54 protein-coding genes and 1 pseudogene (1 of these 55 cut by a window edge) are annotated in these 54,304 nt (G+C 68.9%); 27 read left to right on the top strand and 28 right to left on the bottom strand.

The window, feature by feature from the left end; all coding sequences use genetic code 11:
* The 4 genes in view from CS1GBM4_RS00550 to CS1GBM4_RS00535 are tightly spaced (at most 55 nt apart) and all read left to right on the top strand, a layout consistent with a single transcriptional unit that may run on beyond the window.
* On the top strand, positions 1-1,536 hold the 3' portion of the coding sequence (locus CS1GBM4_RS00550) for an ABC transporter substrate-binding protein (RefSeq protein WP_186416734.1). Its footprint begins 18 nt before the window's first position; 1,536 of the gene's 1,554 nt are visible here — the last part of the coding sequence; its start codon lies beyond the left edge, outside the window; its stop codon occupies positions 1,534-1,536.
* Between the two features lie 55 nt (positions 1,537-1,591).
* Positions 1,592-2,530: an ABC transporter permease gene (locus tag CS1GBM4_RS00545; protein WP_186416733.1), complete on the top strand. Its 939-nt coding sequence runs from the start codon at positions 1,592-1,594 to the stop codon at positions 2,528-2,530.
* Positions 2,531-2,543: 13 nt separating this feature from the next.
* Entirely contained in the window at positions 2,544-3,434 is an 891-nt protein-coding gene (locus CS1GBM4_RS00540; protein ID WP_186416732.1) for an ABC transporter permease, read from the top strand.
* On the top strand, positions 3,431-5,260 hold the full coding sequence (locus CS1GBM4_RS00535; RefSeq protein WP_186416731.1) for an ABC transporter ATP-binding protein: 1,830 nt from the start codon (positions 3,431-3,433) through the stop codon (positions 5,258-5,260). Before CS1GBM4_RS00540 ends, CS1GBM4_RS00535 begins: the two co-directional genes overlap by 4 nt.
* A 134-nt stretch (positions 5,261-5,394) precedes the next feature.
* Here CS1GBM4_RS00535 and CS1GBM4_RS00530 read toward each other — a convergent pair.
* From CS1GBM4_RS00530 to CS1GBM4_RS00510, 5 genes and pseudogenes are all read right to left on the bottom strand, one after another.
* A pseudogene (locus CS1GBM4_RS00530) lies at positions 5,395-5,604 on the bottom strand (amidase); the annotation flags it as partial.
* A 114-nt stretch (positions 5,605-5,718) separates the two neighbouring features.
* Entirely contained in the window at positions 5,719-5,832 is a 114-nt protein-coding gene (locus CS1GBM4_RS00525; RefSeq protein WP_186416730.1) for a M81 family metallopeptidase, read from the bottom strand.
* 227 nt (positions 5,833-6,059) lie between these two features.
* Complete coding sequence (locus CS1GBM4_RS00520; protein ID WP_186416729.1) at positions 6,060-6,977, bottom strand: PepSY-associated TM helix domain-containing protein; 918 nt, start codon at positions 6,975-6,977, stop codon at positions 6,060-6,062.
* Positions 6,978-7,101: 124 nt separating this feature from the next.
* A complete protein-coding gene (locus tag CS1GBM4_RS00515) occupies positions 7,102-8,109 on the bottom strand; it encodes an NAD(P)-dependent oxidoreductase (RefSeq protein WP_186416728.1) in 1,008 nt (335 codons plus the stop codon).
* Positions 8,102-9,118, bottom strand: coding sequence for an NAD(P)-dependent oxidoreductase (locus tag CS1GBM4_RS00510; RefSeq protein WP_186416727.1), 1,017 nt, complete (start codon positions 9,116-9,118; stop codon positions 8,102-8,104). The genes CS1GBM4_RS00515 and CS1GBM4_RS00510 overlap by 8 nt, the downstream gene beginning before the upstream one ends.
* Before the next feature lie 123 nt (positions 9,119-9,241).
* Between CS1GBM4_RS00510 and CS1GBM4_RS00505 the strand changes: the two genes are divergently transcribed.
* The 6 genes from CS1GBM4_RS00505 to CS1GBM4_RS00480 all read left to right on the top strand — a co-directional run bounded on the left by CS1GBM4_RS00505 (position 9,242) and on the right by CS1GBM4_RS00480 (position 16,657).
* Positions 9,242-9,862, top strand: a complete 621-nt coding sequence (locus tag CS1GBM4_RS00505) for a TetR/AcrR family transcriptional regulator (RefSeq protein ID WP_244606985.1) — start codon at positions 9,242-9,244, stop codon at positions 9,860-9,862.
* Positions 9,863-9,975: 113 nt separating this feature from the next.
* A complete protein-coding gene (locus tag CS1GBM4_RS00500) occupies positions 9,976-11,391 on the top strand; it encodes a circularly permuted type 2 ATP-grasp protein (protein ID WP_186416726.1) in 1,416 nt (471 codons plus the stop codon).
* A gap of 166 nt (positions 11,392-11,557) precedes the next feature.
* Positions 11,558-12,499 carry an alpha-E domain-containing protein gene (locus CS1GBM4_RS00495; protein WP_186416725.1) on the top strand — a complete coding sequence of 314 codons (942 nt, stop codon included), beginning with the start codon at positions 11,558-11,560 and terminating at the stop codon, positions 12,497-12,499.
* A 39-nt stretch (positions 12,500-12,538) separates the two neighbouring features.
* The gene (locus CS1GBM4_RS00490) at positions 12,539-13,366 is read left to right on the top strand and encodes a transglutaminase family protein (RefSeq protein ID WP_186416724.1); all 828 of its coding nucleotides are present in this window, start codon (positions 12,539-12,541) and stop codon (positions 13,364-13,366) included.
* A gap of 119 nt (positions 13,367-13,485) precedes the next feature.
* On the top strand, positions 13,486-14,235 hold the full coding sequence (locus CS1GBM4_RS00485) for a peptidase (protein ID WP_186416723.1): 750 nt from the start codon (positions 13,486-13,488) through the stop codon (positions 14,233-14,235).
* 262 nt (positions 14,236-14,497) lie between these two features.
* On the top strand, positions 14,498-16,657 hold the full coding sequence (locus CS1GBM4_RS00480; RefSeq protein WP_186416722.1) for an EAL domain-containing protein: 2,160 nt from the start codon (positions 14,498-14,500) through the stop codon (positions 16,655-16,657).
* A gap of 34 nt (positions 16,658-16,691) precedes the next feature.
* Here CS1GBM4_RS00480 and CS1GBM4_RS00475 read toward each other — a convergent pair whose 3' ends face one another.
* Positions 16,692-17,288, bottom strand: coding sequence for an exopolysaccharide biosynthesis protein (locus CS1GBM4_RS00475; RefSeq protein ID WP_186416721.1), 597 nt, complete (start codon positions 17,286-17,288; stop codon positions 16,692-16,694).
* An 80-nt stretch (positions 17,289-17,368) separates the two neighbouring features.
* A complete protein-coding gene (locus CS1GBM4_RS00470) occupies positions 17,369-17,638 on the bottom strand; it encodes an usg protein (RefSeq protein WP_186416720.1) in 270 nt (89 codons plus the stop codon).
* Between the two features lie 180 nt (positions 17,639-17,818).
* Between CS1GBM4_RS00470 and bcsS the strand changes: the two genes are divergently transcribed.
* Both bcsS and CS1GBM4_RS00460 read left to right on the top strand, forming a co-directional pair.
* Positions 17,819-18,529: a cellulose biosynthesis protein BcsS gene (bcsS, locus tag CS1GBM4_RS00465; RefSeq protein WP_186416719.1), complete on the top strand. Its 711-nt coding sequence runs from the start codon at positions 17,819-17,821 to the stop codon at positions 18,527-18,529.
* Between the two features lie 22 nt (positions 18,530-18,551).
* Positions 18,552-20,183 carry a DUF2235 domain-containing protein gene (locus CS1GBM4_RS00460; protein ID WP_186416718.1) on the top strand — a complete coding sequence of 544 codons (1,632 nt, stop codon included), beginning with the start codon at positions 18,552-18,554 and terminating at the stop codon, positions 20,181-20,183.
* 3 nt (positions 20,184-20,186) lie between these two features.
* On the opposite strand, the gene CS1GBM4_RS00455 is transcribed toward CS1GBM4_RS00460, so the two are convergent.
* From CS1GBM4_RS00455 to CS1GBM4_RS00410, 10 genes are all read right to left on the bottom strand, one after another.
* Positions 20,187-21,803 carry a molybdopterin-binding/glycosyltransferase family 2 protein gene (locus tag CS1GBM4_RS00455; RefSeq protein WP_186416717.1) on the bottom strand — a complete coding sequence of 539 codons (1,617 nt, stop codon included), beginning with the start codon at positions 21,801-21,803 and terminating at the stop codon, positions 20,187-20,189.
* 13 nt (positions 21,804-21,816) lie between these two features.
* A complete protein-coding gene (locus CS1GBM4_RS00450) occupies positions 21,817-22,509 on the bottom strand; it encodes an XdhC family protein (protein WP_186416716.1) in 693 nt (230 codons plus the stop codon).
* Between the two features lie 4 nt (positions 22,510-22,513).
* Positions 22,514-23,149, bottom strand: coding sequence for a LysE family translocator (locus CS1GBM4_RS00445; protein WP_186416715.1), 636 nt, complete (start codon positions 23,147-23,149; stop codon positions 22,514-22,516).
* A gap of 12 nt (positions 23,150-23,161) precedes the next feature.
* Positions 23,162-23,488: an XdhC family protein gene (locus CS1GBM4_RS00440; protein WP_091841110.1), complete on the bottom strand. Its 327-nt coding sequence runs from the start codon at positions 23,486-23,488 to the stop codon at positions 23,162-23,164.
* A gap of 220 nt (positions 23,489-23,708) precedes the next feature.
* On the bottom strand, positions 23,709-24,908 hold the full coding sequence (locus CS1GBM4_RS00435) for a VWA domain-containing protein (protein ID WP_186416714.1): 1,200 nt from the start codon (positions 24,906-24,908) through the stop codon (positions 23,709-23,711).
* A 114-nt stretch (positions 24,909-25,022) separates the two neighbouring features.
* Positions 25,023-25,397, bottom strand: a complete 375-nt coding sequence (locus CS1GBM4_RS00430) for a nuclear transport factor 2 family protein (protein ID WP_186416713.1) — start codon at positions 25,395-25,397, stop codon at positions 25,023-25,025.
* Positions 25,398-25,517: 120 nt separating this feature from the next.
* Positions 25,518-26,438 (bottom strand): MoxR family ATPase, encoded by a 921-nt coding sequence (locus CS1GBM4_RS00425; RefSeq protein ID WP_186416712.1) that lies wholly within the window; start codon positions 26,436-26,438, stop codon positions 25,518-25,520.
* Between the two features lie 252 nt (positions 26,439-26,690).
* Entirely contained in the window at positions 26,691-27,497 is an 807-nt protein-coding gene (locus CS1GBM4_RS00420) for a xanthine dehydrogenase family protein subunit M (RefSeq protein ID WP_186416711.1), read from the bottom strand.
* 17 nt (positions 27,498-27,514) lie between these two features.
* Positions 27,515-29,878 carry a xanthine dehydrogenase family protein molybdopterin-binding subunit gene (locus tag CS1GBM4_RS00415; protein WP_186416710.1) on the bottom strand — a complete coding sequence of 788 codons (2,364 nt, stop codon included), beginning with the start codon at positions 29,876-29,878 and terminating at the stop codon, positions 27,515-27,517.
* Between the two features lie 103 nt (positions 29,879-29,981).
* On the bottom strand, positions 29,982-30,494 hold the full coding sequence (locus CS1GBM4_RS00410) for a (2Fe-2S)-binding protein (protein WP_186416709.1): 513 nt from the start codon (positions 30,492-30,494) through the stop codon (positions 29,982-29,984).
* A gap of 340 nt (positions 30,495-30,834) precedes the next feature.
* Between CS1GBM4_RS00410 and CS1GBM4_RS24720 the strand changes: the two genes are divergently transcribed.
* Entirely contained in the window at positions 30,835-32,178 is a 1,344-nt protein-coding gene (locus tag CS1GBM4_RS24720; RefSeq protein WP_186416708.1) for a methyl-accepting chemotaxis protein, read from the top strand.
* A 203-nt stretch (positions 32,179-32,381) separates the two neighbouring features.
* On the opposite strand, the gene CS1GBM4_RS00400 is transcribed toward CS1GBM4_RS24720, so the two are convergent.
* Positions 32,382-32,834: a carbon monoxide dehydrogenase subunit G gene (locus CS1GBM4_RS00400; RefSeq protein WP_186416707.1), complete on the bottom strand. Its 453-nt coding sequence runs from the start codon at positions 32,832-32,834 to the stop codon at positions 32,382-32,384.
* Positions 32,835-32,998: 164 nt separating this feature from the next.
* On the opposite strand from CS1GBM4_RS00400, the gene pcaB reads away from it, so the two are divergent.
* The 3 genes from pcaB (at position 32,999) to pcaC (ending at position 35,639) form a co-directional block, all read left to right on the top strand.
* A complete protein-coding gene (pcaB, locus tag CS1GBM4_RS00395) occupies positions 32,999-34,369 on the top strand; it encodes a 3-carboxy-cis,cis-muconate cycloisomerase (protein WP_186416706.1) in 1,371 nt (456 codons plus the stop codon).
* An 84-nt stretch (positions 34,370-34,453) separates the two neighbouring features.
* Positions 34,454-35,239: a 3-oxoadipate enol-lactonase gene (gene pcaD, locus CS1GBM4_RS00390; protein ID WP_186416705.1), complete on the top strand. Its 786-nt coding sequence runs from the start codon at positions 34,454-34,456 to the stop codon at positions 35,237-35,239.
* Positions 35,240-35,243: 4 nt separating this feature from the next.
* Positions 35,244-35,639 carry a 4-carboxymuconolactone decarboxylase gene (pcaC, locus tag CS1GBM4_RS00385; protein WP_186416704.1) on the top strand — a complete coding sequence of 132 codons (396 nt, stop codon included), beginning with the start codon at positions 35,244-35,246 and terminating at the stop codon, positions 35,637-35,639.
* A gap of 1 nt (position 35,640) precedes the next feature.
* Here pcaC and CS1GBM4_RS00380 read toward each other — a convergent pair whose 3' ends face one another.
* Both CS1GBM4_RS00380 and CS1GBM4_RS00375 read right to left on the bottom strand, forming a co-directional pair.
* Positions 35,641-36,156 (bottom strand): flavin reductase, encoded by a 516-nt coding sequence (locus tag CS1GBM4_RS00380; RefSeq protein ID WP_186416703.1) that lies wholly within the window; start codon positions 36,154-36,156, stop codon positions 35,641-35,643.
* A gap of 133 nt (positions 36,157-36,289) precedes the next feature.
* Positions 36,290-36,976 (bottom strand): GntR family transcriptional regulator, encoded by a 687-nt coding sequence (locus tag CS1GBM4_RS00375; protein WP_186416702.1) that lies wholly within the window; start codon positions 36,974-36,976, stop codon positions 36,290-36,292.
* Between the two features lie 157 nt (positions 36,977-37,133).
* Here CS1GBM4_RS00375 and CS1GBM4_RS00370 point away from each other — a divergent pair, with 157 nt between their 5' ends.
* From CS1GBM4_RS00370 to CS1GBM4_RS00360, 3 genes are all read left to right on the top strand, one after another.
* Positions 37,134-37,460 carry a cupin domain-containing protein gene (locus CS1GBM4_RS00370; RefSeq protein WP_186416701.1) on the top strand — a complete coding sequence of 109 codons (327 nt, stop codon included), beginning with the start codon at positions 37,134-37,136 and terminating at the stop codon, positions 37,458-37,460.
* Complete coding sequence (locus CS1GBM4_RS00365; RefSeq protein WP_186416700.1) at positions 37,457-38,689, top strand: FAD-dependent oxidoreductase; 1,233 nt, start codon at positions 37,457-37,459, stop codon at positions 38,687-38,689. Before CS1GBM4_RS00370 ends, CS1GBM4_RS00365 begins: the two co-directional genes overlap by 4 nt.
* 68 nt (positions 38,690-38,757) lie before the next feature.
* Positions 38,758-39,168 (top strand): DUF3574 domain-containing protein, encoded by a 411-nt coding sequence (locus CS1GBM4_RS00360; protein ID WP_186416699.1) that lies wholly within the window; start codon positions 38,758-38,760, stop codon positions 39,166-39,168.
* 15 nt (positions 39,169-39,183) lie between these two features.
* Here the strand turns inward: CS1GBM4_RS00360 and CS1GBM4_RS00355 are convergent, their stop codons facing one another.
* On the bottom strand, positions 39,184-40,431 hold the full coding sequence (locus tag CS1GBM4_RS00355) for an FAD-dependent oxidoreductase (protein ID WP_186416698.1): 1,248 nt from the start codon (positions 40,429-40,431) through the stop codon (positions 39,184-39,186).
* Between the two features lie 350 nt (positions 40,432-40,781).
* Between CS1GBM4_RS00355 and CS1GBM4_RS00350 the strand changes: the two genes are divergently transcribed.
* The 7 genes from CS1GBM4_RS00350 (at position 40,782) to CS1GBM4_RS00320 (ending at position 46,111) form a co-directional block, all read left to right on the top strand.
* A complete protein-coding gene (locus CS1GBM4_RS00350) occupies positions 40,782-41,780 on the top strand; it encodes a hypothetical protein (protein ID WP_186416697.1) in 999 nt (332 codons plus the stop codon).
* Between the two features lie 47 nt (positions 41,781-41,827).
* Positions 41,828-42,505, top strand: coding sequence for a glutathione S-transferase family protein (locus CS1GBM4_RS00345; protein ID WP_244606984.1), 678 nt, complete (start codon positions 41,828-41,830; stop codon positions 42,503-42,505).
* A 52-nt stretch (positions 42,506-42,557) separates the two neighbouring features.
* Entirely contained in the window at positions 42,558-43,238 is a 681-nt protein-coding gene (gene rpe / locus CS1GBM4_RS00340; RefSeq protein ID WP_186416696.1) for a ribulose-phosphate 3-epimerase, read from the top strand.
* A 286-nt stretch (positions 43,239-43,524) separates the two neighbouring features.
* Positions 43,525-44,832 carry an adenylosuccinate lyase gene (gene purB / locus CS1GBM4_RS00335; RefSeq protein WP_186416695.1) on the top strand — a complete coding sequence of 436 codons (1,308 nt, stop codon included), beginning with the start codon at positions 43,525-43,527 and terminating at the stop codon, positions 44,830-44,832.
* Positions 44,833-44,863: 31 nt separating this feature from the next.
* Positions 44,864-45,142 (top strand): type II toxin-antitoxin system prevent-host-death family antitoxin, encoded by a 279-nt coding sequence (locus CS1GBM4_RS00330; protein WP_186416694.1) that lies wholly within the window; start codon positions 44,864-44,866, stop codon positions 45,140-45,142.
* Complete coding sequence (locus CS1GBM4_RS00325) at positions 45,139-45,546, top strand: type II toxin-antitoxin system VapC family toxin (RefSeq protein ID WP_186416693.1); 408 nt, start codon at positions 45,139-45,141, stop codon at positions 45,544-45,546. Before CS1GBM4_RS00330 ends, CS1GBM4_RS00325 begins: the two co-directional genes overlap by 4 nt.
* A gap of 4 nt (positions 45,547-45,550) precedes the next feature.
* Positions 45,551-46,111: an alpha/beta hydrolase gene (locus tag CS1GBM4_RS00320; RefSeq protein WP_186416692.1), complete on the top strand. Its 561-nt coding sequence runs from the start codon at positions 45,551-45,553 to the stop codon at positions 46,109-46,111.
* 30 nt (positions 46,112-46,141) lie between these two features.
* Here the strand turns inward: CS1GBM4_RS00320 and CS1GBM4_RS00315 are convergent, their stop codons facing one another.
* From CS1GBM4_RS00315 to CS1GBM4_RS00285, 7 genes are all read right to left on the bottom strand, one after another.
* Positions 46,142-46,792, bottom strand: coding sequence for a glutathione S-transferase family protein (locus CS1GBM4_RS00315; RefSeq protein ID WP_186416691.1), 651 nt, complete (start codon positions 46,790-46,792; stop codon positions 46,142-46,144).
* A 208-nt stretch (positions 46,793-47,000) separates the two neighbouring features.
* Positions 47,001-48,116, bottom strand: a complete 1,116-nt coding sequence (locus tag CS1GBM4_RS00310; RefSeq protein ID WP_186416690.1) for a branched-chain amino acid ABC transporter substrate-binding protein — start codon at positions 48,114-48,116, stop codon at positions 47,001-47,003.
* Between the two features lie 146 nt (positions 48,117-48,262).
* Positions 48,263-48,616 (bottom strand): DUF6867 family protein, encoded by a 354-nt coding sequence (locus CS1GBM4_RS00305; RefSeq protein WP_186416689.1) that lies wholly within the window; start codon positions 48,614-48,616, stop codon positions 48,263-48,265.
* A 28-nt stretch (positions 48,617-48,644) separates the two neighbouring features.
* Positions 48,645-49,376, bottom strand: a complete 732-nt coding sequence (locus tag CS1GBM4_RS00300; RefSeq protein ID WP_186416688.1) for an ABC transporter ATP-binding protein — start codon at positions 49,374-49,376, stop codon at positions 48,645-48,647.
* Positions 49,373-50,170, bottom strand: coding sequence for an ABC transporter ATP-binding protein (locus CS1GBM4_RS00295; protein WP_244606996.1), 798 nt, complete (start codon positions 50,168-50,170; stop codon positions 49,373-49,375). Before CS1GBM4_RS00295 ends, CS1GBM4_RS00300 begins: the two co-directional genes overlap by 4 nt.
* 89 nt (positions 50,171-50,259) lie before the next feature.
* Positions 50,260-51,642, bottom strand: coding sequence for a high-affinity branched-chain amino acid ABC transporter permease LivM (gene livM, locus CS1GBM4_RS00290; protein WP_186416686.1), 1,383 nt, complete (start codon positions 51,640-51,642; stop codon positions 50,260-50,262).
* 3 nt (positions 51,643-51,645) lie between these two features.
* Positions 51,646-52,563 (bottom strand): branched-chain amino acid ABC transporter permease LivH, encoded by a 918-nt coding sequence (locus tag CS1GBM4_RS00285; protein ID WP_186416685.1) that lies wholly within the window; start codon positions 52,561-52,563, stop codon positions 51,646-51,648.
* A gap of 398 nt (positions 52,564-52,961) precedes the next feature.
* On the opposite strand from CS1GBM4_RS00285, the gene CS1GBM4_RS00280 reads away from it, so the two are divergent.
* Entirely contained in the window at positions 52,962-54,104 is a 1,143-nt protein-coding gene (locus CS1GBM4_RS00280) for a dipeptidase (protein ID WP_186416684.1), read from the top strand.
* Positions 54,105-54,304: the final 200 nt, after the last annotated feature.

Here is a 54,304-nt window from a genome sequence, read left to right as displayed (position 1 = left end):
ACCGTCGCCGCCATGCTGGCAGGCGCGCTGCTGGCGACGCCCGCATTGGCGCAGAAGACGGTGCTGACCGTCGGCATGCAGAGCTCCGATGCCGGCGTGCTCGACCCCCATCTGAATTCCGGCACGCCCGGCAAGGCGCTGCTGAACTGGATGTTCAACGGGCTGGTACGGATCAAGCCCGGCGAACTCTCGCCCGAATTCATCGAGCCTGATCTCGCCGAGAGCTGGACCGCCTCGGCGGACGGCAAGGAATGGACCTTCAAGCTGCGCCAGGGCGTGCAGTGCCATCACGGCTATGGCGAGTTCACCTCGGCAGACGCGGTCTATTCGCTGAACCGGGCCGCAACCAAGGAAAGCTCGGCCTTCTCGTCGGATTATGGCGCCTTCGACAAGGTCGAGGCCCCCGACAAATACACCGTCAAGATCACGCTGAAGCAGGCGGTTCCGAGCCTGCTCGGCATCGTCATGAACTACCATGGCGGCAACATGGTCTGTAAGAAGGCCGCCGAGGAACTGGGCAAGGACGGCTTCGCCAAGAAGCCTGTCGGCACCGGCCCGTTCATGTTCTCCGAATATGTGCCGCAGCAATACGCCAAGCTCGTCGCCAACCCGGACTACTTCCGGGGCAAGCCGAAGCTGACCGAGATCCTCTACCGCTTCATCCCGTCGGATTCCTCGCGCGACCTCGCCTTCCAGTCCGGCGAGCTCGACATGATGCTCGGCCGGCAGGAGCAGGCCTGGGTCGACCGCATGAATGCCCTGCCCGGCGTCAAGGTGGTGGCGATGGGCCCGGCCGAAATGTCGGTGCTGCACCTCAATATGAGCCAGCCGCCGCTCGACAACCTCAAGGTTCGCCAGGCGATCGCCCATGCGATCGACCGCAACGCGATCTGGCAGTTCCGCGGCAAGAACATCTCGCGCCCAGCCGTCTCGGTGGTGCCTTCGGGCTATCTCGGCACGGACGAGAAGGCGGCTCTGCTGCCCTTCGACCTCGCCAAGTCGAAGGCGCTGCTGGCGGAAGCCGGCTTTCCCAACGGGGTCACGATCAAGACCATCAACACGACGCTGCCCTCGATGCTCAGCTTCACCGAGGCGACGCAGGCGCTGCTGAAGCGGGCGGGCATCACGCTGGAGATCCAGCCGGTGGAGCATGCCACCTTCCACCAGCAGATCCGGCAGGACCTGTCGCAGGTCGTGCATTTCCAGGCGGCGCGCTTCCCCGTCGCGGATGTCTATCTCTCGCAGTTCTTCCACTCGCGCGCGATCGTGAAAACCCCGACGGCGGTGACGAACTTCTCGCACTGCAAGGTCGCCGATGCCGAGATCGACGCGGCCCGTTCGGAGGCCGACAAGGCCAGGCAACTCGCGCTCTGGAAGACGGCGCAGGAGAAGATCATCAGGGAAGTCTGCGCGATCCCCGTCAACGAGATGATGCAGCTCTGGGCCTACAAGGACAGCCTCGACCTCGGCTACGAGCTCAAGGCCTCGCTGAATCTCGGCCCGCCGGTGCTCGAGACCACGCGCTTCACCAAGTGACCCCGGGGAGCGGCCCTGAGACGGCCGCTCCCTTTCTCTCGCTTGCGGCGGCATCATGGGCGCCTTCCTCGTCAAACGGCTCGGCTTCGCCGTCGTCACGCTCTGGGCGGTGCTCTCGCTCGTCTTCGTCGTGGTGCGGATCGTGCCGGGCGACCCGGCGCAGGTCATTCTCGGCGACCAGGCCGATGCGACCGCGATCGCTGCGATGCGCACCAGGCTGGGGCTCGATGCCCCGGTGATCGAGCAATACTGGACCTTCCTCTCCGGGGCCCTGCGGGGCGACTGGGGCGTGTCGCTGGTCACCGGCCGGCCGGTCATCCAGGAGATCCTCGCCGTCCTGCCCTGGACCATCGAGCTGACGCTGATCTCGATGGCGATCGGCGTCGCGATCGGCGTGCCGCTCGGGGTCTGGGCCGCGGTCAATCGCAACCGGATGCCGGACTATGTGACGCGCATCGCCTCGCTGCTCGGCCTGTCCTTTCCGCCCTTCGTCTCGGCGATCATCCTGCTGATCGCCTTCGCGATCATGCTGCGCTGGTTCCCGGTGATCAGCGCCGGCTCCGGCTCTCTCTCGGCCTGGTTCCAGGCGATGGCGCTGCCGGCGCTCAATCTCGGCCTGATCATGGCCGCCTACATCACCCGCGTCGCCCGCTCGGCCATGCTCGAGGTGCTGCAGGAGGACTATGTCCGCAGTGCACGGGCCAAGGGCGTGCCCTGGCGCGTCGTGGTCTGGAAGCACGCGCTGCGCAACGCGCTGATCCCGGTCATCACCATCGTGGGCCTGTATCTCGGCATCCTGATCGGCAATTCGGTGCTGACGGAGATCGTCTTCAACCGCCCCGGTCTCGGCAAGCTGATCATCGGCGCGCTGAACCAGCGCGACTACACCATGCTGCAGGGCATGATGGTGATCTACACGCTGATCGTCGTGCTGGTGAACATCGCCACCGATCTGACCTATGCCCTCGTCGATCCAAGAGTGAAGCTGTCATGAGGGCGAAGCTGTCATGAGCACCTCGGTCCATGATGCCGGCCAGGCTGCGCCGCCGCGCCTGCGCTGGCTTTCGGCCACGATCGGCGCCTTCAACGCCAACAAGACGTCCTGGGTCGGGCTCGTCATCGTCGTCGCAGTGGTCCTGGCCGCGGTGTTCGCGCCGGTCATCGCCCCGCATGACCCGCTCGAGCAGGACATCCTGTCACGCCTCCAGCCACCGCATGACGATTTCTATCTCGGCACGGATTATTTCGGCCGCGACATCCTCTCCCGCCTGCTCTACGGGGCGCGCATCTCGCTGGTCATCGGTGTCGCCTCGACGGTGATCGCACTGGTGCTCGGCTCGCTGATCGGCATCCTCGCCGGCTGGTACGGCGGCAAGTTCGATGTCGTCGTGATGCAGACGATGGACATCCTGCTCGCCTTCCCCTCGCTCATCCTCGGCCTGATCCTGGTCGCGATGCTCGGCCCCTCGATGGAGAACATCATCGTCGCGATCGCGCTGACCTCGATTCCCTCCTTTGCCCGCATCGCCCGGGCGCCGACGATCTCGGTCAAGGAGCGCGACTATATCGAGGCCGGTCGGGCGCTGGCCTTCTCCGACGTCCGGATCATGGCAGGCCACATCCTGCCCAACATCTTCCCCGAGATCCTGGTGATGGGCTCGCTCTGGCTCGCCAACGCGATCCGCACCGAGGCCTCGCTCGCCTTTGTCGGGCTCGGCGTGAAGCCGCCGATCCCGACCTGGGGCGGCATGATCCGCGAGGGCTTCGAAAACATCCTCGACAGCTACTGGCTGGTGCTGGCGCCGAGCATCGCCATCCTGATCATCGTCTTCGCGCTCAACATCCTCGGCGACGGCCTGCGCGACGCCATCGACCCCAGGCTGAAGGGCGAACGATGAGCGGCCGCCCCGTCCTTTCCGTCGAGAACCTGCAGACGGCCTTCCGCGTCGGCGGCCAGTGGCGCTGGGCGATCGAGGATCTGAGCTTCGACATCGCTCCGCGCGAGACCGTCGCGATCGTCGGCGAATCCGGCTCGGGCAAATCCGTCACCGCGCTCTCGATCATGCGGCTGGTCTCGGCCGCCAATGGCCGAATCCAGGGCAGGATCGCGCTCGAAGGCCGCGACCTGCTGGCGCTCTCCGAGGAAGAGATGCGCAAGGTCCGTGGCAACGACATCGCGATGATCTTCCAGGAGCCGATGACGAGCCTGAACCCGGTTCTGACCGTCGGCCACCAGATCTGCGAGGCGCTGCGCTATCATCGCGGGCTCGACAGAGCGGCCGCCGAGGCCGAGGCGCTGCGCATGCTGGAGAAGGTGCGCATCCCCTCCGCCAGGACCCGCTTCGCCAATTATCCCCACCAGCTCTCGGGCGGCATGCGCCAGCGCGTGATGATCGCGACCGCGCTTGCCTGCAAGCCGAAACTCCTGATCGCGGACGAGCCCACCACCGCGCTCGACGTGACGATCCAGGCGCAGATCCTCGAACTGATCAAGACATTGCAGGACGAGGAGGGCATGTCGGTTCTCTTCATCACCCACGACATGGGCGTCGTCGCCGAGATCGCCGACCGCGTCGTGGTGATGTGGAGGGGCCGCAAGCTCGAGGATGCGCCCGCGGCGCAGGTCTTCGACCAGCCGGTGCACGGCTATACCAGGGCGCTGCTCGCCGCGGTTCCCAGGCTCGGCGACATGGAGGGGCATGGCAGGCCGTTGCGCTTCCCCCATATCGATCCCGACCATGGCGAGGTGCACGGCAAGCCGGTCGAGGCCGCCGATACGGTCAGGGCCGACGAGGCCCCGCTCCTCGAGGTCGCCGGGCTGACGACGCGCTTCGGCATTCGCGGCGGGCTGCTCGGGCGGCTGCGCGGCCGGGTCCATGCGGTCGAGAACGTCTCCTTCACGCTGCAGCGCGGCGAGACGCTGGCGCTGGTCGGCGAATCCGGCTGCGGCAAGTCGACGACGGGGCGCTCGATCCTGCGGCTGATCGAGCCCACCGCCGGCACGGTGCGCTTCGAGGGCCGGGACGTCACCGCCTTCGGCAAGAGCGACTTGCTCGGCGCCCGCCGCGACATGCAGATGATCTTCCAGGATCCGTTCGCCAGCCTCAATCCGCGCAAGAGCGTCGGCGCCGCCATCGCCGAGCCGATCGTCGTCCATGGCCTCGCCCGCGGCGCGGAAGCGAAGGAGCGTGTCGACGAGCTGATGCGTCGTGTCGGCCTGTCGCCAGCCATGGGGACGCGCTTCCCGCACGAATTCTCGGGCGGCCAGCGCCAGAGGCTCGCCATCGCCCGGGCCCTGGCGCTGTCGCCCAAGCTGGTCGTGGCAGACGAGGCCGTCTCGGCGCTGGACGTCTCGGTCAAGGCGCAGGTGCTCAACCTGATGCTCGACCTGCAGGCGGAATTCGGCCTCGCCTATCTCTTCATCTCGCATGACATGGCGGTGGTCGAGCGTGTCAGCCACCGTGTCGCGGTGATGTATCTCGGCGAGATCGTCGAGCTCGGCCCGCGCGAAGCGGTGTTCGCCAATCCACTGCATCCCTATACGCGAAAGCTGCTCTCGGCAGTGCCGGTGCCGGACCCGGCGCGCCGATCCTTACGCCGCGAGCTGGCGGTCGACGAGATCCCGAGCCCGATCCGCCCGCTCGACTGGCGCGCCCCGGCTCAGGCGCTGATCGAGGTCGCGCCCGGCCATTTCGTCAGACGGCGACCGGAACCAAGTCCGTGAAGGCACCCTCCGAAACCGGCGATGCAAGCGGATCGGTCCGTCATCAGGATCGGTAAGACGGTCCGAGATTCGGCCTGCGCGCTCGCCTCATGGCTTGCGCTGCAGCCCCGGCTGCGGGCCGTGCATTATCCGGCCTGCGGCAGCACCCAGTCGACATGGTGGCCGAGTCCTTCGAGGAAGCGCCCGGCCTTCTCCAGCTCGGCGACGATCGCTGGTGTGGCGCGGTAGTCGCCCCCTTCATGCGAGAGGGCGATGCGCAGACGGCCCGGATCGCGCTCGATGAGCTGCGTATAGGGCTCGGGCGCGGTCCAGTAGGGCATGAACTCGCCCGGTGCGCCGCCGCGGCTCACCGCTGCGCACCCACTCGGCGAGGCCGACCGCGTCATGGGAGGTCCATTCCCTCCCAGCTCATCGCCAGGGTCATGACGTCGTCTCCAGCGCGTCGTCGAGTGCCCGCTTCAGACCTCGCCGGTGGCGAAGTCGGCTTGCTGGAAGGCGGCCATCCCCGCTCTGCTCGGTGCGAAGGTGTTGGTCTCATGCAGGAAACCGCCGAAAGCGATGCGGCTGGACATCGAAGGCTCCGATCGGGAAGCGCCGAGGTAAACACGCCGCGTCGTGCTGACCAAGTGTGAAATTTCACCGCGACTGCCCGGATCTTGAACTTGCAATCGCCGAATTCGCACAAGCCCGTTCTGCCGCAGATCGGCTGCAACGACGGCTTCGCTCCACGCCCCTGTGATCGCTCGGTGGATGCAGCGAGCCGGTGCGGTTGCAGGAGACGGCCGTGACGATCGCGCGCTCAGCCCGGCACCGCGGCGCCGTTGGGCAGCCGCGGCCGGCGCTTGCGGAACCGCCGCTTCGCCCAGAGCAGCAGGCCGCTCCCCCACAGGCCGACCAGCACGATCGACAGGATCGCGTTGAGCGCGGAGCCGAGCACGGCGTGCCAGTTGCCCTCGTGCAGGGCGCGGGACCAGTTCACCGCGGCCGGCTGCAGGGCGTCCTTCGTCACGACATAGCTGGTCAGCCGGTTGCCGTCATAGATCCGCGCCAGCAGCCGGCCACCGCGCGTCCGCAGCGAGGTCAGCCCGGCGAGATCGTGATCGCGCGCGATCGCCGTGACGGCCGCGCGGATCGGCACGCGCTCGCCGCGCGGCCCAGCCGTCACACCGCCCGTGCCGACGCCAATGGCGATGAAGAGACCGGTCAGCGGGCTGAGCACGATCAGCGGCAGGCAGATCCAGGCCGCGCCGGCATGCCATCCTCCGAGCGAGTTGCGCAGGCGCGGCAAGCCCATGGCGACGCCGAGCCCAGCGAGGACGAGCATCGCGGCGGTGCTCGCCGTGACCAGCCAGCCGAGATCGAGCAGGAGCCGTTCGTGCAGGCCGCGCGCGAAGCCGAACCATTCGGCGAAGCCGTCGGCCTCGACCTCCTCGCCGGTTGCGATTCCGACATCGACCACCTCGTCCTCGCCGACGCCCGACAGGCGGACGACCTGGTCATAGGTCCGGACCGACAGCCCGGTCGCCTTGCCGGCTGGATCGAAACGGTCGAGGAAACCGAGCAGCCGGGCTTCGGTCAGCGGCGCGGCCGGCGCCACGCGCTGGGCCAGCGGCTCGACCGAGAGGACGAGTCCCGACAGGATGACGCCGAGCAGCGGCAGGGCGAAGACGAGCGTGATCCAGCGATGCACGCGGAGCAGACAGGGCTTCAGTCCCATCCTGGAATCCTTCCAATCTGTCGCCGCGCCGGACCTTGCGCCGATCCCGCCCTCCGGACAAGCGACTGCGACGTCGCAGGCGGGACGCGCTCGCGCGCCCCGGCGCCGCCCGCGCGAGCGCCCGTCACCCCTCGCGCATCGCGATGCCGAACCCCGCCAGCCGCCGCATCAGATGGCCGGTGTCCACCAGCGTCTCCGGCAGGTGCAGCCCCGAGGTCGGCCGCTCCTTGCCGGCGAGGCCGAACAGGCCCTCGATCACCACGGCGATGCCCTTGGCGCTGAGCGCGGCATAGCCGTCCGGATCGACCAGCTCCCAGCGGAAACGGCCTTCGCGGCCGTCGCGGCGCCTGCCGGCGATCTCGATGACGACCTCGTGCGAAGGGCCTTCGCCGCGCCGGGAGCTCGCCGTCAGCCCCTCGGCGAAGTCGACGCGCAGGCTTCCCGCCGGGCTCGCCGCCAGGCTGAAGACGTCGACCAGGCCGACCGTCGCGCCCGCGTGTCCGTGCCCGCCGACGCCGATGAAGCGGCGCTGCGTTCGCGGCGGCCCGATCCAGCGCCAGAGCCCCTCCGACTTGACCAGCGGCGCCGGGCCGATGGCGCCGATGCGCTCCATGTCCTGCTGCGAGGCCGCCCCCAGCGGATCGGCCGGATCGAAGACGAGACCGATCTCGATCGCTTCGATGCGCTCGAAATCGGCGGCGGCATGCAGGGCCGCGAGCGCCGGCACCGAGCCCATGCCGTGGCCGAGCAGGACGACGGGCGCGGCGTCCGGCCGGCGGATGAAGCCGGCGAGCGCCGGACCGACCTCGAAGACGCCGTCCGAGAGCGCGACATAGGCCGCGCCCCGCGACGCCGCCCAGCTCTGCGTGCGCAGCGACAGGTCGCGCAGGGCCGTCAGCACCACGGCCGGCTTCAGATCGGCCGGAAGGCCGAGATCGGCGCGCTCGAGATCGAGCGGCGCGGCGACGGCTTCGCCGAGCGCGGCGGCGAGCGCCTCCGCCCTCGCCGCGTCGCGGCCGGCGATCACCAGCGGCAGCGCGGGATGGAGCCGGCGCAGGGTGCGGGCCGTGCGCGAGCCGACGCTGCCATAGCCGCCCAGGATCAGGACCTGGCCGAACCGGGGGTCAGCCATGAGCTCCGGCCTCCGTGAAGACCGCGCCGAACTCCTTCATCCGGGCGACGTAATAGGCGGGATCGATGATGCCGTCGGGGAAATAGAGGCCCGGCCCCAGCGCCTCGCCGCCAGACAGGCCGAGCGCGCGCTCGGTCGCGAGCGCCACCCCGAGCGCCGTCAGCGGCGCCTGTCCCTGCGGATGCACGACCTCGTAGCGCCGCGAGCCCGGCTCGCCGGACTGCAGCACGCCCTCGATCGCGATCACGCTCTCGGTCGAGAACGGCTCTCCGCGCCGCCGGCTGGCCGAGACGTCGAAGGCGAGATCGAAGCGGATCGTCTTCGCGCCGGTGGCGGTCGCGAGGCTGAGGACATCGAGCGGGCCATAGGCCTGGGCCGGCAGTTCGACGCCGTCGACGCTGCGATAGCGCGCCTCGGCGTCCTCGCCGACAATCCAGGCGAAGCGGCCATCCTTCACCGTCAATGTCGCCGCGCCGGCCGCAGTGATCCGCTCATAATCGGCCCAAGCGGCCTGCCCGCCCATGTCCTGCTCGTCGAGCAGCACGCCGACATGGATCCTGTCGACCGAGCGGAAGGCCCTGGCATAGTCCAGCGTCGGGAACAGCGCTGCGCCGGCGAGCCATTGGCTGGCGAGCACGACCGGCGCCGCCTGCGGCGCATGGATGAAGCCGGCCGCCTCGATGCCGATCTCGAAGGCGCCGCTGGAGACGCTGAGATGCGGGATGCCGTGGCGCTGGGCATAGGCGAGCGCATGGCTCCAATCGTCCTTGACGAAGACGATGACGGCACTGAAGCGCGCATCGCCCGGCAAGCCGAGATCGGGCTTCGACAGGTCGGCGGCGAGCGCCTCGACGCCGAGCTTTCCGGCGACGGCCTGCGCCCTGGCGAGGTCGCGGCCGGCGATGGCCACCGGCAGGTCCGGATGCAGGCGGCGCAGCATCGCGGCGGCCTGGCTGCCGACGACGCCGGAGCCGCCGATGACGAGGACGGGGTGTGGGATGCTGGGCATGTGGGAGCACTCCTGACGGGGCCGGCGGTTTGCGGCCATATTACTACTAATAGTAACTTACTATAAGTAGGAATGTAGTTTCCCTCTTGTCAAGCGAGCCTTTGCCGGGATTCCTGAATCGCCATGCCACCGACCACAGCCCCCGCCTCAGCCCGCAAGCTGCCGAAGCCGGAACGCCGCGAGCAGTTGCTGGCCCGGGCGCAGGAGATGGTCCGCGAGGAAGGGACCGAGGCGCTGACGCTGGCGCGCGTCGCCGAGCGGGCCGGCGTCACCAAGCCTGTCGCCTACGATCATTTCGGCACGCGCGAGGCGCTGATGGTCGAGCTCTTCCGGCGCATCGACGACCGGCAGACGGCCCTGCTCATCGCTGCGCTGAAGAGCACCGAAGGCCGGCTCGACGCGGTCGCGGCGACCATCGCCAAGGCCTATATGAGCTGCGCTCTCGCGGTTGGAACCGAATGGTACGCACTCTCGGCCGCGTTGCGGGGCAGCGAGGCGATGGAAGCGGTGCAACGCGAGCTCGTCGCGCGCTATGCCGGGATCTGGCGCGAGGCCCTCGCCCCGCACGCGGCCCGGCTTGCGCCGGACGAGCTGAACCTGCGCTGCATCGGCCTGCTCGGCGCGGCCGAGGCGATCTCGCTCGAATTGCTGCGCGGCCATGTCGGCGAGCCGCGGGCCTCCGCGACACTGGCCGCCCTGGTCAGGGCCGTGGTCGACGCTCCCGCCTCCGCCGCGCCCCTCTGACCGCGCCGCGCTGCCCAAGAAACGGGCAATCCTCGCCAAAGTGCTTGGCAACGGACCTCTTTCCGAAGGCGAGCGAATGCGCATAGGCTACCCGAAACGGGGAACAAGCCTGCATGGTCGCGTTCGACGAGATGACGGGGGGAGAGGGCGGCCTGCGGCCGGCCTATTCGGAGCTCGACCGCTGGCTGAAGGAGGCGCCGCCGGAGATGCTGGCGCTGCGGCGCTCGCAGGCCGAGCTGTTCTTCCGCCGCATCGGCATCACCTTCGCCGTCTATGGCGACGAGGAATCGACCGAGCGCCTGATCCCCTTCGACATCATCCCGCGGGTCCTGACCAAGCCGGAATGGACGAAGCTGGAGCAGGGCCTGCGCCAGCGCGTCACCGCCCTCAACATGTTCCTGGCCGACGTCTACGGGAAGAAGGAGTGCCTCAAGGCCGGAATCATCCCGCCCGAGCTGGTCTACCGCAACGCCTGCTACCAGCTGCAGATGGTCGACTTCCAGGTGCCGCACGGCATCTACTGCCATATCGCCGGCATCGACATCGTCCGGGTCGACGCCGACACCTTCTACGTGCTCGAGGACAATGCCCGCACGCCCTCCGGCGTCTCCTACATGCTGGAGAACCGCGAGGTGATGCTCCGGCTCTTCCCGGAGCTCTTCGCGACCCATCGCGTCGCGCCGGTCGACAACTATCCCGACCAGTTGCTGGCGACTCTGCGCTCGGTCGCGCCGCGCACGGCCTCCTCCGACCCGACGATCTGCCTGCTCACCCCCGGCCAGTACAATTCGGCCTTCTACGAGCACTCCTTCCTCGCCGACAAGCTCGGCATCGAGCTGGTCGAGGGCTCGGACCTGCTGGTCAAGGACGACATCGTCTACATGCGCACCACGCAGGGGCCGAAGCGCGTCGACGTGATCTATCGCCGCATCGACGATGACTTCATCGACCCGCTGGTGTTCCGCAGCGATTCCGTGCTCGGCGTGCCCGGCATCATCGGCGCCTACAAGGCCGGCAACGTCACCCTCGCCAACGCCGTCGGCACCGGCGTCGCCGACGACAAGGCGGTCTACAGCTACATGCCGGAGATCGTGAAGTTCTTCACCGGCGAGGAGCCGATCCTGAAGAACGTGCCGACCTGGCGCTGCCGCGAGCGCGAGGCCAACGCCTATGTGCTCGACAACCTCGAGGACCTCGTCGTCAAGGAGGTCAACGGCTCCGGCGGCTACGGCATGCTGGTCGGCCCGCATGCCAGCAAGGCGCAGATCGAGACCTTCCGCAGGAAGCTGAAGGCGCAGCCGGAGGGCTTCATCGCCCAGCCGACGCTGGCGCTCTCGACCTGCCCGACCTTCGTCGCCTCCGGCGTGGCGCCGCGCCATGTCGACCTGCGGCCCTATGTGCTCTCCGGCGCCGGCGGCATCTCCTGCGTGCCGGGCGGGCTGACCCGGGTCGCGCTCAAGGAAGGCTCGCTGGTCGTCAATTCCAGCCAGGGCGGCGGCACCAAGGACACCTGGGTGCTCGACGCATGACGAAACCCGACTTCACCGAAGTTCGCATCACCCCGGCACGCTTTCCGTTCGACCGGAAACGGTCGAACGACAGGAAATCGTGCCGAATTAAAATGTTGGAGCATGTTCTTATCGCAAGAGTGGTTCCCACTTTTGCGGAACATGCCCCGGAAGCCCGGACCTGAGCATGCTTTCCCGCACCGCCGACAGCCTCTACTGGGTCTCGCGCTATGTGGAGCGGGCCGAGTACCTCGCCCGCATCCTCGACGCCACGACCCGCCTGACCAACCTCCCCTCCGCCTATGGCGGCGCCGGCACCGAATGGCAGAGCGCCGTCGCCACCGCCGGCTGCGAGGACAGCTTCGCCAGGGCCTATGGCGAGGCGAACGAGCGCAATGTCTGCGACTTTCTCAGCTTCAACCCGGACAATCCCTCCTCGATCCGCAACTGCTTGGCGCTCGCCCGCTCCAACGCCCGCGCGGTGCGCACCGCGCTGACCTCGGAGATGTGGGACGCGCTCAACGGCGCCTGGCTCGAATTGCAGCGCTTCGAGCGCAAGCGCATGGACCGCGAGGAGTTCGCCCGCTTCCTCGACTGGGTGAAGCACGTCTCGCTCACCTTCGACGGCTCGGCCTACCGGACGATGCTGCGCGACGACGGCTACTGGTTCTCGCGGCTCGGCGTGAACATCGAGCGGGCCGACAACACCGCCCGCATCCTCGACGTCAAATACCATGTCCTGCTGCCCGAGACCGAGCAGGTCGGCGGCTCGCTCGACTATTTCCAGTGGACGACGATGCTGCGCGAGGTCTCGGCGCTGACCGCCTATCACTGGGTCTATCGCCAGGCCGTGAAGCCGGTGCTGATCGCCGATCTCCTGATCCTCAACCGGCGCATGCCGCGCTCGCTGGCGAGCTGCTACGAGAACATCTCGCGTTTCCTCGACGCCATCGGCGACGCCTATAATCGCCACGGCCCTGCCCAGCGCCAGGCCCGCAAGACGCTGACCAATTTCGACAACACGCCGATCGAAATGGTGCTTCAGCGCGGGCTGCACGAGTTCATCGAGGACTTCATCTCCGAGAACAACCGGCTCGGAAACGTGATCGTCGAGCAGTATCTGCAGTAGGGGCTTCCCCTCCGCTCCCGAATTTGGAGTCCTCGCCGCATGCGGATCCGGATCTCCCACAGCATCGCCTATGCCTATGCCGAGCCGGTGCGCCAGCTCCGGCAGGTGCTGCGGCTCACCCCGCGCGACCATGACGGCCAGCATGTCGTGTCCTGGCGCATCGCGCCGACGATCGACGGACGCCTGCATGCCGGGCAGGACCCGTTCGGCAACATCACCCACGACTTCTCGGCCGAAGGGCCGATCGAGAGCTATACGATCGACGTCGACGGCCTGGTCGAGACGGTCGACCTCGCCGGCGTGGTCCGCGGCGCGGTCGAGAAGGTGCCGCCCGACGTCTTCATGCGCGACACCCGCCTGACCCAGGCGAACGAGGCGCTGCGGGCGCTGGCCGACAGGGCGGCGAGCCAGGATGGCAGCGACCTGTCGCGGCTGCACGCGCTGATGGAGACGATCCACGCCGGGATCCGCTGCGTCCCGACCGCCGATCGCCTGGGCATCGGCGCCGCCGCCTGCGCCGAGGGCGGCGAGGGCATCCCGCAGGACCTCGCCCATGTCTTCATCGCCGGCGCCCGCCTGCTCGGCACGCCCGCACGCTATGTCTCGGGCTATGTCGCGGCGTCGGACACCCTGCCCCACGCCAACGGCGCCCATGCCTGGGCCGAGGCCTATCTGCCGGATTACGGTTGGATCGGCTTCGACGGCGCCAATGGACTCTGCCCGATCGACACTCATGTCAGGGTCGCCGTCGGGCTCGACTATGCCGACGCCGCTCCGGTGCGCGGCGCCCGCACCGGCGGCCAGGGCGAGAACCTGCTGGTCGAGGTCAGCGCCCAGGCGGCGAAGCCGCGCTTCCAGGGGCAGTGACGCGAGGCGCAGTGACGAGAGGCGATCGACCGCTCGCTCCGGCACCGCCGCATTGCCGCTGTCATGGCGGCCTGTTACCAGCATCGCGCCTTCCGACGGCGCCCATGCGGAGATCGACCTTGACCTATTGCGCCGGCATCCTCGTCCAGGACGGTCTCGTGATGATCGCCGACACCCGCACCAATGCCGGGCTCGACGACATCTCGACCTTCCGCAAGCTGCACATCTTCTCCTGGCCCGGCGAGCGGACCATGGCGCTCGCCACCGCCGGCAATCTCTCGATCACCCAGTCGGTCGTCAGCCTGCTGCACGAGGGCGTCCCCAACCCGGAGACGGGCGAGCCCGAGACCCTGCAGAACGCCGCCTCGATGTTCCGCGCCGCCCAGCTCGTCGGCCGCGCCGTCCGCACCGTGCGCGAGACCGATGGCGAGGCGCTGCGCGACGCCGGCGTCAAATACGACATGTCGCTGCTGTTCGGCGGCCAGATCCAGGGCCAGCCGATGCGGCTGTTCATGATCTACTCGGCCGGGAACTTCATCGAATGCGGCATGGACGCGCCCTTCCTCCAGATCGGCGAGCACAAATACGGCAAGCCGATCCTCGACCGCGCCGTCACCTTCAAGACCCATCTCTACGACGCGCTCAAGGTCGGGCTGATCTCGATGGATTCGACCATGCGGTCCAATCTCGGCGTCGGCCTGCCGATCGATCTGATCGTGCTCCGGCGCGACGCCGCCGGCCCCGAGCTCAACCGCCGCATCGAGGCCGGCGAGCCCTATTTCCACGACCTGCGCGAGCGCTGGTCGGCGGCGCTCCGCGCCGCTCACATGGCGATTCCGCGCCCGCCCTACGGGCCGGACGGCGCCTAGGACCTTCCGATGGGCGCGCGAGACGCCTCCGCGCCCGGAACCGCATGAAAACATCGCGACAGAGCGTTGAAAGCAAAGCCCTGTTCGCCGGACTCGCTGTCGGCGCCGTGCAGGGGCAAGTCAGCACAACTTTTCCGATTTTCCGCTGCTCCGGAAACCGGATGGCAAGATTCCCCTGCAAAGGTCCGCCGTCAGCGCGCCGCAACAGGTCAGGGCTTTGCCGTTTCACGCCAAGATGACGAACGTCGAATCGTCTGCGCGCATGCTGACCCGCACGCTGGCAACCCTCGCCTGCGCATTCGCGCTCGTGCTGATCGCGATCCTCGGCGTGATGGCCGCGATGGTGAACAACGCCAACCGGCTCGAGGCTGTCCGCCAGCGCGATCGCGTCGAGACCGCGCTCGCGACCCAGATCCGTCTGCGCCGCCTGCGCTTCGAGAATCTGCAGCTGTCCGGGGTGCTCCAGCCGGCGCTCATCACCGCCCTGCCCGATGGCGCCCGGCAATGGGCCTTCGCCCAGCTGACCAAGCGCTTCCTCGATTTCGACGGTACCTATCTGGTGACCGCTGACGGCAAGGTGCTGGCCGGGGTCGAGCACGGCGAGACCGGAACGCAGGCCGGCTACGACGCCCTGCTGCGGCTCCTGCCGGCGCTGCCCGGCGGCACCTCCACGGGCGAGTGGCAGGGCATCGTCAACGGCCCGATCAAGGCGGCGCTGATCCGTGACGGAGACGACACCGTCGGCATCCTCACGGCCGATCTGCGCACGCCGGAGCAGGCCGCCCGCCCGACGCCCGGTTCGGCGGCCGCCTTCATCGTCGGCTACCGCAAGACGGTTCCGGCGAGGCTCGCGGAGCTGGGCCTGCGCTACCATCTTCCGAATCTCGAGATCGTCGCCGAACGGCCGGACGATCCGCTGCGGCGGCGCGACATCCCCTCGCCGGACGGGTCGGTGCGCGCCTGGCTGAGCTGGGTGCCGGAGCGGCCCGGCGACGCGATGATCAGCCAGTTCGCCTGGGCGCTCGGAGCGGTGATCGCGCTCTTCGTCGCATTGTTCGCCTATGTGCTCCATCGCCTGCGCAACGCCGCCCAGCAGATCGCCTCGCGCGAGAGCCAGATCCAGCGCCTCGCCGGCCAGGACGAACTCTCCGGCCTGCTCAATCGCCGGAGCTTCGATCTCAGGCTCGACCAGGAACTCGCGCAGCTCGGCCGCACCAAGAGCACGCTCGCCGTGCTGATGCTCGACCTCGATCGCTTCAAGGCGGTGAACGACACCTATGGCCACAATGCCGGCGACGAGCTGATCCGCCAGGTCGCCCAGCGGCTCACCATGATCCTGCGCGTCGGCGACACCGTCGCCAGGCTCGGCGGCGACGAATTCGGCATCATCCAGGCCAATATCGCCGCGCCGAGCGCCAGCGCCGCGCTCGGCCAGCGCATCCTCGACGCGCTGACCGAGCCGTTCGAGATCGCCGGCGTCGCGGTCACGATCGGCTGCTCGATCGGCATCGCGCTCGCCCCGCAGGACGGCGCCGATCGCAGCACGCTGCTGCGCCTCGCCGACACGGCGCTCTATCAGGCCAAGAACGAGGGCCGGAACCGCTATTCCTTCTTCGAGCCCCAGATGAACCGGGCGCTGCAGCTCAAGCGCATGGTCGAGGAGGACCTGCGCAACGCCATCGCCAAAGACCAGCTGCTGCTGCACTACCAGCCGCAGGTCTCGATCGACGGGGCCAGCATCGTCGGCGTCGAGGCGCTGGTGCGCTGGCCGCACCCCGAGCACGGCCTGATTCCGCCCGCGGAGTTCATCGGCATCGCCGAGGAACGCGGCCTGATGGTTCCGCTCAGCGAATGGGTGCTGCGCCGCGCCTGCGAGCAGGCCCGGCGCTGGCCGGGTCTCAAGCTCGCGGTCAACGTCTCCCCGATCCAGTTCCGCCACAAGGATTTCGTCGCCAGCGTGATCCGCATCCTCGACGAGACCGGATTCGCGCCCGACCGGCTCGAGCTCGAGCTGACCGAAGGCGTCGTGGTCGAGGATGCCGACGCCGCCGAAGCCGCGATGATGGACCTGCGCGCCCATGGCGTCAGCCTGGCGCTCGACGACTTCGGCACCGGCTATTCGAGCCTGATCTATCTGCGCCGCTTCGCCTTCGACAAGATCAAGATCGACCGGTCCTTCCTCGAATACATGGAAGCGACGGGTGAATCCGCCATCCTCGTGCATTCGGTCGTCCATCTCGGCCGGGCGCTCGGCTTGCGCGTCTGCGCCGAGGGCGTCGAGACCACCGAGCAGCACCGCTTCCTCCAGGCGATCGGCTGCCACGAGCTCCAGGGCTTCCTGTTCTCGAAGGGCGTGCCGCCCGAGGAGATCGACCGGCTGCTGGCGCTCGACCGGCCGTTCGAGCAAGCCCTCGCCGCCTGAAGGACGGTCCGGCAGGAGCCCGCGGGCGGCAAGCTCAGAAGAAGCTCGCGATCCAGCTCACCAGCGCGTAGGCGAAGCCCGCCGACAGGGCGAGGCCCACCGCGCCGACAACGGCGCCGGCGATGATCAGGACGCCGTCGCGCTCGACCAGGCCGAGCCCGACCAGGCAGACCGCGAGCCCGAGCGGAATCTGGCCGATGAACGGCGCCGCCACGATCAGCCCGAGCGCCAGGACGAGCAGGAGCGCGCCCAGGACCGGAAGCGCCAGGGCACCGCCGAGCATGGTCAGGCGCGGCTGCGAGAAACGTTCGAGCCGGACCAGCGGCGGCAGCGCGCGCTGCACGGCACGCGCGAGGTCCGCCTGGGCGATGCTGCGCCGAAGCAGGCGCTGCGGCAGCCAGGGCGTGGCGCGCGCCATCAGCATCTGCGCCGCGATGAAGGCGAGGACGAGGCCGCAGACCAGCGGGATCGGCGGCGGCATCGGCAGGCAGTTCGGCAGGCCGAGCAGCACCACGAGCAGGGCGTAGGCCCGGTCCCGCAGCGCCGCGACGATGTCGCTCACGGCGATGCGCGGGCCCGGCAGATGGGCGAGCGCAATCAGCAATCCGGAGGTGCGCAGGGGGGATGACAAGAGGCTCGCCGGGCGATGAGCAGGGCCTGCGGCCTAGCACGGCCCCCAGCGGCGCAACAACCCCGGCGGGCGCATGCCCGTCAATGCAAGGTGAGCACGCCGTTCACATTCACGATCTCTGCCGGGCGGATCAGCCGCGAATGCGCCACCGTGATCGAGTGCAGCGGCCCGTCGAGCTCGCGCCGCCAGAAGTCGAGGAATCGGTGCAGCTCGGGGAAGCGCGGCGCCAGATCGTACTCCTGCCAGACATAGCTCTGCAAGAAATCGGGATGATCCGGCATGCGGTAGAGGATGGTGGCCGTCGTCAGCCCGTAGCCCGCGAGCTGCCTGATGAAATCCTGCGAGACCATGACCGATGTCCTCCTGTCGAGAAGACGATGAGCCGGCTGCAATCAGGCTGCGCCCTCATGGTTAACAAAAGCTTGCAGGAATTCCGCCAGCTGCCACACTCATGACGTGTGGTGACGCCGCCGGGGTTGCAGGGCGGGAGGGGCGTTGGCGTGGCGTGGCGGTCTGGGGGACGGTCTGGCGTGCTCGCGCGCGGGGTCGGCGCGGCGCTCGCGCTCGCTCCCACGGCACTGCGGGCCGATCCCGCCCTGCTCGAGCGCAGGCCGCCCTCGCTGGCGATCTTCGGCTCGCTCGATGCCGATGCGAGCAAGACCTATGGGTCCGTCGGCCTGAAATGGGCCTTCGGCGGCGGCGATCTCGAGGTCAGCGGTTTCCGGCTCGGGCTGAAATGGGGCGAGAGCGTCGAACCGGCGCAGCGCAAGCCGACGCAGGGCCGCCTCTACAAGAGCGAACTGCATGCCGGGCTCGGCTATGAGTGGCGTCTCGGCGACACCTTCCTCGCGCTCTCGGCCGGCCCCGAGGTCGAGGCGCGCTATCGCGAGACGCGCCAGCTCCGCAGCTTCCAGCAGCGCGCGGGGCTGCGCCTGCAGGCCGATCTGTGGGCGAGGCCGGCCGAGAACTGGCTCGTCCAGGCGGGAGCCTATGCGGTCGCGATCGACCATGGCCGCTATGGCGGGCGCCTGGCGGCGGGCTGGCGCCTGATCGAAGAATTCTATCTCGGCCCCGAGATCGAGGGCTATCGTGAGCAGGACTATCACAAGTTGCGCCTCGGCCTGCATCTGACCGGCTTGCCTCTGCTCGGCCTCGACTGGCGCCTCTCCGGCGGCGTCCAGAAGACCAGCGACGAGAAGGCCGGCGCCTATCTCGCGCTGGGGCTCGTCTGGAAGCGTTGACGCGAACACGAGGAGACGGGCGATGCAGGACAATGCGCCTCCACAGCCGCGGGCTTCCGCACCGCCCTCCGACGGCGAGAAGCCGCTGCGCCGGCATCTGATCTTCCTCGACGGGACATGGAACAGCGACGATCGCGAGGGGGAGCAGACCCATATCGTGCGCCTGCGCAATCTCGCAATGCCGAAAATCCGCGCGCCCGGCCCGGATGGCACCTCCGGCAAGGTGCTCTGCCTCCAGTCGATCTATTACGATTCCGGCGTCGGCACCGGGCTCTCCCGGCTCGACCGCTTCGTCGGCGGGGCTCTCGGCGCGGGCCTGTCCACCAATATCCGACAAGCCTATCGCTATCTCAGCGCGGTCTATCGAGCAGGCGACGAGATCTGCGTCTTCGGCTTCTCGCGCGGCGCCTATTCGGCACGCAGCCTCGTCGGCTACATCGCGGCCGCCGGCCTGCTCAAGCGCAGATATTGCACGCCGGCGGCCGAAGCCGCCGCCTGGGCCTATTACCGCATTCCGCCCAAGCAGCGCTATCCCGGCAGCAACGCCGCCCGCGACGGGCTGGTGCACGAGAATGTCCGCGTCCGTGCCATGGGCATCTTCGACACGGTCGGCGCGCTCGGCATCCCCTCGACCTGGGCGCGGACGATCAACCGCCTCTTCCTGCAATTCCATGACACCGAGGTCAGCCGTATCGTCGACTACGCCTTCCATGCGCTCGCCATCGACGAGAAGCGCGAGCCCTTCCAGGCGGCGGTCTGGCAGCGCCCGCGCCACGAGGAGTTCAAGCGGATCGAGCAGGTCTGGTTTCCCGGCGTGCACAGCGACATTGGCGGCGGCTATTCGGAGCACCGCCTCGGCGACATCGCGCTGACCTGGATGATCGAGCGGCTGACGCGCGGCCCCGGCACCGGGTCCGACCCGCACGTCTATCTCCACGGCAGGCCCCAAGGCGGGACGCCGCCCGGCTCCAGTCGCAGCCGGGTCCGGGCGGCGACGGCATCGCCTTCGGAGCCTCCGCACCGCAGGCTGGGGCCGATCGAGCCGGACGACGAGGTGCAGGCGCCGGGCGCGCCCGACGACAATCTCGCGCCGCAGAACGAATCGCGCAGCATGTTCTATCGCCTGCTCTACCCCTGGCCGCTGCTGCGGCTGATCGGCCAGACCTGGCCGCGCGGTGACCGGGCCGCGATCCGCCGCCGCTTCGCGGTCAACGCCTTCAAGCCGTTCCAGGAGCCGATCAGCGAGATGGTGCACTGGAGCGCCCTTGTCCGGCTCGGGCGGACGGTCGAGGCCGCGGAATCGCCGGCCGTCCGGGCGCAGGCTCTGGTCTACGCTCCGCCCAACCTGGTCGCGGTGCTGCCCAACATCCTGATGACCTATGCCCGGAAGGACGATCAACTGGTCGGCTCGCAGCAGGACGCACTCGACGAGATGCGCCGCCTGGCGGCGAGGCTGCACGCCGAAGCCGCCGCTCCCGACAGCGGCATCCATCAGGTGCGGGTCGTGCGGCACCTCCCGGAAGCATCGCCGGACCCGGAGAAGCCTGGAGCCGTCAAGGTCCGCGAGCTCGACCCCGACCAACCCGAGGATTGCGTCGCCGTGCTCGCGCAATTACTGCGGCTGTGGTGTGCCGGCCTGCTGACGCCCGCCTGATCCTCAGCCGCGCGGTTCCTGCCCCGTCAGCGCCTTGAGCGCTTCCGGCGTGTCGATGTCGAGCGCGATGGCGGGATCGTCCAACGCGACCTCCTCGACCGCATCGCCGGCAGCGTCGAGCAACCGCCGCGCGCCCTGGTCGCCTTCCAGCGTCGCCACCTCCGCGAAAAGCGCCCGCGACAGCAGCACCGGATTGCCGCGCTGTCCGAGCAGGGTCGGCGCCACGGCGAAGGCGTCCGGGCGATCGGCGAAGGCCTGCGCCAGCCTGTCGATCACGCCGGCCGTGACGTTCGGCATGTCTCCCAGCGAGACCACGACGCCCGGCACCTCGCCGGGCAACGCCGCGAGACCGGCCTTGAGCGAGCCGGACAACCCCTCCGCGAAGGCGGGATTATCCGCGAAGACCACATCGAGCCCGGCGAGCGCGGCACGGATCTCGTCCCGCTGGTGACCCGTGACGACGACGACCGGCGCGGCGCGCGAGGCGAGCTGCGCCTCGACGGCGTACCGGACCAGCGGCTTGCCGCGCACCTGCTGCAGCAGCTTGTTGCCGGCGCCCATCCGGGTCGAGCGCCCGGCCGCCAGCACCAGGCCGGCGACAGGCGCCGCCTCGCCATGGCCCGGCGCGCGCGGCTGCGGCCGCGAGACGATCTCCATCAGGAGCCCGCCCACCCCCATCTTCTGGATGTCGGCGCGCCGCACCGGTACGCCGGCGAGGCTGCGCTGCAGCACCCAGTCGAAGCCGTTCTCCTTGGGGGAGCGCGCGCAGCCCGGCGCGCCGATCACCGGCTTGCCGCCGAGGCTGCCGAGCATGAGCAGATTGCCCGGATCGACGGGCATGCCGAGATGCTCGACCGTGCCGCCGGCCTCGACCAGCGCCTGCGGCACGACATCGCGCCGGTCGGTGATGGCGGAGGCGCCGAACACGACGACGAGCTCGGCCGGCCCGGCCGCCGCCTCGCGGATCGCCTGCGCCAGCGGCGCGTCCTCATGCGCCACCCGGACATCGCGCTCGATCGCCGCCCCGGCCGGCCGCAGCCGCTCGGCGAAGGTGCGCAAGGTCTTGTCGACCACGCTGGTCTTCAGGCCCGGCAGCAGGGTCGAGACGACCGCGACCGATCTCAGCCTGTATTCGGCGATCGCCACCGGCTTGTCCGCCCCGAGCCGCTCCAGCGCCTCGGCGATGCGCGCCTCCGGCACGGCATAGGGGATGATCTTGACCGTGCCCACCATCTCGCCGGCGACGACGGCCTTCAGCGCCGGCAGGGTCGCGACCGTGATCGCCTCGTCGACGGCGTTCAGCGCGTCGATCACGCCCGCCTCGACCTGCAGGATGCCGGGCGCGGCGGCGAACAGGTTGACCCGGCCGGTGAACGGCGCCTCGGTCACCACGGCCCGCCCGGCCAGCGCCCGCGCCAGTTGCTCGGCCGCGGCGTTCTCGTCGATGTCGCCGGCTTCGAGCTGCACGGCGACGATCTCGGCGAGACCGGCGGCGGCCAGCCTGCGCGCATCCTCTTCGCTGACCGTCGCGCCCTTGCGCACGATCGCCTCGCCGGCACGCACGGTATGGGCCGCGACGGAACCGACGGCGTCGGCGACCGGGACGGGACCGAACTTCATCGCGGGCGGCCCCTCATGCCGGCTTGCGGCGCGGGCCGCGCAGCGCCTGCACGATCTCGCCGAGGATGGCGAGCGCGATCTCCGCCGGCGAGACCGCGCCGATGTCGAGCCCGATCGGCGCATGGATGCGTTTCGCGTCGGCCTCGCCGAAGCCGGCCGCGGCGAGCCGCTCCAGCCGCTTGCCATGCGTCTTCCGGCTGCCGAGCGCGCCGATATAGAAGCAGTCCGAGCGCAGCGCCGCCTGCAGGGCCGGATCGTCGATCTTCGGATCATGCGTCAGCGCGACGAAGGCGGTGTAGGCGTCGAACGGCAGCTGCCGCAACGCCTCCTCCGGCCATTGCGCCAGCAGGGTCACCTCCGGGAAGCGCTCCTGCGTGGCGAAGGCGGTGCGCGGATCGATGATCGCGACGTCGAGGTCGAGCAGCTTCGCCATCGGCGCCAGCGCCTGCGAGATATGGACGGCTCCCGTGACGACGAGGCGCGGCGGCGGCGCCTGAACGGTCAGGAAATAGGCCGTGCCGTCGGTTTCGACGGTGCCGCTCTTGCCGCTGCGCAGCTGCTTCTCGAGCAGCTCGGCCAGCGGGTCGCCGCCGAGGTCGGCCTCTCTGACCAGGCGCTGCTCGCCCGAGCCGAGCTCGGTCACCAGCACGCAGGCGCGCCTGGCGGCGCGTTCGGCATTGAGCGCGGAGAGGAGCGGAAGGTCCACGGCGTCAGCCCTTGTCGGTCGCGAGCTTGAGGCCGAGCCCGATCATCAGCGAGCCGCCGAGCCAGCGCCCGAGCGCGAAGCCGGCGCGGCTCGCCTTCATCGTCTTCATCACCAGGCTCGCGCCGAAGACCGTGACGAGATCGGCCGAGGAGAAAGCGAAATTGACGATGGTGCCGAGGATGAGGAACTGCGCCCAGACCGGCAGCGAGCCGGCCGGATCGACGAACTGCGGCAAGAGCGCGATGAAGAACAGCGCGACCTTCGGGTTCAGGATCTCGACGACGAAGGAATCGATCAGCGCGCGCTTCACCGTCTTGCGCGGCGCCACCGGCTGCTGCGCGTCGGCGGCCCCGAGCCGCGAGCGGATCATGCCGATGCCGAGCCAGACCAGATACAGCGCCCCGGCGATCTTCACGGCGAGATAGAGCTCGGGCACGTGCTTGAACACCGCCGACAGGCCGAAGGCCGCGGCGAGCACATGGACATAGCAGCCGAGATGGATGCCGAGCATCGCCATCAGCCCGGCGCTGCGGCCATGGGCGATGGTCTGCGCCGCCGTGTAAAGCAGCGCCGGGCCGGGGAAATAGGCGACGAGCAGCGTCAGCGTCGCGAAGGCGAGAAGGGTTTCCCAGGAGGCCATGATCGCGTTCCTCTAAGCCCGGACCGGCTCGACATAGACCTTGATGCGGCCGCCGCAGGAGAGGCCGACCTGCCAGGCGGTCTCGTCGGCGACGCCGAATTCCAGCGTGCGCGGCTTGCCCTCGGCGATGACGTCGCCGGCCTCGGCCACGACCGCGCCCTCGACGCAACCGCCCGAGACCGAGCCGAGGAAATTGCCCTCGCCGTCGATGACGAGATGCGAGCCGACCGGGCGCGGGGCCGAGCCCCAGGTCTCGACCACGGTGGCCAGCGCGACGCCGCGGCCCGCCTTGGCCCAGGCCTCGGCGGTGGCGAGAATGTCGGTGTCGGTGCTGATCATGGCTATCGCCTACCGCTCATCTGAAACCGTCTTGCAGAGCGCCGACCTGCCCCTCTCCCCTTGCGGGAGAGGGTTGGGGTGAGGGGTCGCACCGCCCTGTCCATAAATCCCTTTTCAGAAAGGGCGGGACATGTCGCGAGACCCCTCATCCGTCTCGGCTTCGCCGAGCCACCTTCTCCCGCAAGGGGAGAAGGGAAGCCCGCGCTGAACAGATCATGCCTCAACCCGCCTTCTTCAACCACTGGCGCGGATCGGTGATCTGCCGTGCGTCGGAGGACAGCGCGGCGCAGAGATCGGCCATCGCCGCGAGGTTGTGGATCGGCCGGAACTGGTCGACATGCGGCAGCATCGCCCGGATGCCGCTCGCCCGCGCCTCGAAGGCGTCGTAGCGCAGGAGCGGGTTGAGCCAGGTCAATTGCCGGCAGGAGCGCTGCAGGCGGTCCATCTCGAAGGAAAGATCGGGGCCGAGATGCCGCTCCAGCCCGTCGGTGAAGAGCAGCACCACCGCTCCGCCCGCGAGCACGCGGCGCGACCAGATCCGGTTGAAGGCATGCAGGGCCGAGGCGATGCGCGTGCCGCCCTCCCAATCGGGCGCCGCCTTGCCGGCGAGCGCCAGCGCCTCGTCGGGATCGCGGGCGCGGAGCATGCGCGTGACATTGGTCAGCCGCGTGCCGAAGACGAAGGAATGCACGCGCCGGCGCTGCTCGGTGATGGCGTGCAGGAAATGCAGGAAGATGCGCGAATACTCCGCCATCGAGCCGGAGATGTCGACCAGCGCGACGATAGGCGGATGCACCTCGGCCCGCTCGCGGAAGGCGACGTCGATCGAGGCGCCGCCGCCCCGCAGCGAGCGGCGGAAGGTGCGGCGCGGATCGATCCGCGCTCCGGCATGGGCCGGCTGGAAGCGCCGCGTCGACACGGCGTCGTCAGGCAGCCTGAGCTCGGCGATGAGCTGGCGCGCTTTGGCGATCTCGGCCGCGCTCATCTGGGCGAAGTCGCGCGATTTCAGCGTCTCGCGCTCGGAGACGGTGAGCCTGGCCGAAAGCTCGGTCAACTCGACCGGCGGCTCCTCCTCGCGCGGCGGCGGGGTGAACGCCTCGGCGACGCGCAGCGCGCCGGCTTCCGGCTTCTGCGGCTCGCCGTCGACCCGCGGCGTCACCGGCGACATCTGCGCCATCAATTTCTCGATCAGCCTGCGCCGGCGCCAGAACAGCCGGAAAGCCTGATCGTAGACCGCCGTGTCCTCGTGCTTCTTCACGAAGATCGCATGCAGGGTCCAATAGACGTCGTCGCGCCCGCCGAGCGCCCCATCCGCCAGCGCCTCGACCGCCTCGACCACGGCGCCCGGCCCGACGCGCAGGCCGGCGCCGCGCAGGGCGCGGGCGAAATAGGCGACGTTCTCAGGCAGCTTGCCGGTCATCTCTCCACCGTCATGCTCGCCCTTGTGGCAAGCATCCACGTCTTGAACACCGCCTTGTCTGAAAGAAGACGTGGATGGTCGGGACAAGCCCGACCATGATGGGACAGTGCCTCCTCACTTCCCCGTCTCGGTCATGAACACCTTCTGCGCCACGACCCATTTGCCGTCGACCTTCAGGAAGGAGAGCAGGTCGGTGAAATAGCGCGGCGGCATCTGGCACTTGACCTTGACCAGGGCCATGGACGGCCCGACCAGGTCGATCGCCAGCACATGGTCGCCGCGCTCCAGCCCGCTCTCCTTCGGCGATGTGCGGTTCCGCACCGCCTCGAACCATTGCTCGCGTGGCACGACCTTGAGCTCGCCGCCCTGCGACTGGGTCAGCGCGCTCGTCGGATGGAAGACCGAGGCGAGCTTCTCGACATCGCCCTCGTAGAGACCGTCGAGATAGAGCTGCGTCGCCGCCTCGAGCGCCTTGATGTCGTCGTTCATCGCTTGCTCCCGTCGTGGCGCGTCATGCTCGGGCTTGACCCGAGCATCTCGGAAACCAGTCATTTCTCGTCACGATTCTCGGGTCTGCGCTTCGCTTCGCCCGAGAATGACGGCGAAAGCTCATCCCCGCGCCGCCTGCTTGGCCTGGTCGAGCAGTTCGCCGACCTTCGAGCCCTGCATCGCCTGGATGTCGTCCTGGTACTTCAGCAGCGCGCCGAGCGTGTCGGAGACGATTCCCGGGTCGAGCGCCACCGCGTCGAGCTCGACCAGCGCGCTCGCCCAGTCGAGCGTCTCGGCGACACCCGGCGCCTTGAACAATTCCTCCTTGCGGATCGCCTGCACGAAGGCGACGACCTGCTTGGCCAGCTTGGCCGGCGCGCCGGGCGCCTTCGCCTTGAGGATGGCGAGCTCGCGGGCGGCGTCGGGATAGCCGACCCAGTGGTAGAGGCAGCGGCGCTTCAGCGCGTCATGGATCTCGCGGGTGCGGTTCGAGGTCAGGATCACGATCGGCGGCTCGGCCGCCTTGACCGTGCCGAGCTCGGGGATCGTCACCTGCGCATCGGCCAGCACTTCGAGCAGGAAGGCCTCGAAAGCCTCGTCGGTGCGGTCGAGCTCGTCGATCAGCAGGATCGGCGCACCGCCCTCCTGCGGCTCCAGCGCCTGCAGCAGCGGGCGTTTCACCAGATAGCGCTCGGAGAACAGGTCGCTCTCCAGCCGCTCGCGATCCCCCGCGACGCCGCCGGCTTCCGCCAGGCGGATCGCCATCATCTGGCCGGCATAGTTCCACTCGTAGACGGCCGAGGCGAGGTCGAGCCCCTCATAGCATTGCAGCCGGATCAGCCGGCGCCCGAGCGCGGCGGAGAGCACCTTGGCGATCTCCGTCTTGCCGGTGCCGGCCTCGCCCTCGAGCAGCAGCGGTCGCTTCATCCTGAGCGCCAGGAAGAGCACGGTCGCCAGCGCCCGGTCGGCGACATAGCCCTGCGATTGCAGCAGGGAGAGCGTGGCGTCGATCGAGGTCGGCAGGCGCGATGAGGTCAGCATGGACAAGGTCTAACGCGGCGAGGGAGGGGACGGAAGCCGCGCTGGCGCAAGGCGAGCGCCGCAAGATGCACGGGATCGGGCTCTCCACCGTGAAGAACGGCAGAATCGCCGAGGAGCGGTTCTTTTGTTGAACCGCTTCCGTCATTCCCGGGCGGAGCGAAGCGCAGACCCGGGAATCTCATGACGAGCAGGCGCTGGCCGGCTCCGGCTTGAGATGCTCGGGTCAAGCCCGAGCATGACGCGCAACGGCCCTCAAGCCTTCCCCGTCGCCTGCGCCACCGCCTGCTTCGCCATCACGCCGATCAGATGGGCGCGGTACTCGGCATCGGCATGGATGTCGCTGTTGATGCCCTTGGCGGTATGCGCCAGGCCGTCGAGCGATTTCGGCGCGAAGCGCGCTCTCAGCGCCGCCTCGGCTTCCGGCCAGCGGAAGACGCCGCCCTCGCCCGCTCCGGTCACCGCGACCGCGATCTCGCCGCCGCGCTTGGCGACGAAGACGCCAACCAGCGCGTAGCGCGAGGCCGGATTGCGGAACTTGGCATAGCCCGCCCGGGAAGCCACCGGGAACGAGACCTTGACGATGATCTCCCCCTCCTCCAGCGCCGTCTCGTAGAGGCCGGTGAAGAACTCGCCCGCCGGGAGCTTGCGCTTGTTGGTGACCACCGTCGCGCCGAGCGCCAGCAGCGCCGCGGGGTAATCGGCCGCCGGGTCGTTGTTGGCGACCGAGCCGCCGATCGTGCCGCGATTGCGCACATGCGGATCGCCGATATGGCCGGCGAGATAGGCCAGCGCCGGGATCGCTTCCCGCACCTCGGGCGAGGCGGCGACCTCGGCATGCGTCGCCATCGCGCCGATCACGAGGTTGCGCCCCTTGCGGGCGATGCCCCTGAGATCGGCGCAGGAGCCGAGATCGACCAGCGCGCCGGGCGAGGCCAGGCGCTGCTTCATCGTCGGCAGCAGCGTGTGGCCGCCGGCGAGCAGCTTGGCGTCCTCCTTCCTGGCGAGGAGGCTGGCGGCCTGACGCGCGGTCGCCGGGCGGTGATAGGTGAAGGCGTACATCGTCTCGTCCTTTCAGATCACTCGGCAGCCATCCGGCTGAGCGTTTTCTGCGCGGCGCGCCAGACGGCCTGCGGCGTCGCCGGCATGGCGATGTCCTCATGGCCGAGCGCGTCGGTGATGGCGTTGATGACCGCGGGCGGCGCGGCGATGGCGCCGGCCTCGCCGCAGCCCTTGATCCCGAGCGGGTTCGAGGGGCACGGCGTCACCGTCATGCCGACCTCGAAGGACGGCAGGTCGTCGGCGCGCGGCATGCAGTAATCCATGAAGCTCGCGGTCACCAGCTGGCCGTCGGCATTGTAGCGGGCGCCTTCGAGCAGCGCCTGGCCGACGCCCTGGGCGATGCCGCCATGGACCTGGCCCTCGACGATCATCGGGTTGATGACGTTGCCGAAATCGTCGACCGCCGCCCAGCGCTGGATCCTGGTGACGCCGGTGTCGGGATCGATCTCGAGCTCGCAGATATGGACGCCCGCCGGGAAGGTGAAGTTCGTCGGGTCGTAGAACGCCCCCTCCTTCAGCCCCGGCTCGAGATCCTGGCCGTTGAACTTGTGGGCGACATAGGCCTGCAGCGCGCAGGAACCGAAATCCAGCTTCCGGTCGGTGCCCTTGACGGTGAAATTGCCGTCCTTGAAGTCGATATCGGCTTCGTCGGCCTCCAGCACATAGGCGGCGACCTTCTTGCCCTTGGCGATCACCTTGTCGAGCGCCTTGACGATGGCGGACATGCCGACCGCGCCCGAACGCGAGCCATAGGTGCCCATGCCCATCTGCACCTTGTCGGTGTCGCCATGGATGATCGAGACGTTCTCCAGCGGCACGCCGAGCCGGTCCGAGACCAGCTGGGCGAAGGTGGTCTCATGGCCCTGGCCATGGCTGTGCGAGCCGGTCAGGATCTCGACCGTGCCGATCGGGTTGACCCGAACCTCGGCCGATTCCCACAGGCCGACGCCGGCGCCGAGCGAGCCGACCGCCGCCGACGGGGCGATGCCGCAGGCCTCGATATAGGCCGAGAAGCCGATGCCGCGCAGCTTGCCGTTGCGGGCCGAATCGCGCCGGCGCTTCGGGAAGCCCTTGTAGTCGATGATCTCCAGCGCCTTCTTCAGCGCGGCGGCGTAATTGCCGGTGTCGTACATCATGATCACCGGCGTCTGGTGCGGGAACTTCCGGATGAAGTTCTGCGTCCGGAACTTGGCCGGATCCTTGCCGAGCTGGCGCGCCGCGACCTCGACCAGGCGCTCGACCACGAAGGTCGCCTCCGGCCGGCCGGCGCCCCTGTAGGCGTCGACCGGGGCGGTGTTGGTATAGACCGCGTCGACCTCGCAATAGATCGCCGGGATGTCGTACTGGCCCGACAGCAGCGGCGCGTAGAGATAGGTCGGCACCGAGGAGGAGAAGGTCGAGAGATAGGCGCCGAGATTGGCGGTGGTCTTGACCCGCATCGCCAGCATCTTGCCGTCCGCATCCATGGCGAGTTCGGCATGGGTGACGTGGTCGCGGCCATGCGCGTCGGAGAGGAAGGCCTCGGTCCGGTCCGAGGTCCATTTCACCGGCCGGCCGACCTTCTTCGCCGCCCAGACGCAGACGGTCTCCTCGGCATAGATGAAGATCTTCGAGCCGAAGCCGCCGCCGACGTCCGGCGCGATCACCCTGAGCTTGTTCTCCGGCGCGATGCCGATGAAGGCCGAGAGCACGAGCCGCGCCACATGCGGGTTCTGGCTGGTGGTGTAGAGCGTGAAGGCGCCCTCGCCGGCGTCATAGTCGCCGACCGCGGCGCGCGGCTCCATCGGGTTCGGCACCAGCCGGTTGTTGACGATGTCGAGCCTGGTGACGTGCCTGGCCGCCTTGAACGCGGCATCCGTCGCGCCCTTGTCGCCGAGATGCCAGTTGAACACGGTGTTGTCCGGCGCCTCGGCATGGACCTGCGTCTTCGCCTTGGCGGCGCTCGCGGTCTCGGTCACCGCCGGCAGCACGCCGTAATCGACCACGATCGCCTCCGCCGCGTCGCGCGCCTGCGCCAGCGTCTCCGCCACGACGACCGCGACATGATCGCCGACATAGCGGACCTTGCCCTGGGCGAGCGCCGGATGCGGGCCGGCCTTCATCGGCGAGCCGTCCTTGGAATGGATCATCCAGCCGCAGATCAGCCCGCCGACCTTGTCGGCGGCGAGGTCCTCGCCGGTGAAGATGCCGAGCACGCCCGGCATCGCCGCGGCGGCCCGGGTGTCGATCCTGTTCAGCGTGGCATGGGCGTGCGGCGAGCGCAGGAAATAGGCGTGGGCCTGCCCCGGCCGGTTGATGTCGTCGGTATAGCGGCCCTGGCCGGTGATGAAGCGGTGATCTTCCTTGCGGCGGACTGACGCGCCGATTCCGGTGACGGACATGGATTCCTCCTGGCGTGACGCCTCTTGGCGGGCGTTGGCGGCATCTCTGGCGGGGATCGCATCAGGCGGGCCCGCGCCGTCGGCGCAGGCCCGGACGGCTCGCTCACTCGGCTGCCTGGCGCGGCGGAACCGGGTCCTTGACCGAGCCTCCGGCCATCGCGGCGGCGCCGGCGGCGATCGCCTTGACGATATTGTGGTAGCCGGTGCAGCGGCAGATATTGCCGTCGAGGTCCTCTCGGATCGTCTTCTCGTCGAGATCGTGCCCGCGCCGGTTCACGATATCGACCGCCGACATGATCATGCCCGGGGTGCAGAAGCCGCATTGCAGGCCGTGATGCTCGCGGAAGGCTTCCTGCATCGGATGCAGGGCCGTGCCGTCGGCCAGCCCCTCGATCGTCGTCACCGAGGCGCCCTCGCAGGACAGCGCCAGCGTGGTGCAGGCCTTCACCGCCTTGCCGTCGAGATGGACGACGCAGGCGCCGCACTGGCTGGTGTCGCAACCGACATGCGTGCCGGTCAGCCGCAGATGCTCGCGCAGGAACTGCACCAGGAGGGTGCGCGGATCGACATTCGCGGTGACGGGCTTGCCGTTCACCGTCATGGACAGATTGGCCATGGGGCACTCCTCCGAAAGCCTGTTTTTTCCGATGAGCCCCACGACATCTCGACAGGGCGCACGATCCGCTCGCCGGCCCTTCCCGGGCCGGCGGAGAATTTCCTTGGAACAACTTCAAAACTACTGTGGACCCGGGATTTTCCGCGGTCAAGCGGGCGTCCCCTTCCGAGGCGGGGCCGTTTGGCGGCGTTTTGGCGTGGTTTTGGGCAACCCGGCTTCCGGCGCCTGCCTGCCCTGCCCGGCGACTGCCGGGCGCGTGCTTTCGGAGAATCTTAACTGCGGCCGTGCAGCCTTCGCGATCGACATGACGATCGCCGATCGTCCCTGACGGATGGCGCGCTTGGCTACGATTCTGGAACAGGTTCGGCGCCGCCTCGAGGTGATCGGCTATGGCGAGGCCGAGCGGCGGCGCCTGCGCCGCTACCGTGCCGCCGTCGACCGCGTCGTCGTCGACGTGGTCGCACGGGACTTCGCCCGCGCCTTCGCCATCCACCCATCGCTGGAGGCTGCCGTCGCGCCGGTCGCGGCCGAGCTCTTCGCCGCGGAAGCCGATCATTTCCGCCTGCTCTTCGAAGGCGATTTCGACCAGCGCTACTGCGATTCGCTGGAGCGGCTCACGCGGCTGGAGCGGCACGGCCAGGTCGGCGCCCGCGCCCGCGCCTCGATCGCCTTCACCCTGTTCCGGATCCTTCTCGAGCTGAGACGGACATGGCTTTCCTTCTCGCGGCGCAACGGCCCGCGCGACCTCTACGTCATCGAGCGGGTGCTGACCTACGACGTCAACACGGCGATGTCGCTCGACCGCGACAGCGAGGCGGCGGACGCCCGCCGCCGCGGCGAGGCGCTCGACAAGGTCGCCGCGACCCTGACTTCGCGCATCGGCCGGCTCGACACCGTGATCAGCGAGGCGGTCGAGCTCTTCGTCGCGACCGCTGGCGAGACCTCCGCCGCCAGCGCCTTCATCAAGGAGCAGGTCGGCTCCGTCGCCCAGACCTCGATGCAGGTGCGCGAGAAGTCGACCCAGACCGCGGCGGCGACCGAGGAGATGTCGGCCAACATCGCCGAGATCGGTCAGCGTGCCCGCCAGAGCCTCGCGATCGCCAACCGGGCCGTGGCCGACGCCGAGGCGATGGACGCGGCGATCACGCGGCTGCGCCAGGTCACCGGCAGCATCGGAACCGTCGTCGGCATGATCGCCGACATCGCCGCGCAGACCAATCTGCTCGCCCTCAACGCCACGATCGAGGCGGCCCGCGCCGGCGAGGCCGGCCGCGGCTTCGCGGTGGTCGCCGCCGAGGTGAAGTCGCTCGCCACCCAGACGGCCTCCGCGACCCAGGAGATCGCCGCGCAGATCGCCCAATTGTCTGTCAGCGCCGAAGCCTGCAGCCAGCGCGCCGCCTCGATCGGCGCGACAATCGCCGAGATCAAGACGGATTCGGAAGCGATCTCGGACGCGGTCGCCCAGCAGAGCAGCGTCACCGGCGGCATCGCGCGGCACGCCGCCGAGGTGGCCCTGGGGTCGGACGAGGCGATCGACAGCGCGACCCGCGTCAACGACAGCCTCGGCAAGACCGAGAAGGCGCTGGAGCGCGCCAATGCCGCCGCCGCCGGCATCGCGCTCCAGGTCGGCGCGGCGGAGGTCACCGTCGGCGAGGCGCTGGCCGCCTTGCGCAAGGCCTCGTGAGTCCTCCGCTCGCCGGCCGGTCCGCTCCCTCGGTCATTCCGGGTCAGGCCGGCAGCCCGAGCCCGGAACCCATGAACATTGCCGGCAGAGGATGCAGCGTGACGGCCGGGGCCCCGCTCCGGCGAATTCCGTATTCATGGGCTCCGGGCTCTTCGCGGCGCGCCTCCCCGGAAAGACGGAAAAGTTCGAGCGGACCGCCCCCCTCAGCCTTCGCCGACCGCCTTGGCGAAATTGGCGAAGAACTCGTCGGCCAGCTTCTTCGAGACCGAATCGATCAGGCGCGAGCCGAGCTGCATCAGCTTGCCGCCGACCTGCGCCTCGACCTCGTAGCGCAGCAGGGTCTGCCCGCCCTCGGCATCCTCCAGCGCGACCCTGGCACCGCCCTTGGCGAAGCCGGCGATCCCCCCCTCGCCCTCGCCGACGATGCGGTAGCCGTTCGGCGGGTCGAGATCCTGCAGCTCGACCTTGCCCTTGAAGGTCGCCTTCACGGGGCCGAGCTTGACCTTCACCACCGCCGAGAAATGCGTATCGTCGTCCTTGGCGAGTTGCTCGCAACCGGGAATGCAGGCCTTCAGCACCTCCGGATCGTTGAGCTTCTCCCAGACAACCTGCTTGGCTGCGGGCAACGTCGCCTCGCCGGTCATCGTCATCGCCATGGGTCTGCTCCTCATACTCCGAGATCCGCGGCGCCTGTTGCAGCCCGCCCCGCCCCGGGTCTATCCAAGTCGCCTATCCATGGCCGGAAAGCACCGGCCTGCACAAGAGGACGAGGCTGGGATGTGGGTTGCACCGACCGCTCCGCACGACGGCACGTCCCGACATGGCTGACGGCGGCCTCCATGGCGAGCTCTTCTGCGATCGCGAGATGGCGGCCCTGCTCGCCGACCGCGCCGCGCTCCAGGGCATGCTCGATTTCGAGGCGGCGCTCGCCCGGGCCGAGGCCGAGGCCGGCGTCATCCCGGTGGCGGCGGCGGACGCGATCGCAACCCAGTGCAGGGCGGACTTCTACGACATCGCCGAGATCGGCCGGGCCGCGACGCTCGCCGGCAATCCGGCGATTCCGCTGGTCAAGGCGCTGACGCAGCGGGTCGCCGCCATCGACGTCGAGGCGGCCCGATGGGTCCATTACGGCGCGACCAGCCAGGACGTGATCGATTCAGGCCAGGCGCAGCAATATCGCGCGGCTCAGGACCTCATCCTCGCCCGCTCGGAGCGCCTCGCCCATGCGCTCGCCGCGCTCGCCAGGGAGCACCGGCGCACGCCGGTGATCGGCCGCACCTTCCTGCAGCATGCGGTGCCGATCTCCTTCGGCCTCAAGGCTGCCAACTGGCTCGGCCCGATCGTCTCCTTCCATGACGACTTCATGATCTGCGGCCAGTCGGCGCATCAGCTCGGCGGCGCGGCCGGCAGCCTCGCCGCGCTCGGCGACAGGGCCGAGGCGGTATCGGAGGCCTTCGCCCGGGTGACGGCGTCGGTCGGTGCGGTGCGCGTGCCCTGGCACACCGAGCGCCGGCGCCCGGCCCGCATCGCGGCCGAGCTCGGCCTGCTGCTCGGCCATCTCGGCAAGATGGCCCAGGACATCGCCCTGATGGCGCAGACCGAAATCGGCGAGCTCGCCGAGCCGGACGCTCCGGGCAAGGGCGGCTCCTCGGCGATGCCGCACAAGCGCAACCCGGTGCTCTGCACGCTGATCCTGACGGCGGCGAAGCGTGCCCCGGGCCTGGTCGCGACCATGCTCGCCGCCATGCCGCAGGAGCACGAGCGCGCCATGGGCGGCTGGCACGCCGAATGGCCGACCTTGCGCGAGCTCTTCATCATCGCGGGCTCGGCCTTGAATCAGGCGGTCGCGCTGATCGAGGGGCTCCAGGTCTTCCCGGAGCAGATGCAGTACAATCTCGACCTGACCAACGGCCTCATCATGGCCGAGCGCGTCTCGCTCGCGCTGGCGGCGACGCTCGGCCGCGGCGAGGCGCACCACCTGCTCGAGCAGGCGAGCCGCGACTGCCTCGCCAGCGGCCGCCATCTCAGGGACGTGCTCGCCGATCATCCGCAGCTCGCCGGCAGGCTCTCGGCCGAGGAGCTCGACGATCTGTTCGATCCGACGAGCTATCGCGGCGCGACCGACGCCATCATCGACCGGATCCTCGTGCTCTACGAGGAGGAACGGGACTATATGAGCGGCAATGGCTGAGCCGTCCGCCGCACTGCCGCGGCCTTTGGGCCAGCGCGCTTCGATGACCGGAGGCGGCGGGACGCCGCCGGGGGGAGAGATGCCATGGCGATGATGACGATCCGGGGCGAGCCGTTCCATGTCCGGGTCGACGGCGAGACCGGCGCCCCCGCGCTGCTCCTCTCGAATTCGCTCGGCACCAACCTCTCGATGTGGGACCCGCAGGTCGCCGAATGGGCGAAGCACTTCCGCGTGGTGCGCTACGACAGCCGCGGCCACGGCCTCTCGACCGCGCCGGACAGGCCGTATTCGATGGCGATGCTGGCCGAGGACGCGCTCGCCATCCTCGACGCGCTCGGCATCGCGAAGGCGCATTGGTGCGGGCTCTCCAAGGGCGGCATGGTCGGGCAATGGCTCGGGAGCCATCACGGCGAGCGTTTCGACCGGATCGTGCTCGCCAATACCGGCGCACGCATGGGGCCGCCCGAGAGCTGGGACGCCCGGATCGACACTGTCCGCCGCAACGGCATGGCGGTGATGGTGCAGCCGACGCTGGAGCGCTGGTTCACCCCGGGCTTCCGCGAACGCGACCCGGCGACGATCGCAAGGGTGAGCGAGATGCTCGCCACCACTCCGCCGCTCGGCTACGTCAATTGCTGCGCCGCGATCCGCGACATGGACCAGCGCGAGACGATCCGGACGATCGCCAATTCCGTCCTCGTCGTCATCGGCAAGCACGATCCGGCGACGCCGCCGGAAGCCGGGCACTTCATCGCCGATGCGATCCCCGGCGCGCGGCGCGTCGAGCTCGACGCCGCCCATCTCTCCAATCTCGAGCAGCCGGCCGCCTTCACCAGGGCCGTGCTCGACTTCCTCACGAACCAGGGCTGACCCGATGGACGAGAAGAGCCGCTACGATGCCGGCATGAAGACCCGCCGGTCCGTGCTCGGCGAGGCCTATGTCGACAGGGCCGGCGCCGGAATCACCGACTTCACCCGCGACTGGCAGGAATTCATCACCCGCACCGCCTGGAACGACATCTGGAACCGGGAAGGCCTGCCCCGGCGCGAACGCTCGATCATCGTGCTCTCGATCGCCACCGCGCTCGGCGCCTGGGGCGAGTTCCGCATCCATGTCCGCGGCGCGCTCAACAACGGCCTCTCGCGCGACGACATCAAGGAAGTGCTGATGCAGGCGGCGATCTATGCCGGCGTGCCTGCCGCCAACCACGCCTTCAAGGAGGCCTCGGCGGTCTTCGCCGAGATCGACGCCGAGGCCGGCGAGGGCTGACTCAGAACCCGCCGAAGCGGCGGTGGCGATAGACCAGCGCCGGTCCCGAGCCGCCGCCGCCGAGCGCGACCACCTGGCCGATCAGGATGCGGTGGGTGGCGACGCGATGAACCGTGGCGAGGCGGCAGTCGAAGCTGGCGAGCGCGCTCGCCAGCGCCGGCGCGCCGGTGGCGAGCTCGCCCCAGTCGCCCGCCGCGAAGCGCTCCTCCCCGGTCAGGCCGCGCCGGCCCGAGAACACGCTCGCCAGCTCGTGATCGGCCTCCGCCAGCGTGTTCACGCAGAAGATGCCGCTCGCCTCGATCGCGGCGAGCGTGCGGCTCGCGGCCTCGACGCAGACCAGCACGGTCGGCGGTGCGACCGAGACCGAGGTCACGGCGGTCGCCGTCAGCCCGGCCCGGCCATGCGGCCCGAGCGTCGTCACGATATGGGCCGCGCTCGCGACCTGCGCCATCGCCTCGCGGAAGGCCTGCGCTTCGGGGAGCGCGGCGCGTAAGCCGGCGTCGACCATGCTGTTCATCGCCCACCCTGCGCGAAACTACAGGCCTTATCTAAGCGCGGAGGGGTAAAAGGCCAGTTGCATCAATTCTCGACATGTCGCCCGTTCCGGCCACAAGGTTAAGATATATCACTTGCGGGCGCAGCAGCGTCGCTCAGTCGCGCCGCAGCGCCGCCATCAGGCCGGCGCGCAGATGGCGCATCAGCGCATCGCTGGCCTCCGCGGCGGCGGCCGGCTCCCCGGCCACCAGCGCCTGCGCCAGCGCGACGTGATGATTGGCCGCCGGCACGAGATCGATCTGCCGGTCGAAATAATACCAGGCCCGGCGGATCAGCGCCTGCAGCGGCTCGACCGCGCGGCTCGCATAGGGGCTGCGCGCACCGGTCGCGATCAGGCCGTCCAGCTCCTTGTCGAGGCGCATATAGGCGTTGACGTCGTCCGCCTGCGCCGCCTCCCGCATCGCCCGGGCCTTGGCGAGGATGGCGCTGCGCTCGGCCGGCCCGGCGCGGCGGGCCGCCTCGCTCGCGATCAGGCGCTCCAGCACCTCCCGCGCGTCCAGCGCCGCCATCACGTCGATCGCATCGATTGCGGTGACGACGACACCCTTGCGCGGCAGGATCTCGACCAGCCCCTGCTGCGCCAGCCGGATCAGCGCCTCGCGCACCGGAGTCCGCCCGACGCCGACGAGATCGATCATCTGGGCCTCGGTCAGCGCGGCGCCCGGCCGCAGCGACAGGGTCACGATCGCCTCTTCGAGCCGGGCATAGGCGAGATCCGACAGGCTGGCCGAGGCGCGCATGCCGCTTCCGGCTCCGTCGGGCACCCTGGCATCCTCGCTCATGAACGGCTCCGAGGGCGATGCTTGACGCATTCGATCGCATTGATATATCAGAAGTTTCGAGACGACTGCAAGGCAGGCCCGCAGGCCCATGGGCCGCAACGGTCCCGCCCGATGGCCGCCCATGCCGGGCCGGCCCGTTCCGCGAGTGGAGACCGAGATGGCGTTCGCCTGCACGATTCCCGCGGTCCCGACCGTCCAGCAGGACGACGACACGGTCCGCATCACGCGCTGGGATTTCGAGCCGGGCGCCGTGACCGGCTGGCACAGCCATGGCTGGCCCTATTTCGTCGTCATGCTGGTCGCCGGCACCCTGCGCATCCATGACGGCAGCAAGGCGACCGACATCCCGCTGGCGCAGGGCCAGGCCTATATGCGCCAGGCCGGCATCGAGCACGACGTCATGAACGGCTCGGCCCATCCGATCGCCTTCGTCGAGATCGAGGTGAAGCAGCCCTCGGCGCTGAAGCTGCTGCCCACGACATGAAGGTCGCGATCATCGGCGCCGGCATCGTCGGCACGGCCACCGCCCATGCTCTGCTCGACGAGGGCCACGAGGTCCTGATCCTGGACAAGGAGGGCCCGGCCTTCGGCCCGTCGCGCGGCAATGCCGGCTGGGTCGCCCATACCGACATCCTGCCGATCGCCAGCCCGAAGATCATGCGCCAGGTGCCCAAGTTCCTGGCCGATCCGCTCGGGCCGCTGGCGATCCGCCCGGCCTATCTGCCGCGCCTGCTGCCTTGGCTGGTCCGCTTCGTGCTCGCCGCCCGCCCGGCCGCCTATGAGCGCTCGATCCAGGGGCTCGCCGCCCTGCAGGGCCTCGCCCTCCCCGCCTGGCTGAAGCGGCTCGAGGCGGCGGGGCTGAAGCAGCATCTGCACCGCAAGGGCGGGCTCTACGCCTTCACCGACGCGGCGATGCTCGGGCACGCCGCCGGGATCGCGAAAAGGCAGGCCGAGTTCGGCATCAAGGTCGAGATGATCGGCCCCGAGGATCTGCGCCAGCTCGAGCCGGCGCTGAGCGAGCGCTTCGCCGGCGCCGCCTTCCATCCCGACGCCGCCCATATCAGCGACCCGCTCGCGCTGACCACCGCCCTCTTCGAGGCGGCGCTCGCCCGCGGCGCCGTCTTCGAGAAGGCCGAGGTCACCGGCATCTCGACTGGCGAGCGCCCGGCGCTCGTCGGCCGCGACGGCTGGCAGCGCCTGGTCGACCGTGTCGTCGTCGCCGCCGGCGCCTGGTCGAAGCCGCTCGCGGCGGCGATGGGCGATGCCGTCCCGCTCGACACCGAGCGCGGCTACAATGTCAGCTTCCCGGGCGTCACCGGCCTGACCTCGCGTCCCGTCGGCTTCGAGGGCCACGGCTTCGTCATGACCCCGCTCGACAGCGGCCTGCGCATCGGCGGCGCGGTCGAGTTCGGCGGGCTCGAGGCGCCGCCCAACCACGCCCGCACGAAACTGCTCTACGACAAGGCGACGACGCTGGTGAACGGCCTGCCGCCCTATGACAGCGGCACGCTCTGGATGGGCTTTCGCCCCTCGCTGCCGGATTCGCTGCCGGTGATCGGCAAGGCGAGCCGCAACCCGCATGTCGTCTACGCCTTCGGCCACGGCCATTACGGCATGACCCAGTCGACCGCGACGGCCGACCTCGTCGCCGCGCTGATCGCCGGCCGCCCGCCCGCGATCGAGCTCGGCCATTTCAGCGCGCAGCGCTTCTGAAACCCGGACTTCGGCGGTATAGCCCGCAGCTCGGCTGAATCGATCCCGCAGCCGACGGAGGCAACGCCATGATCCGATTCGGCTTTGCGCTGGCCCTGGCGAGTTCGCTCGCCGGCTGCGCCGGACTCGCCCGGCCCGTCTGCGGACCCGGCCAGCAGGCGATGCTCTCCGCCGAGCTGCTCTTCGGCCGCAAGATCGGCGATCGCGTCGGCGTCGGCGAGTACGCCTTCCGCCGTTTCGTCGACGAGGAGGTGACTCCGCGCTTCCCCGACGGGCTCACTGTTCTCGACGCCGGCGGGCAATACCGCGACCGGGACAGGGACCTGTTGATCCGTGAGCCGAGCAAGCTCGTGCTGATCGCGACCCCCGACGAGCCGGCGAGCCGCGACAGGCTCGCCGCCGTGATCGACGCCTACAAGCGCCGCTTCAGCCAGCAATCGGTCGGCCTGATCCTGAAGCCGGCCTGCGTCTCGTTCTGAGGCAGGAGGCCCGTCTCAGACGAACCGCGCCGGCGCGAACGGCGTCGGGTCGACGAAGACCTTCTGGCCGCTCACCATCTCGGCCACCATGCGGCCGGTCACGGCCGCCAGCGTCAGCCCATGATGGGCGTGGCCGAAGGAGAACCACAGATTCCTGTGCTTCGGCGCCGGGCCGATGATCGGCATCATGTCCGGCGTGCACGGCCGGTTGCCGAGCCAGGGCTCGGGATCGAGCCGCTCGCCGAGCGGGAACAGGGTCTTGGCGATCGGCTCGGCGCGGGCGAGCTGCACCGGCGTCTTCGGCGCGCCGCGATTGGCGAATTCGGCGCCGGTGGTCAGCCGGACGCCCTGGCGCATCGGCGCGAGGAAATAGCCGCGCTCGGTGTCGAGCACCGGGTGGTTCAGCACGGCGTTGCCGAGCGGCTTGTAATGCATGTGGTAGCCGCGCTTGACCGCGAGCGGCAGATGATAGCCCAGCCGGCGGGTCAGCACGTCGGCCCAGGGGCCGAGCGCGACGACCGCGTCCATGCCGAGCGCCTTGCTCCCGTCCGCGAGAGTCACGCTCCAGCGGTCGCCGTCCTGCGCGAGCGTGCCGGCATCGCCCTGGGCGACGCGCCCGCCGAGCGTCTCGAACAGCGCGACATAGGCCTTGGACAGGCCGAGCGGATCGATCACCGTCACCGGATCGGTCCAGTGCAGGCCGCCGATCAGGCTCTGATCGAGATGCGGCTCCTCGGCCCGCAAAGTAGCGGCGTCGAGCGCGCGGTGGTTCAGCCCGAAATCGCGCTGCCAGCGCGCCGCCTCGGCGAGGCGGGTGTCGCGCTCGGCCTCGGTGCGGAACACCTTCATCCAGCCCTTGCGGCGGAGCAGATCACCCGCGCCCGCCTCCTGCGCCAGCGCATCGTGCTCGGTGACGCAATGCTCGATCAGGGTCGCGTATTTGTGGGCGATCGCCTCATGCTGCGACGCCCGCGAATGCATCCAGTACGACCACAGGAAAGGCGCGAGCCTGGGCATCGCGTTCCAGTGGTAATGGGCGTCGATGGTGTTGTTCAGCGCGTAGCGGATCAGCGCGCCGAAATCATGCGGGAAGCCGTAAGGATAGACACCCTCGCGCTGGATCAGCCCGGCATTGCCGTAGCTGGTCTCGCCTCCGGGCTGGCCGCGGTCGACCAGCAGCACCGAGCGGCCCGCCTTCTGCAGGTGCAGCGCCACCGAAATCCCGACGATGCCCGCCCCTAGAACGATCGCGTCCGTGCGCATCCGATACGTCTCCGCCAGCCCTTCCCACTAGCAAGAATAGCGCCGGCTCCGGCGCTGTCAGCCATTCCGTCGAATGTTGCGGCATATCCGGCAAAGTTTCGCAGCCTGTGCAGGTGAATCCGGGGTTACCTATGATAGCACCGCCGCCGTGGCCCGCACTGCGCAATTTTCTGCTGCCCGAATTTCCAGATCATTCCAGCCGCGGCGGAGCGGAGCGTGGAATCCATCTCCGGACTTCGGCGTGCGGCGAAGGAGCCGGGCCTGCGCCGCTGCTTCGGCCACACCTGTAGCACTGGCAGCGTGCCGCCCTGCGCCGGCACCAGATGACGACGACGCCGGGATCGGCCAGTGTGGCGCCCCGCTTCGCTGTCCCGGTCTCGATGCTCGCCGCCCTCGCCTCCGCCCTCGCTCTGCTCGGCCGCTACGGCACGCAGGGCTTCGCGCTCTCGATCTTCCTCGGCCTCGCCCTGCCGCAATTCTCGGCGGCGGCGCGCCCGCTCCTGCCGGTGACGATCTTCTGCTTCACCACCGTGGTGTTCATGCGCGCCGATCTCGGCGTGATCGCCGGCCTGGTCCGCCGGCCCGGCAAGCTCGTCCTGACCTGCCTCTGGCTGCTGTTCGCCCCGGCATTGCTGATCGCGATCGCTCTGCTGCTGCTCGGCCGCGACGCGCTCGACCCTGGCCTGCTGCTCGGCATCGCGATCATGGGGGCCGCGCCGCCGATCATGTCCTCGCCCGCCGTCGCCATCCTCTACGGCTTCGAGCCCTCGCTGATCATCGCCGGCGTGATCGTGACCACGGTCGTGAGCCCGGTCGTCGCCCCGGTCCTGGTCGACTGGCTCGCCGGAGCCGCCGTCCCGCTCGACCGGCTGGCGCTGACCCTGCGGCTCGTCATGTTCATCGGCGGCGGCATGGTCGTCGCCTTCGTCATCCGGCGCTGGCTCGGGCCCGACCGCATCCGCGAGCTCAAGCCCAATCTCGACGGCTTCGGCGTGCTGATGTACTTCGTCTTCGCCATCGCGGCGATGGACGGTGTCACCAGAGCGGCGCTGGAGCGGCCGGGCCAGGTCGCGTTCTTCATCGCCGTCGCCTTCCTGGTCTCGGCCGTCGGTCTCGCCAGCGCCTGGCTGGTCCTGCGCCGCTTTCCAACCTCCGAGCGCTTCATGATCGGCTACGGCACCGGCCAGCGGAACATGGGCCTGCTCGTCGCCGCGCTCGGCGCCGGCGTGCCGCCGACCACCTTCCTCTACTTCGCCCTGGCCCAGTTCCCGATCTATCTGCTGCCCTGGCTGCTGCGCGGCCTCGCGGCGCGGATCAGGCGCAAGGAAACCTCTGCTGACGCGGGCTGACCGCAAGCTTTGCCACGGTGCCGGCAAGCAAAGCCGGAGGTCCTGCCATGATCACGCTTTATTCGGGGCCGCTCAGCCTGTTCTCGCGCAAGGTCGAGATCGCGTTGCGCGAGAAGGGCCTCGCCTTCGAGCGCATCATGGTGCCGTTCAACCAGACGACCGGCTACGATCCCAAGCATCCCGAAGTCGTCGCCCTCAATCCGAAGAAGCAGGTCCCGGTCCTCAACGATGACGGGCTGGTGCTCTACGACTCGACCGTCATCCTCGAATATCTCGAGGACGCCTATCCCGAGCCGCCGCTCTTTCCGCTCTGCCCCGGCGCCCGCGCCCGCTGCCGCCTCGACGAGCTCTATGCCGACGAGATCATGCTGCAGGCGCTGAAGCCGCTGATGCACCGGACGAGCCCGCCGTCGACCGATCAGACCCGGCGCCTCGCCCAGGAGGCCGACGCGCTGATCGCGGAGCATGCGCTGGAGAAGCACTATGCCGTGCTCGAGGACCGGCTCGCGGGCCGCGAGTTCTTCGGCGACGCCGTCTCCGTCGCCGACATCGCCCTGTTCATGAGCGTGCTGTTCAGCCTGCGCCTCGGCGGCCCATCGCTCGCCCCGTTCGAGGGCCTGTCGCGCTGGTTCGGGCGGCTGAAGCTGCGGCCCGCCTTCACCCAGGCGGCCGCCGAGATCGCCGAGGCCGACCGGCGCCTGTCGTTCCCGTTGAAGCGGGCGTGATCGCCGCCTTTCGCGATTGCGAGAGCAGCAGCGCGGCGTTAGACCACGCCGCATGAGCACGATCCGCATCGCCCCCTCCATCCTCTCCGCCGATTTCGCCAGGCTCGGCGAGGAGGTTCGCGCCGTCGACGAGGCCGGCGCCGACTGGATCCATTGCGACGTGATGGACGGGCATTTCGTGCCCAACATCACCTTCGGCCCCGATGTGCTGAAGGCGATCCGGCCGCATACGACGAAGTTCTTCGACGTCCACCTGATGATCGCGCCGGTCGACCCTTATGTCGAAGCCTTTGCCAACGCCGGCGCCGACCTGATCTCCTTCCATGTCGAGGCCGGCCCGCACCCGCACCGGACGCTGCAGGCGATCAGGGCGCAGGGCAAGAAGGCCGGCATCGTCCTCAACCCCGGCACGCCGGCGAGCGCGGCCGAGCCGCTGATCGGCGATGTCGACCTCGTCCTGCTGATGACCGTGAACCCCGGTTTCGGCGGCCAGAGCTTCATCCATTCGGTGGTCGACAAGATCGCCCAGATCCGCGCCCTGATCGGCGAGCGCCCGATCGCGCTCGAGATCGACGGCGGTGTCACGCCGCAGACCGCCCCGCTCTGCATCAAGGCCGGCGCCGATACGCTCGTTGCCGGCTCGGCTGTGTTCAAGGGCGGATCGGACGCCTATGCCGGCAACATCGCCGCCATCCGCCAGGCGGCGGAAGCGGCGCGCGGCGGCTGGGTCTGAGGTCAGTCGCGTCAGGAGCCCGTCTTTCCGGGGCGCCGCGCAAGCGGCGAGCCCGGAATCCATAACCGCGGCCTGGCCGGTCAGCCCGCCGCGCCGGCCCGCCTCAAATTCCTGGCCTGTGGTCATGGGTTCCGGGCCCGGGCCTTGCGGCCCGCTCCGGAATGACGGCGCGCTCTAGGCAAAGCCGGGGTCCGAAGCTGTCGGCAGCGGCCCTCCGGCATTCCGTCGGCGGCCCGTCCGTGCTAGCGAGCCGGCGAGCCTTTCATCGTCACGTCGCGAGCCCGCTATGATCCCCCGTTATTCCCGCCCCGAGATGGTCGCGATCTGGGAGCCGCAGACGCGCTTCCGCATCTGGTTCGAGATCGAGGCGCACGCCACCGACAAGCTCGCCGAGCTCGGCGTCGTGCCGAAGGAAGCGGCCGCGACGATCTGGGCCAAGGCGAAGGACGCCACCTTCGACGTCGCCCGCATCGACGAGATCGAGCGCGTCACCAAGCACGACGTCATCGCCTTCCTGACCCATCTCGCCGAGATCGTCGGCCCCGAGGCGCGCTTCGTCCACCAGGGCATGACCTCCTCCGACGTGCTCGACACCACGCTCGCCGTGCAGCTCTCGCGCGCTGCCGACATCCTGATCGCCGATGTCGACGCGCTGCTCGCCGCCATCAGGCGCCGCGCCTTCGAGCACAAGCTGACCCCGACCATCGGCCGCTCTCACGGCATCCATGCCGAGCCGGTGACGTTCGGCCTCAAGCTCGCCCAGGCCTATGCCGAGTTCGACCGCTGCCGCGCCCGGCTCGTCGCGGCGCGCGCCGAGATCGCGACCTGCGCCATCTCCGGCGCCGTCGGCACCTTCGCCAATATCGACCCGCGGGTGGAGGACTACGTCGCCGCGCAGATGGGCCTGACACCCGAGCCGGTCTCGACCCAGGTCATCCCGCGCGACCGCCACGCCATGTTCTTCGCCACGCTCGGCGTCGTGGCGTCCTCGGTCGAGCGGCTCGCCACCGAGATCCGCCATCTCCAGCGCACCGAGGTGTACGAGGCCGAGGAGTATTTCTCGCCGGGCCAGAAGGGCTCCTCGGCGATGCCGCACAAGCGCAACCCGGTCCTGACCGAGAACCTGACCGGCCTCGCCCGGCTGGTGCGCGGCATGGTCACCCCGGCGCTGGAGAACGTCGCCCTCTGGCACGAGCGCGACATCTCGCACTCCTCGGTCGAGCGCATGATCGGCCCCGACGCGACGGTGACGCTCGACTTCGCCTTGGCCCGCCTCACCGGCGTCGTCGACAAGCTGCTGATCTATCCGCAGAACATGCGCAAGAACCTCGACAAGCTCGGCGGCCTGCACAACTCCCAGCGCGTCCTGCTCGCCCTGACCCAGGCCGGCGCCAGCCGCGAGGACAGCTATTCCATGGTCCAGCGCAACGCCATGCGCACCTGGGAGCATGGCGAGGACTTCCTCACCAACCTCAAGGCCGACAAGGACGTCACCGCCCGGCTCTCGCCGGCCGAGCTCGAGGCGATGTTCGACGAGGGCTACCACTTCAAGCACGTCGACACGATCTTCCGCCGGGTGTTCGGCGAGGCTTGAAGCAACTGGTTGACCAGTTTATTTTCAGGCCATGATCACCGTCGGCGCCTTCGAGGCCAAGACCAAGTTTTCCGAGCTGCTCGACCGCGTGGAACGGGGCGAGGAGATCGTCGTGACGCGGCATGGAAAAACCGTGGCGCGGATCGTGCCCGATGGTCCGCTCGATGCCGAGGCGGAGCGGAAGGCACGCGAGGCGAGGGCGGAAGAGATCAAGGCCGAATTTGCCCGGACGAGGGAGATGCTGCGTCGCGAAGGCGTCAGCCTCACGCGCGACGAGATTATCGAGCTGAGAGATCTGGGCCGCCGATGAAGGCCGTCATCGACGCTTCGATCGTCCTCGCCGCGCTGGCTCCGGACGAAGCCTCGCCGTCTGCGATGCGCACGATCGAACCGTTCTTGTTGGGCGGTGGTCATGCCCCTGCGCTGTGGCCGTTCGAAGTCGCGAACCCGCTCTATTGGAAAGTCCGCCGCGGCCTGCTCTCCTCCGCAGCCGCCGAGCAGGCCCTGCAGAGCGCCTACCGCATTCCGCTGACCTTCGACCAGCTATCCCCGGCCGAAGTGGCGCGCAATGTGGTTCCGCTATGCTGGAAGCACGGGTTGACTGCCTACGATGCGGCCTATCTGGAACTCGCCTTGCGTCTTGCTGCGCCTCTGGCCTCGATCGACAACGCTCTCATCCGCGCCGCGGCGGCGGAAAGCGTGACGGTGCTTTGATCTCATGAGAACTTCCGACACCGATATCCTGATCGTCCCCGGCTGGTCTGGCTCCGGCCCCGACCATTGGCAGAGCCGCTGGGAAGCCAAGTTGCCCACCGCCCGCCGCGTCGAGCAGGAGGACTGGTACAAGCCCTCGCGCCATGTCTGGGCCGAGCGCATCGTCACGGCCGTGCGCCAGGCGACCAGGCCGGTCGTCATCGTCGCCCATTCCGCCGGCTGCAGCGCGGTCGCGCATGCGGCCGAGCATCTGAAACCGCGCGAGGTCACCGGGGCGTTCCTGGTCGCTCCGGCCTCCGAGCGGGCCAAGCGCGCCATTCCCGGCATGGCCGCCGATTTCGTCACGCACCGGCGCGAGCCCCTGCCCTTCCGGAGCGTGCTGATTGCCAGCGCGACCGACCCCTATTGCACGCTGGACGAGGCCAGGGAGCTCGCGCTGGCCTGGGGCTCAGAATTCGTCGAGGCAGGCGACAGCGGCCATCTCAACACCGAATCCGGCCACGGCCCGTGGCCCGACGGGCTGTTGCGCTTCGCCGGGTTCATGAAAAGCCTGACGGCGGTGTGAGCGGCCCCGGCGGGCGCGCGACGGCCAGCATCACCCCGCCGACGACGCGGTGAAGTCCGCCAGCTGGGCCGCGAAGGCGCGCCGGTAGGCCGGCCGCGCTTCGGCGCGGGCGACATAGGCGGCGAGGGTCGGCCGTTCCTCCAGCAGGTCCGAGCCTTGCAGCCGGCGCAGCACCGTCACCATCAGCAGGTCGCCGGCGCTGAAGGCGCCGTCGAGCCAGGCGGCAGCGCCGAGATGACGGGCAAGATCACTCAGCCGCTTGCGGATGGTCTCGTCGAGCGCGCTCAGGCGCTCCTCGTACCAGGGCTTCTCGCGATCGAGGATCCTGACCATGTCGCGCTCGAAGATCGGCGGCTCCAGCGTGGTGAGCGCCGCGAACATCCAGGAGATGGCGCGCGCCCGGGCATTGGCGTCGCCCGGCAGCAGGCCGGCATGGCGCTCGGCGATATGGAGCACGATCGCGCCCGACTCGAACAGGGAAAGATCGCCCTCCTCATAGGTCGGAATCTGTCCGAAGGGCTGCAGCGCGCGATGCCCCGGCTGCTTCATCGCCGCGAACGACAGCAGCCTGACCTCGTAGGGCTGGCCGACCTCCTCGAGCGCCCAGCGCACGCGCATGTCGCGCGCCAGACCCTTGCCGCGATCGGGCGAGCGTTCGAAGGCGGTGATGGTGGCGGTCATGGTCGCGCTCCCGTGCTTGTCTCGCGCTTGCGACCCGAGGACGAACCACCAGCGCGCCATCCGACAATGCGCGGTTCCACTGACCTCGGCATGTCGCGATCACAGGAGCAGGCTGCCGGTCCAGTCGAGCGTGGCCGGCCAAAGAAAAACCCGCCCCGGATCGCTCCGGGGCGGGTCCGCGCTCGCGCCGTGGCGCGATCAGCCGCGATCAGTTCTCGACATAGCCGATCTTGCCGTCCGCGCCCTTCTTCCAGGTGTAGACGGTATAGTCCGGGCGGGTGATGTCGCCCTTCTTGTCGAAGCCGATCTTGCCGATGACCGTGTCGACCGGCTGGCCGCCATGCAGCGCCGCGGCGACCTTCTTCGGGTCGAGCGAGTTCGCGCGCTTGGCGCCCTCGGCCATGATCTGGACCGCGGCGTAGCTGTAGAGCGTGTAGGCTTCCGGCTTGAACTTGCGGGCCTCGAACTTCTTCAGCACCGCAGCGGCTTCCGGACGCTTCTGCGGATCCGGCGGGAAGGTCATCAGCGTGCCTTCGACGCCCGGGCCGCCGATCGTGGCGAACTCGTCGGTGGTGATGCCGTCGCCCGAGATCATCACGGTCTTCAGGCCCTGGTCGCGCATCTGGCGCACGATCAGGCCGCCTTCGGTGTGCAGGCCGCCCCAGTAGAGATAGTCGGCGCCCGTCGACTTCAGCTTCGAGATCAGCGCCGAGAAGTCCTTCTCGCCGGCGTTGACGCCTTCATAGAGCACGTCCTTGACGCCGGCCTTGGTCAGCCCCTTGCGGGTCTCGTCGGCAAGGCCCTGGCCGTAGGTCGTCTTGTCGTGGACGATGGCGATCTTCTTGCCCTTGAGGTTCTTGGCGATGTACTCCGCCGCCACCGAACCCTGCTGGTCGTCGCGGCCGCAGGTGCGGAAGACGTTCCAGAGGCCGCGCTCGGTGATCTTCGGGTTGGTCGCCGACGGGCTGATCATCAGGATGCCGTTCTCGGCATAGACTTCCGAGGCCGGCATGGTCACGCCGGAGTTGAAGTGGCCGAGCACCCATTTCACGCCGTCGCCGACGAACTTGTTGGCGACCGAGACGCCCTGCTTCGGATCGGAGACGTCGTCGCCGACCAGCACCTGGATCTTCTGGCCGAGAATGCCGCCGGCCGCGTTGATGTCCTCGGCGGCCTGTTCCGCCCCGTTCTTCAGCTGCGCGCCGAACGCCGCATTCGGACCCGTGATCGGGCCGCCGACGCCAAGCTTGATCTGTGCGTTCGCTACGCCGGAGAAGGCGAGGACCGCGCCGAGGGCAATTCCGCCCAAGAGCAGCTTCTTCATGCGTTGTGACTCCCCTGTGAGAATAGTACGGGCCGGTTTGGCCGTCCCGTCTCGGCGCGTGGTGCCACCGTGAGGCGCAGTCTTGCGCTTTTTCGCGGTGCTGTCACGCGGCAAGCCCCGTGAACTTTGGTGGTGTTTCCGGCGGGTTAGGCGCTCTCGCGCGCCTTCCAGGTGAAGGGCCCGGTGCGCTCGTAGAGCCAGCGATACTGCGTCGTCATCTGGCGGGCCCGGTTGTAGCGCCAGCCCGCGAAACTGAAGGCCAGGAGCACCAAGGTGTCGGCGAGATAATAGTGCAGCGACAGCAGCGTCGCCTCGAACAGGGCGAAGTGGATGAAGCGGATCACCAACCCGAGGATCGCCGTATAGAAGAGCAGCTGGAGCGGCGGGCGCCAGGTGATCGCCACCGCCCGGCCCGTCATCCAGGCGGCCCAGCCGCCCATCGCCACCGTCACCAGCAGGAAGAGCCAGATGGTCGGCTCCTCGTAGAGAATGCCCTGCATCGTCGTAGCTCCGTTCAGGCCGCGCCGCTCAATGCCGGCCGCCTTCGAGATAGGCCGCCCGCACCTGCGGGTTGGCGAGCAATTCCTGCCCGGTGCCGCTCATGGTGATGACGCCGTTGACCATGACATAGCCGCGATGGGCGAGCTTCAGCGCATGGAAGGCGTTCTGCTCGACCAGGAACACGGTCAGCCCCTGGCTGCGGTTGAGCTCGCGGATCGCTTCGAAGATCTGCTTGACGATCAGCGGCGCGAGGCCGAGCGAGGGCTCGTCGAGCATGAGCAGCTTCGGCCGGGCCATCAGCGCGCGCGCGATCGCCACCATCTGCTGCTCGCCGCCCGAGAGCGTGCCCCCGCGCTGCTGCAGGCGCTCCTTCACCCGCGGGAACAGCACGCAGATCTTCTCGAGATCCTCGTCGAAATGCTGCATGCCGGCGACGGCCGCGCCCATCTGCAGGTTCTCGAACACCGTCATCCGCGGGAAGATGCGCCGGCCTTCCGGCGACTGCGCGATGCCGAGGCGCGCGATCTCGTGGCTCGGCATCCGCGTGATGTCGCGCCCCTCATAGGTGATGGTGCCTTCGCGCGCCTGCGGATTCCCGAAGATCGTCATCATCAGCGTCGACTTGCCGGCGCCGTTGGCGCCGATCATCGTCACGATCTCGCCGGGGCGGACATCGACGTCGACGCCCTTCAGCGCGATGATCTTGCCATAATAGGTCTTGACGCCGCGGACGCAGAGCAGCGGATGAGCCTCGCTCATAGGCCGACCTCCGCTTCGACCGTCTCGACCTCTTCGTCGTCGACACCGAGATAGGCGGCGATCACCTTCTGGTCGGCCTGCACCTCGGCCGGCGTGCCGTCCGCGATCTTGGTGCCATAGTCGAGCACCACGACATGGTCCGAGATTTCCATCACCACCGACATGTCGTGTTCGATGAGCAGCAGCGCCGTGCCATGGTCCTTGCGGATCGACAGCAGCAGGTTGTTGAGATCGAGGCTTTCGCGCGGGTTGAGGCCGGCGGCCGGCTCGTCGAGGCAGAGCAGCACCGGATCGGTGCACATCGCCCGGGCGATCTCGAGGCGGCGCTGGTCGCCATAGGGCAGATCGGCGGCGGGATCGTCGGCGCGATGGATCAGGTTGATCTTCTCGAGCCAGAACTTGGCCTTCTCGATCGCCTCGCGCTCGCGCGCCTTGTAGCCGCCGATGCCGAGCACGCCGAGGAAGGTGAAGCCCGAGGCGATCATCAGCGGGTTGTGCTGGGCGACGAGCAGGTTCTCCAGCACCGTCATGCCGCCGAACAGGCGGATGTTCTGGAAGGTGCGGGCGACCTTGGCCTTCCAGGCGATGCGGAAATCCGGCATGCGCTCGAGCAGGTAGCTGTCGCCGCTCTCCTGCGTCAGCGTGATCATGCCCTCGGTCGGCTTGTAGAAGCCGGTGATGCAGTTGAACACCGTGGTCTTGCCGGCGCCGTTCGGGCCGATCAGCGCGGTGATGTCGCCCTTGCGGGCTTCGAAGGAGAGGTCGTTGACAGCGGTCAGGCCGCCGAAGCGCATGGTGACGTGCTCGACCTTGAGCAGCGGGGTTCCGGGCGGGGCGACCGTGGCCGCCGTCGCCGCCGAGGTGGTCTCGACCACGTTCGTCATCAGCCGTGCCCCTCCTGGACCATGTCGGCCGAGATGGCCTTCTTCTCCTTGAGGAACGCGGTCGGCTCGCGGGTCGAGATCAGCCCGCGCGGCTTCCAGATCATGATCGCCACCATGGCGAAGCCGAAGATCAGCATGCGGTACTTGGTCGGGTCGAAATCGGGGCCGAAGATCTGCTTCAGCCAGTCGAGCTCGCGCAGCAGCTCGGTGCCGCCGATCATCACGATCGCCGCGATGGCGCAGCCCCAGAGCGAGCCCATGCCGCCGAGCACGACGATGGCGAGGATCACCGCCGATTCCATGAAGACGAAGGATTCGGGGCTGATGAAACCCTGCCGCGCCGCGAAGAACGAGCCGGCGAAGCCGCCGAACATCGCGCCGAGCGAGAAGGCGGTCAGCTTGGTGTTGGTGGTGTTGATGCCGAGCGAACGGCAGGCGATCTCATCCTCCCGCAGCGCCTCCCAGGCGCGCCCGACCGGCAGGCGCCGCAGGCGCAGGCTGACATAGGCCGTCAGCAGCGCCAGGCACAGGATGACATAGTAGAGGAAGATCGTGCGGTAGAGCGGCGAGAATTCGAGCCCGAACACCGCCGCGAAACCGTCATCGGCCGCCGTGAACGGGATGCCGAAGAAGGTTGGCCGCGGGATGCCGGAAATGCCGGCATAGCCGTTCGAGAAATCCGTCCAGTTGACCAGGACGAGGCGGATGATCTCGCCGAAGGCCAGCGTCACGATGGCGAGGTAGTCGCCGCGCAGGCGCAGCACCGGGAAGCCCAGGATGATGCCCCAGAAGGCGGCGAGGATGCCGGCGAGCGGCAGCAGCAGCCAGAAGGACAGGCCGAAATTCTTGGCCAGCAGCGCGTAGGAATAGGCGCCGACCGCATAGAAGGCGACATAGCCGAGGTCGAGCAGGCCGGCGAGGCCGACGACGATGTTCAGCCCCCAGCCGAGCATCACGTAGATCAGGATCTGCACGCCGAAATTGTCGATCCATTTCAGCGCCCCGCCCCAGCCGGCGAGATTGATCGCGATGATCGGGAAGGTCAGCAGGAAGCCGAGGCCGAACAGCGAGAAGATGCGCGAGTGGCGCTGGAAGAAGCCGATCGTGCCGTGCGGCAGGAGCCGCACGACCGACTTGCCCTCGCCGCGCTTCTGCTGGCGCAGCGCCATCAGGAAGCGGCCGACGAAGACGATCGCCACCGCCCAGGCCACCGCGTCCCAGCGCGGGTCGAGCACCAGCTGATTGTCGAGGTTCTGGCGCGTGCCCCAGGCGATGATCGGGATGCACAGGCCGAAGGTGACCAGCGCGGCGAAGGCCGCCTCCTTCAGCGCCGCCATCATGTCGGCCTGGCGCCTGGCGGGAATCGAAGCCTCTCCTGCCATCGGTCAGACCTTCTCGACTTCGGGCCGGCCGAGGATGCCGGAGGGCATGAAGACGAGGACGACCGCGAGGATGCAGAAGGCGGCGACGTCCTTGTAGTCGATGGTGAAATAGGCCGACCACATCACCTCGATCAGGCCGATCAGCAGCCCGCCGAGCACGGCGCCCGGCAGCGAGCCGATGCCGCCGAGCACGGCCGCGGTGAAGGCCTTGACGCCCGGCGTGAAGCCGTCGGCGAAGTTCACCACGCCGTAGAGCACGAGGTACATCACGCCGGCCACGGCCGCGAGCGCCGCGCCCATCACGAAGGTGATCGAGATCGTGCGGTCGACATCGACGCCGAGCAGCGAGGCCATCTTGCGGTCCTGCTCGCAGGCGCGCTGGGCGCGGCCGAGCGGCGTCTTCTGCACCAGATACCAGAAGGCGGCGAGCAGCACGACCGTGGTGACGATGATCACCACCTGCTTGTAGGAGATCGAGACCGGATAGGTCGCGCTGTCGATCAGCAGGATCGACTGGTTCAGCATCGGCGGCGTCGGCTTGTTGCGCGGCCCTTGCACGACCTGGACGAAGTTCATCAGGAAGATCGACATGCCGATCGCCGAGATCAGCGGCGCGAGGCGGAACGAGCCGCGCAGCGGCCGGTAGGCGACGCGCTCGATCGTCCAGTTCCACAGCGAGGTGAAGAACATCGCCAGGATCAGGACGAAGATCAGCGAGAGCACGATCAGGCCGGCGCCGAGCCAGGCCGAAATCAGCATGAAGAAGATCAGCGCGATGAAGGCCGACAGCATGAAGACGTCGCCATGGGCGAAGTTCACCATGCCGATGATGCCGAAGACCATCGTGTAGCCGATGGCGATGAGGCCGTAGATCGACCCCAGGGTCAGCCCGTTGATGAGCTGCTGGAGGAACACTTCCATTGAACGACGCCTAACCCCTCGAACCTGTTGCCCGTTCTTTTTTGCGCGGCATGACACTGACGCATGCGGGATACGATTGTGACGCAGAGCTACCAACGGTCTGTCCATTCGACAATCACCCCCGGCCACATTTCTGTCAAAAGCAATCTGCGCCACATTGCATATGCAATAGGCAGCCGATGCTGCGACCACGCCCGCATTCCGCGCAAGATGATTGCTCGACATGCAGCGCACGATTCGTCTCCGCCGGCTGCGGAGGCGCCGATGCCGCACCAACCAGGGCGCGAAATCGCCGCGCGGCAGCACCAGGGCCGGCCCTGAGCCGGGCCAAGGCTCTCGCCTGTCGGCGCCAGCGCTGCCACGATCGCGCTTCCGCGAATCCGCACCGAAGGTCCGCCATGGTTCTCGCCGCCCCTCCGCTCGCCGACGCAGCCCATGAGCGGGCGCTCGCCCTGCTGGCACGCGTCCCCCTGATCGATGGTCACAACGATCTGCCCTATGTCGTGCGCCTCGATCCGGCGGCGAAGGGCGACCTCGCCGCCTACGATCTCGGCAAGGTCCATCCCGAGACCGACACCGACATCCCGCGCATGCGCGCCGGCCGGCTCGCGGCGCAGTTCTTCGCCGCCTATGTGCCGCCGAACCATCCGAAGCCGGCCGGTTTCGCGCTGGCGCAGATCGCTCTGATGCGCCGGATCCTCGCGCGCCATGCCGACGTCTTCCGGCCCGGCCTCTCGGCCGACGACGTCGAGGCCGCGAAGGCGGAAGGGCGAATCGCGCTGTTCATGACGATCGAGAACGGCTCGGCGCTCGACAACGAGCTCGACACGCTCGACGCCTATTGGGATCTCGGCGTCCGGCTGATGACGCTATGCCACAACGACACGCACGACTGGTGCGATTCCGCGACCGACGCGCCGCGCCATGACGGCCTCAGCGCCTTCGGCAAGCAGGTGATCGGCCGGATGAACCGGCTCGGCATGATCGTCGACCTCGCTCATGTCGCGCCGAAGGTGATGCACGACGTGCTCGACGTCAGCGAGGCGCCGGCGGTCTGGTCGCACTCCAACGCCTTCTCGCTCTGCGACCACCCCCGCAACGTGCCCGACGACGTGCTCGACCGGGTGGCGGGCAAGGGCGGCGTCGTGATGGCGACCTTCGTTCCCGACTTCATCAGCCAGGCCTCGCGCGACTGGCATCGCCCGGCCAAGGACCAGTACGGCAAGACGCCGGAAGGGCTCGACTACAAGAAGGCCGAGGCCGAGATCGTCCGCACCGCCGGCCCGCGGCCGAAGGCGACGCTGGCGCAGTATTGCGACCATCTCGACTATCTCGCCAGGCGGATCGGCCACGACCATCTCGGCATCGGCTCCGACTTCTTCGGCGGCCTCACGCCGGACGGGCTCGAGGACGCCTCGACCTTCCCGGCCCTGATCGCCGAGCTGATCCGCCGCGGCTGGTCGGAGGAGAATCTCGCCAAGCTCGCCGGCGGCAACATGCTCCGGCTGATGCGCGCGGTGGCGAGCGCCGCAGCGCGCTGAACGCAGCCCGACGATCTGCCCCTCTCAGCCCTCATCCCCGAGGAAGCCGTGTGAGCGGCCGCCTCGAAGGATGGTCCGCCTACGCGATCGGTGATCGCATCGCAGGATGAGGGTTGAGAGAGGATGAGCGCCGGGAGTGGATGTGAGAGACCGAGGCGGCTTACGACTGGGCAAAATTAAGGCAAATTTTTAAGAGTATG

It is taken from the genome of Allobosea sp. CS1GBMeth4, from assembly GCF_900185715.1.
Lineage (GTDB): Bacteria > Pseudomonadota > Alphaproteobacteria > Rhizobiales > Beijerinckiaceae > Allobosea.
The sequence above is the reverse complement of the archived record's forward strand: the minus strand, read 5'-3'. Positions and strand labels throughout refer to the sequence as shown.

What these genes read in the sequence shown, in the direction of transcription:
- CS1GBM4_RS00545 (WP_186416733.1), top strand. Translation starts at nt 1,592, where the DNA reads ATGGGCGCCTTCCTCGTCAAACGGCTCGGCTTCGCCGTCGTCACGCTC.
- CS1GBM4_RS00540 (WP_186416732.1), top strand. Translation starts at nt 2,544, where the DNA reads ATGAGCACCTCGGTCCATGATGCCGGCCAGGCTGCGCCGCCGCGCCTG.
- CS1GBM4_RS00535 (WP_186416731.1), top strand. Translation starts at nt 3,431, where the DNA reads ATGAGCGGCCGCCCCGTCCTTTCCGTCGAGAACCTGCAGACGGCCTTC.
- CS1GBM4_RS00525 (WP_186416730.1), bottom strand. Translation starts at nt 5,832, where the DNA reads ATGTCCAGCCGCATCGCTTTCGGCGGTTTCCTGCATGAGACCAACACC.
- CS1GBM4_RS00520 (WP_186416729.1), bottom strand. Translation starts at nt 6,977, where the DNA reads ATGGGACTGAAGCCCTGTCTGCTCCGCGTGCATCGCTGGATCACGCTC.
- CS1GBM4_RS00515 (WP_186416728.1), bottom strand. Translation starts at nt 8,109, where the DNA reads ATGGCTGACCCCCGGTTCGGCCAGGTCCTGATCCTGGGCGGCTATGGC.
- CS1GBM4_RS00510 (WP_186416727.1), bottom strand. Translation starts at nt 9,118, where the DNA reads ATGCCCAGCATCCCACACCCCGTCCTCGTCATCGGCGGCTCCGGCGTC.
- CS1GBM4_RS00505 (WP_244606985.1), top strand. Translation starts at nt 9,242, where the DNA reads ATGCCACCGACCACAGCCCCCGCCTCAGCCCGCAAGCTGCCGAAGCCG.
- CS1GBM4_RS00500 (WP_186416726.1), top strand. Translation starts at nt 9,976, where the DNA reads ATGGTCGCGTTCGACGAGATGACGGGGGGAGAGGGCGGCCTGCGGCCG.
- CS1GBM4_RS00495 (WP_186416725.1), top strand. Translation starts at nt 11,558, where the DNA reads ATGCTTTCCCGCACCGCCGACAGCCTCTACTGGGTCTCGCGCTATGTG.
- CS1GBM4_RS00490 (WP_186416724.1), top strand. Translation starts at nt 12,539, where the DNA reads ATGCGGATCCGGATCTCCCACAGCATCGCCTATGCCTATGCCGAGCCG.
- CS1GBM4_RS00480 (WP_186416722.1), top strand. Translation starts at nt 14,498, where the DNA reads ATGCTGACCCGCACGCTGGCAACCCTCGCCTGCGCATTCGCGCTCGTG.
- CS1GBM4_RS00470 (WP_186416720.1), bottom strand. Translation starts at nt 17,638, where the DNA reads ATGGTCTCGCAGGATTTCATCAGGCAGCTCGCGGGCTACGGGCTGACG.
- CS1GBM4_RS00460 (WP_186416718.1), top strand. Translation starts at nt 18,552, where the DNA reads ATGCAGGACAATGCGCCTCCACAGCCGCGGGCTTCCGCACCGCCCTCC.
- CS1GBM4_RS00455 (WP_186416717.1), bottom strand. Translation starts at nt 21,803, where the DNA reads ATGAAGTTCGGTCCCGTCCCGGTCGCCGACGCCGTCGGTTCCGTCGCG.
- CS1GBM4_RS00445 (WP_186416715.1), bottom strand. Translation starts at nt 23,149, where the DNA reads ATGGCCTCCTGGGAAACCCTTCTCGCCTTCGCGACGCTGACGCTGCTC.
- CS1GBM4_RS00440 (WP_091841110.1), bottom strand. Translation starts at nt 23,488, where the DNA reads ATGATCAGCACCGACACCGACATTCTCGCCACCGCCGAGGCCTGGGCC.
- CS1GBM4_RS00435 (WP_186416714.1), bottom strand. Translation starts at nt 24,908, where the DNA reads ATGACCGGCAAGCTGCCTGAGAACGTCGCCTATTTCGCCCGCGCCCTG.
- CS1GBM4_RS00430 (WP_186416713.1), bottom strand. Translation starts at nt 25,397, where the DNA reads ATGAACGACGACATCAAGGCGCTCGAGGCGGCGACGCAGCTCTATCTC.
- CS1GBM4_RS00425 (WP_186416712.1), bottom strand. Translation starts at nt 26,438, where the DNA reads ATGCTGACCTCATCGCGCCTGCCGACCTCGATCGACGCCACGCTCTCC.
- CS1GBM4_RS00420 (WP_186416711.1), bottom strand. Translation starts at nt 27,497, where the DNA reads ATGTACGCCTTCACCTATCACCGCCCGGCGACCGCGCGTCAGGCCGCC.
- CS1GBM4_RS00415 (WP_186416710.1), bottom strand. Translation starts at nt 29,878, where the DNA reads ATGTCCGTCACCGGAATCGGCGCGTCAGTCCGCCGCAAGGAAGATCAC.
- CS1GBM4_RS00410 (WP_186416709.1), bottom strand. Translation starts at nt 30,494, where the DNA reads ATGGCCAATCTGTCCATGACGGTGAACGGCAAGCCCGTCACCGCGAAT.
- CS1GBM4_RS00400 (WP_186416707.1), bottom strand. Translation starts at nt 32,834, where the DNA reads ATGGCGATGACGATGACCGGCGAGGCGACGTTGCCCGCAGCCAAGCAG.
- pcaB (WP_186416706.1), top strand. Translation starts at nt 32,999, where the DNA reads ATGGCTGACGGCGGCCTCCATGGCGAGCTCTTCTGCGATCGCGAGATG.
- pcaD (WP_186416705.1), top strand. Translation starts at nt 34,454, where the DNA reads ATGGCGATGATGACGATCCGGGGCGAGCCGTTCCATGTCCGGGTCGAC.
- pcaC (WP_186416704.1), top strand. Translation starts at nt 35,244, where the DNA reads ATGGACGAGAAGAGCCGCTACGATGCCGGCATGAAGACCCGCCGGTCC.
- CS1GBM4_RS00380 (WP_186416703.1), bottom strand. Translation starts at nt 36,156, where the DNA reads ATGAACAGCATGGTCGACGCCGGCTTACGCGCCGCGCTCCCCGAAGCG.
- CS1GBM4_RS00375 (WP_186416702.1), bottom strand. Translation starts at nt 36,976, where the DNA reads ATGAGCGAGGATGCCAGGGTGCCCGACGGAGCCGGAAGCGGCATGCGC.
- CS1GBM4_RS00370 (WP_186416701.1), top strand. Translation starts at nt 37,134, where the DNA reads ATGGCGTTCGCCTGCACGATTCCCGCGGTCCCGACCGTCCAGCAGGAC.
- CS1GBM4_RS00365 (WP_186416700.1), top strand. Translation starts at nt 37,457, where the DNA reads ATGAAGGTCGCGATCATCGGCGCCGGCATCGTCGGCACGGCCACCGCC.
- CS1GBM4_RS00360 (WP_186416699.1), top strand. Translation starts at nt 38,758, where the DNA reads ATGATCCGATTCGGCTTTGCGCTGGCCCTGGCGAGTTCGCTCGCCGGC.
- CS1GBM4_RS00355 (WP_186416698.1), bottom strand. Translation starts at nt 40,431, where the DNA reads ATGCGCACGGACGCGATCGTTCTAGGGGCGGGCATCGTCGGGATTTCG.
- CS1GBM4_RS00345 (WP_244606984.1), top strand. Translation starts at nt 41,828, where the DNA reads ATGATCACGCTTTATTCGGGGCCGCTCAGCCTGTTCTCGCGCAAGGTC.
- rpe (WP_186416696.1), top strand. Translation starts at nt 42,558, where the DNA reads ATGAGCACGATCCGCATCGCCCCCTCCATCCTCTCCGCCGATTTCGCC.
- purB (WP_186416695.1), top strand. Translation starts at nt 43,525, where the DNA reads ATGATCCCCCGTTATTCCCGCCCCGAGATGGTCGCGATCTGGGAGCCG.
- CS1GBM4_RS00330 (WP_186416694.1), top strand. Translation starts at nt 44,864, where the DNA reads ATGATCACCGTCGGCGCCTTCGAGGCCAAGACCAAGTTTTCCGAGCTG.
- CS1GBM4_RS00325 (WP_186416693.1), top strand. Translation starts at nt 45,139, where the DNA reads ATGAAGGCCGTCATCGACGCTTCGATCGTCCTCGCCGCGCTGGCTCCG.
- CS1GBM4_RS00320 (WP_186416692.1), top strand. Translation starts at nt 45,551, where the DNA reads ATGAGAACTTCCGACACCGATATCCTGATCGTCCCCGGCTGGTCTGGC.
- CS1GBM4_RS00315 (WP_186416691.1), bottom strand. Translation starts at nt 46,792, where the DNA reads ATGACCGCCACCATCACCGCCTTCGAACGCTCGCCCGATCGCGGCAAG.
- CS1GBM4_RS00310 (WP_186416690.1), bottom strand. Translation starts at nt 48,116, where the DNA reads ATGAAGAAGCTGCTCTTGGGCGGAATTGCCCTCGGCGCGGTCCTCGCC.
- CS1GBM4_RS00305 (WP_186416689.1), bottom strand. Translation starts at nt 48,616, where the DNA reads ATGCAGGGCATTCTCTACGAGGAGCCGACCATCTGGCTCTTCCTGCTG.
- CS1GBM4_RS00300 (WP_186416688.1), bottom strand. Translation starts at nt 49,376, where the DNA reads ATGAGCGAGGCTCATCCGCTGCTCTGCGTCCGCGGCGTCAAGACCTAT.
- CS1GBM4_RS00295 (WP_244606996.1), bottom strand. Translation starts at nt 50,170, where the DNA reads ATGCGCTTCGGCGGCCTGACCGCTGTCAACGACCTCTCCTTCGAAGCC.
- livM (WP_186416686.1), bottom strand. Translation starts at nt 51,642, where the DNA reads ATGGCAGGAGAGGCTTCGATTCCCGCCAGGCGCCAGGCCGACATGATG.
- CS1GBM4_RS00285 (WP_186416685.1), bottom strand. Translation starts at nt 52,563, where the DNA reads ATGGAAGTGTTCCTCCAGCAGCTCATCAACGGGCTGACCCTGGGGTCG.
- CS1GBM4_RS00280 (WP_186416684.1), top strand. Translation starts at nt 52,962, where the DNA reads ATGGTTCTCGCCGCCCCTCCGCTCGCCGACGCAGCCCATGAGCGGGCG.